Origin of the sequence: Carnobacterium sp. 1290_CSPC (genome assembly GCF_001053265.1) — a bacterium.
Classification (GTDB): domain Bacteria; phylum Bacillota; class Bacilli; order Lactobacillales; family Aerococcaceae; genus Aerococcus; species Aerococcus urinaeequi.
On record NZ_JVVG01000107.1, the window covers coordinates 1 to 49,867 of the forward strand.

At 39.4% G+C, this 49,867-nt stretch carries 42 protein-coding genes, 2 pseudogenes and 1 other annotated feature; of the genes and pseudogenes, 3 read left to right on the forward strand and 41 right to left on the reverse strand.

The genetic code is table 11. The annotated features are described in order from the left end of the window. Positions 1 to 130 precede the first annotated feature (130 nt). Both rpoC and rpoB read right to left on the reverse strand, forming a co-directional pair. Entirely contained in the window at positions 131 to 3,787 is a 3,657-nt protein-coding gene (gene rpoC / locus AC973_RS08850) for a DNA-directed RNA polymerase subunit beta' (protein ID WP_048729708.1), read from the reverse strand. A 152-nt stretch (positions 3,788 to 3,939) separates the two neighbouring features. Further along, positions 3,940 to 7,401: pseudogene (gene rpoB, locus AC973_RS08855) on the reverse strand (DNA-directed RNA polymerase subunit beta); the annotation flags it as partial. A 446-nt stretch (positions 7,402 to 7,847) separates the two neighbouring features. Here rpoB and AC973_RS08860 point away from each other — a divergent pair. Further along, entirely contained in the window at positions 7,848 to 9,212 is a 1,365-nt protein-coding gene (locus AC973_RS08860) for an FAD-dependent oxidoreductase (protein WP_048729713.1), read from the forward strand. 244 nt (positions 9,213 to 9,456) lie between these two features. Here AC973_RS08860 and AC973_RS08865 read toward each other — a convergent pair whose 3' ends face one another. The 16 genes and pseudogenes from AC973_RS08865 to rplK form a co-directional block, all read right to left on the reverse strand. Then, the gene (locus tag AC973_RS08865; RefSeq protein WP_048729715.1) at positions 9,457 to 10,326 is read right to left on the reverse strand and encodes a glycine betaine ABC transporter substrate-binding protein; all 870 of its coding nucleotides are present in this window, start codon (positions 10,324 to 10,326) and stop codon (positions 9,457 to 9,459) included. Between the two features lie 163 nt (positions 10,327 to 10,489). Continuing rightward, positions 10,490 to 12,275: pseudogene (locus AC973_RS10070) on the reverse strand (ABC transporter permease/substrate binding protein). Further along, positions 12,268 to 13,512 carry a quaternary amine ABC transporter ATP-binding protein gene (locus tag AC973_RS08880; RefSeq protein WP_048729720.1) on the reverse strand — a complete coding sequence of 415 codons (1,245 nt, stop codon included), beginning with the start codon at positions 13,510 to 13,512 and terminating at the stop codon, positions 12,268 to 12,270. Before AC973_RS08880 ends, AC973_RS10070 begins: the two are co-directional and overlap by 8 nt. A gap of 289 nt (positions 13,513 to 13,801) precedes the next feature. Then, on the reverse strand, positions 13,802 to 14,419 hold the full coding sequence (locus AC973_RS08885) for a class I SAM-dependent methyltransferase (RefSeq protein WP_048729722.1): 618 nt from the start codon (positions 14,417 to 14,419) through the stop codon (positions 13,802 to 13,804). Positions 14,420 to 14,626: 207 nt separating this feature from the next. Further along, positions 14,627 to 15,484, reverse strand: a complete 858-nt coding sequence (locus tag AC973_RS08890) for a metal ABC transporter permease (protein ID WP_048729724.1) — start codon at positions 15,482 to 15,484, stop codon at positions 14,627 to 14,629. Next, positions 15,484 to 16,398 (reverse strand): metal ABC transporter permease, encoded by a 915-nt coding sequence (locus AC973_RS08895; RefSeq protein WP_048729726.1) that lies wholly within the window; start codon positions 16,396 to 16,398, stop codon positions 15,484 to 15,486. Before AC973_RS08895 ends, AC973_RS08890 begins: the two co-directional genes overlap by 1 nt. Then, positions 16,382 to 17,119, reverse strand: coding sequence for a metal ABC transporter ATP-binding protein (locus AC973_RS08900; protein WP_048729729.1), 738 nt, complete (start codon positions 17,117 to 17,119; stop codon positions 16,382 to 16,384). Before AC973_RS08900 ends, AC973_RS08895 begins: the two co-directional genes overlap by 17 nt. A gap of 53 nt (positions 17,120 to 17,172) precedes the next feature. Next, positions 17,173 to 18,108: a metal ABC transporter solute-binding protein, Zn/Mn family gene (locus AC973_RS08905; RefSeq protein WP_048729732.1), complete on the reverse strand. Its 936-nt coding sequence runs from the start codon at positions 18,106 to 18,108 to the stop codon at positions 17,173 to 17,175. A 257-nt stretch (positions 18,109 to 18,365) separates the two neighbouring features. Further along, entirely contained in the window at positions 18,366 to 19,199 is an 834-nt protein-coding gene (locus AC973_RS08910) for a transporter substrate-binding domain-containing protein (RefSeq protein WP_082148286.1), read from the reverse strand. Between the two features lie 11 nt (positions 19,200 to 19,210). Continuing rightward, positions 19,211 to 19,882, reverse strand: a complete 672-nt coding sequence (locus AC973_RS08915) for an amino acid ABC transporter permease (protein ID WP_048729737.1) — start codon at positions 19,880 to 19,882, stop codon at positions 19,211 to 19,213. 85 nt (positions 19,883 to 19,967) lie between these two features. Beyond that, a complete protein-coding gene (locus AC973_RS08920; RefSeq protein ID WP_048729739.1) occupies positions 19,968 to 20,810 on the reverse strand; it encodes an amidohydrolase family protein in 843 nt (280 codons plus the stop codon). Between the two features lie 73 nt (positions 20,811 to 20,883). Next, the gene (locus AC973_RS08925) at positions 20,884 to 21,069 is read right to left on the reverse strand and encodes a hypothetical protein (RefSeq protein ID WP_048729740.1); all 186 of its coding nucleotides are present in this window, start codon (positions 21,067 to 21,069) and stop codon (positions 20,884 to 20,886) included. Between the two features lie 468 nt (positions 21,070 to 21,537). Next, complete coding sequence (rplL, locus tag AC973_RS08930; protein WP_016897304.1) at positions 21,538 to 21,906, reverse strand: 50S ribosomal protein L7/L12; 369 nt, start codon at positions 21,904 to 21,906, stop codon at positions 21,538 to 21,540. Between the two features lie 56 nt (positions 21,907 to 21,962). Continuing rightward, entirely contained in the window at positions 21,963 to 22,466 is a 504-nt protein-coding gene (gene rplJ / locus AC973_RS08935) for a 50S ribosomal protein L10 (RefSeq protein WP_048729742.1), read from the reverse strand. 33 nt (positions 22,467 to 22,499) lie between these two features. Then, positions 22,500 to 22,637 (reverse strand) — a sequence feature (ribosomal protein L10 leader region). Between the two features lie 54 nt (positions 22,638 to 22,691). Next, the gene (rplA, locus tag AC973_RS08940; RefSeq protein ID WP_016897302.1) at positions 22,692 to 23,381 is read right to left on the reverse strand and encodes a 50S ribosomal protein L1; all 690 of its coding nucleotides are present in this window, start codon (positions 23,379 to 23,381) and stop codon (positions 22,692 to 22,694) included. Positions 23,382 to 23,480: 99 nt separating this feature from the next. Next, positions 23,481 to 23,906: a 50S ribosomal protein L11 gene (gene rplK, locus AC973_RS08945; RefSeq protein WP_029315747.1), complete on the reverse strand. Its 426-nt coding sequence runs from the start codon at positions 23,904 to 23,906 to the stop codon at positions 23,481 to 23,483. 274 nt (positions 23,907 to 24,180) lie between these two features. Here rplK and phoU point away from each other — a divergent pair, with 274 nt between their 5' ends. Beyond that, positions 24,181 to 24,852 (forward strand): phosphate signaling complex protein PhoU, encoded by a 672-nt coding sequence (gene phoU / locus AC973_RS08950; protein WP_225968979.1) that lies wholly within the window; start codon positions 24,181 to 24,183, stop codon positions 24,850 to 24,852. A gap of 234 nt (positions 24,853 to 25,086) precedes the next feature. Then, complete coding sequence (locus tag AC973_RS08955) at positions 25,087 to 25,500, forward strand: hypothetical protein (RefSeq protein ID WP_048729746.1); 414 nt, start codon at positions 25,087 to 25,089, stop codon at positions 25,498 to 25,500. 133 nt (positions 25,501 to 25,633) lie between these two features. On the opposite strand, the gene nusG is transcribed toward AC973_RS08955, so the two are convergent. The 23 genes from nusG to AC973_RS09065 form a co-directional block, all read right to left on the reverse strand. Continuing rightward, positions 25,634 to 26,188 (reverse strand): transcription termination/antitermination protein NusG, encoded by a 555-nt coding sequence (gene nusG, locus AC973_RS08960; protein WP_048729749.1) that lies wholly within the window; start codon positions 26,186 to 26,188, stop codon positions 25,634 to 25,636. 144 nt (positions 26,189 to 26,332) lie between these two features. Beyond that, complete coding sequence (gene secE, locus AC973_RS08965; RefSeq protein WP_048729751.1) at positions 26,333 to 26,506, reverse strand: preprotein translocase subunit SecE; 174 nt, start codon at positions 26,504 to 26,506, stop codon at positions 26,333 to 26,335. Positions 26,507 to 26,546: 40 nt separating this feature from the next. Then, complete coding sequence (gene rpmG, locus AC973_RS09770; RefSeq protein WP_003142586.1) at positions 26,547 to 26,699, reverse strand: 50S ribosomal protein L33; 153 nt, start codon at positions 26,697 to 26,699, stop codon at positions 26,547 to 26,549. 150 nt (positions 26,700 to 26,849) lie between these two features. Beyond that, on the reverse strand, positions 26,850 to 28,181 hold the full coding sequence (locus AC973_RS08970) for a GntP family permease (protein WP_048729753.1): 1,332 nt from the start codon (positions 28,179 to 28,181) through the stop codon (positions 26,850 to 26,852). 221 nt (positions 28,182 to 28,402) lie between these two features. Next, positions 28,403 to 29,029 (reverse strand): sigma-70 family RNA polymerase sigma factor, encoded by a 627-nt coding sequence (locus tag AC973_RS08975; protein WP_048729756.1) that lies wholly within the window; start codon positions 29,027 to 29,029, stop codon positions 28,403 to 28,405. A gap of 65 nt (positions 29,030 to 29,094) precedes the next feature. Continuing rightward, on the reverse strand, positions 29,095 to 29,634 hold the full coding sequence (locus AC973_RS08980) for an NYN domain-containing protein (RefSeq protein WP_003140992.1): 540 nt from the start codon (positions 29,632 to 29,634) through the stop codon (positions 29,095 to 29,097). Positions 29,635 to 29,681: 47 nt separating this feature from the next. After that, a complete protein-coding gene (rlmB, locus tag AC973_RS08985) occupies positions 29,682 to 30,497 on the reverse strand; it encodes a 23S rRNA (guanosine(2251)-2'-O)-methyltransferase RlmB (RefSeq protein ID WP_048729758.1) in 816 nt (271 codons plus the stop codon). Continuing rightward, on the reverse strand, positions 30,490 to 30,927 hold the full coding sequence (locus tag AC973_RS08990; RefSeq protein WP_048729760.1) for a Mini-ribonuclease 3: 438 nt from the start codon (positions 30,925 to 30,927) through the stop codon (positions 30,490 to 30,492). Before AC973_RS08990 ends, rlmB begins: the two co-directional genes overlap by 8 nt. A 46-nt stretch (positions 30,928 to 30,973) precedes the next feature. Next, complete coding sequence (cysS, locus tag AC973_RS08995) at positions 30,974 to 32,395, reverse strand: cysteine--tRNA ligase (protein ID WP_048729762.1); 1,422 nt, start codon at positions 32,393 to 32,395, stop codon at positions 30,974 to 30,976. A 741-nt stretch (positions 32,396 to 33,136) separates the two neighbouring features. Then, positions 33,137 to 33,961 carry a MetQ/NlpA family ABC transporter substrate-binding protein gene (locus tag AC973_RS09000; RefSeq protein WP_048729766.1) on the reverse strand — a complete coding sequence of 275 codons (825 nt, stop codon included), beginning with the start codon at positions 33,959 to 33,961 and terminating at the stop codon, positions 33,137 to 33,139. 379 nt (positions 33,962 to 34,340) lie between these two features. After that, entirely contained in the window at positions 34,341 to 35,828 is a 1,488-nt protein-coding gene (locus tag AC973_RS09005) for a UDP-N-acetylmuramoyl-L-alanyl-D-glutamate--2,6-diaminopimelate ligase (RefSeq protein ID WP_048729768.1), read from the reverse strand. 237 nt (positions 35,829 to 36,065) lie between these two features. Continuing rightward, the gene (locus tag AC973_RS09010; protein WP_048729771.1) at positions 36,066 to 36,614 is read right to left on the reverse strand and encodes a GNAT family N-acetyltransferase; all 549 of its coding nucleotides are present in this window, start codon (positions 36,612 to 36,614) and stop codon (positions 36,066 to 36,068) included. A 39-nt stretch (positions 36,615 to 36,653) separates the two neighbouring features. Then, positions 36,654 to 37,592 (reverse strand): ABC transporter ATP-binding protein, encoded by a 939-nt coding sequence (locus AC973_RS09015; RefSeq protein ID WP_048729774.1) that lies wholly within the window; start codon positions 37,590 to 37,592, stop codon positions 36,654 to 36,656. Continuing rightward, positions 37,592 to 39,130 carry an ABC transporter permease/substrate-binding protein gene (locus AC973_RS09020; RefSeq protein WP_048729777.1) on the reverse strand — a complete coding sequence of 513 codons (1,539 nt, stop codon included), beginning with the start codon at positions 39,128 to 39,130 and terminating at the stop codon, positions 37,592 to 37,594. The genes AC973_RS09015 and AC973_RS09020 overlap by 1 nt, the downstream gene beginning before the upstream one ends. A 258-nt stretch (positions 39,131 to 39,388) precedes the next feature. After that, positions 39,389 to 40,345: a 2-keto-3-deoxygluconate permease gene (locus tag AC973_RS09025; RefSeq protein ID WP_048729780.1), complete on the reverse strand. Its 957-nt coding sequence runs from the start codon at positions 40,343 to 40,345 to the stop codon at positions 39,389 to 39,391. A gap of 226 nt (positions 40,346 to 40,571) precedes the next feature. Beyond that, positions 40,572 to 41,864: a nucleobase:cation symporter-2 family protein gene (locus AC973_RS09030; protein WP_048729784.1), complete on the reverse strand. Its 1,293-nt coding sequence runs from the start codon at positions 41,862 to 41,864 to the stop codon at positions 40,572 to 40,574. Positions 41,865 to 41,867: 3 nt separating this feature from the next. Continuing rightward, complete coding sequence (locus tag AC973_RS09035) at positions 41,868 to 42,464, reverse strand: xanthine phosphoribosyltransferase (protein WP_016896482.1); 597 nt, start codon at positions 42,462 to 42,464, stop codon at positions 41,868 to 41,870. A gap of 185 nt (positions 42,465 to 42,649) precedes the next feature. Further along, positions 42,650 to 43,666 carry a class 1b ribonucleoside-diphosphate reductase subunit beta gene (nrdF, locus tag AC973_RS09040; protein ID WP_048729786.1) on the reverse strand — a complete coding sequence of 339 codons (1,017 nt, stop codon included), beginning with the start codon at positions 43,664 to 43,666 and terminating at the stop codon, positions 42,650 to 42,652. 25 nt (positions 43,667 to 43,691) lie between these two features. Beyond that, positions 43,692 to 45,890 carry a class 1b ribonucleoside-diphosphate reductase subunit alpha gene (gene nrdE / locus AC973_RS09045; RefSeq protein WP_048729788.1) on the reverse strand — a complete coding sequence of 733 codons (2,199 nt, stop codon included), beginning with the start codon at positions 45,888 to 45,890 and terminating at the stop codon, positions 43,692 to 43,694. Then, the gene (nrdI, locus tag AC973_RS09050) at positions 45,862 to 46,266 is read right to left on the reverse strand and encodes a class Ib ribonucleoside-diphosphate reductase assembly flavoprotein NrdI (protein WP_048729790.1); all 405 of its coding nucleotides are present in this window, start codon (positions 46,264 to 46,266) and stop codon (positions 45,862 to 45,864) included. The genes nrdE and nrdI overlap by 29 nt, the downstream gene beginning before the upstream one ends. Further along, positions 46,254 to 46,493: a glutaredoxin domain-containing protein gene (locus AC973_RS09055; protein WP_016896486.1), complete on the reverse strand. Its 240-nt coding sequence runs from the start codon at positions 46,491 to 46,493 to the stop codon at positions 46,254 to 46,256. The genes nrdI and AC973_RS09055 overlap by 13 nt, the downstream gene beginning before the upstream one ends. A 381-nt stretch (positions 46,494 to 46,874) precedes the next feature. After that, entirely contained in the window at positions 46,875 to 48,350 is a 1,476-nt protein-coding gene (gene gltX / locus AC973_RS09060) for a glutamate--tRNA ligase (protein WP_048729791.1), read from the reverse strand. Positions 48,351 to 48,436: 86 nt separating this feature from the next. Next, positions 48,437 to 49,630 (reverse strand): PIN/TRAM domain-containing protein, encoded by a 1,194-nt coding sequence (locus AC973_RS09065; RefSeq protein ID WP_048729794.1) that lies wholly within the window; start codon positions 49,628 to 49,630, stop codon positions 48,437 to 48,439. Positions 49,631 to 49,867: the final 237 nt, after the last annotated feature.

Sequence of the window (49,867 nt, forward strand, 5' to 3'; positions counted from 1 at the left end):
AAAAAACGTATTCGTGTGCTTTAAAATTATTTACCAACACTATTTGTAAAAGAACCAAAATCCCTAGACCAATTTGGCCTAGGGATTTTTTCTCGTCTGAATATTCATTTGTGGCTTCTACAATGGTGAATTAGTTTTCTTGAATACTTGAGTAGTCAATTTGGCTAATTTCAGCATCTTCATCTACTTCTTCGCCGTAGATTAGTTGTTGTGTGTCACCGATTTTTTTCGGTTCCATTTCACGGTAACGAGCCATACCTGTACCTGCAGGGATGATCTTACCGATAATAACGTTCTCCTTCAATCCAAGTAAGTGGTCTTCTTTACCACGGATAGCCGCGTCAGTTAAGACTTTAGTTGTTTCTTGGAATGAGGCTGCAGATAGGAAACTGTTAGTTTCTAAGGCAGCTTTAGTGATACCTAATAATACTGGGCGCGCTGTTGCAGGTAGTTCACCTGAACGGATTGCTTGCGTATTGGCATCTGTAAAGTCTGCAGTATCCATTAATTTACCTGGTAACAAGTCTGTTGAACCTGGGTCAAGGACACGTACTTTACGTAGCATTTGACGAACCATAACCTCCACGTGTTTATCATTGATGTCTACCCCTTGAGAGCGGTATACACGTTGAACTTCATCTAACATGTATGTTTCAACAGTTAGTGTGTTTGTTACACGTAGTAAGTCTTTAGGATCGATTGAACCTTCTGTTAATTGTTGTCCGCGGTGAACAGTATCGCCTTCAGCAACGTTCATACGCGCTGTGTAAGGTACTTTATACTCACGAGAGTCTGTCATACCTTTAACAAATACTGTCTTCGTACGGCTTGCTTCGTCTTCTTCGATTGCTTCGATTTCTCCAGCAACTTCAGTAATCACGGCACGACCTTTTGGATGACGTGCTTCAACAATCTCTTGGATACGAGGAAGACCTTGAGTGATGTCATCACCGGCAACCCCACCAGTATGGAATGTACGCATTGTTAACTGTGTACCTGGCTCACCGATAGATTGTGCAGCAATTGTACCAACTGCTTCCCCTACTTCTACCTCTTGGTTAGTAGATAGGTCGCGTCCGTAACAATGTTTACATACACCGTGACGAGTGTTACATGTGAAGGCTGAACGAATCGTTACTTGCTCAATACCAGCTTCAACGATGCGACGAGCAGTTTGTTCGTCGATTAATTCGTTGTGGTGCGCAATGATTTCGCCAGTTTCTGGATGACGTACTTCTTTTTGTAAATAACGGCCAGTCAAACGTTCTTCAAGTGTTTCAATCACTTCGTTACCATTCTTGATTGCTTCAATCGCTAAACCACGGTCAGTGCCACAGTCTGCTTCACGAATGATGACATCTTGGGCAACGTCAACAAGACGACGAGTCAAGTAACCTGAATCGGCTGTCTTAAGGGCCGTATCGGTCATACCTTTACGGGCACCGTGGGTCGAGATAAACATTTCTTGTACGGTCAAACCTTCACGGAAGTTAGACAAGATAGGTAACTCGATGATCTTACCGTTAGGTCCGGCCATCAAACCACGCATACCAGCAAGTTGGGTAAAGTTAGAAATGTTACCACGGGCACCTGAATCGGACATGATGAAGAATGGGTTATCTTGATCAAGTGAGTTCATTAGGGCGATTTGGATTTCATCTTTTACTTTGTTCCAAGTATCGATAACTTGGTCATAACGTTCGTCGTCTGTAATCAAACCACGACGGTATTGTTTTGTAATCTTGTCAACACGGTCATGTCCTTTTTGAATAGACGCCGCTTTTGATTCTAGGTTTGTAATATCTGCCACACCTACGGTAATACCTGAACGTGTAGAGTATTTGAAACCTAAGTCTTTCATTTTATCCAAGATAATTGAAGTTTCAGTAATCTTAGATACTTTAAATACTTGTGCGATGATACGCGCTAAGTATTTTTTCTTGAATGGTGAAACCATATCTTGACGACTGATGAACTCTTTTACGTCTGTACCTGGTTCCATGATGAACTTGTCAGATAGAGATGATTCTAAGTTTTCAGTTGTTGGTTCGTTGATGTACGGGAACTCTTCAGGCATTACCTCGTTAAAGAATAATTTACCGATAGTTGTCACCATCAATTTGCCTTTTTGGTTTTCAGTCCAAGGTTTTTTAGGTAGTGCATCTGTTGGGAATGCAACTCGTGTATGTAATTGCACGTAACCGTTAGTGTAGGCGATATGCGCTTCATTAATAGAAGACATTAACATACCTTCACCCATTACTTCAGGTTCTTCCATTGTTAGGTAGTAGTTACCTAAGACCATATCTTGAGACGGTGTAACAACTGGTTGACCATCTTTAGGGTTCAAGATATGCGTAGCAGCTAGCATTAATAAACGTGCCTCTGCTTGCGCTTCTTCACCTAATGGTAAATGGACGGCCATTTGGTCACCATCAAAGTCGGCATTGTAGGCTTCACACACAAGGGGGTGAAGACGGATTGCTTTACCTTCAACCAATACCGGTTCAAAGGCTTGGATACCTAAACGGTGTAAGGTAGGTGCGCGGTTCAATAGAACTGGATGTTCACGAATAATTTCGCCTAAAACGTCCCAAACATCTTCATCGTGATGTTCGATTTTACGTTTTGCATGTTTCACGTTGATTGCCATATCGCGGGCAACTAATTCACGCATTAAGAATGGTTTGAATAATTCAAGGGCCATTTCTTTTGGTAAACCAGCTTGGTACATCTTCAATGAAGGACCAACAACGATTACTGAACGACCAGAGTAGTCAACACGTTTTCCAAGTAAGTTTTGACGGAAACGTCCTTGCTTCCCTTTAAGCATGTGTGACAATGATTTCAATGGACGGTTACCTGGACCAGTAACTGGACGACCACGACGACCGTTATCGAATAAAGCATCAACCGCTTCTTGTAACATACGTTTTTCATTTTGCACGATAATATTTGGTGCATTTAAGTCTAATAGACGTTTCAAACGGTTGTTACGGTTGATTACACGACGGTACAAGTCGTTCAAGTCAGACGTAGCGAAACGGCCACCATCTAATTGAACCATTGGGCGTAATTCTGGTGGGATAACTGGAATAACATCCATTACCATCCACGCAGGATCGTTACCTGATTTACGGAAGGCATCTAAAACGTCTAAACGACGAATTGCACGAGTACGTTTTTGACCTTTAGCTGTTTTCAATTCTTCTTTTAATTCAACAACTTCGCTATCAATTTGAACTTGTGATAACAAGGTCTTGATGGCGTCAGCACCCATTGCTGCTTTAAAACCTTCGCCGTACTCGCGTTTGTTATCGCGGTACTCTTTTTCAGATAACAATTGTTTGTAATCTAATGGCGTATCACCAGCATCTGTTACAACGTAAGATGCGAAGTAGATAACTTCTTCAAGCGAACGTGGGCTCATGTCTAACATCAAGCCCATACGAGATGGGATACCTTTGAAGTACCAAATATGTGTTACAGGTGTCGCTAATTCAATGTGACCCATGCGTTCACGACGTACTTTAGAACGTGTAACTTCAACGCCACAACGGTCACAGACAACACCAGCATAGCGAATGCCCTTGTATTTACCACAAGAACATTCCCAGTCTTTAGAAGGTCCAAAGATTCTTTCATCGAATAGACCTTCTTTTTCTGATTTAAGTGTACGGTAGTTGATGGTTTCGGGTTTCTTAACCTCACCGTAAGACCAAGATCTGATCTTGTCTGGTGAAGCTAACCCGATACGCATGCTTTCAAATCTATTTACATCTACCAAGGGGCCAACCTCCCTTATCTAATTTGCCCAAATTATTCGTTTACTTTTTTTTGTGCAGTGATTTCACTTGCTTGTGATTCAACAGTTGCATCTGCATCAACTGCATTTTCTTTGTTTTCTTGATCTTTTTTAGGGAAGCCCGGTGTTACTTCATCCATGTCACGTAAATCTACTGCTTTCTTGTCAGAGTCTAATACTTCAATGTCTAGACCTAACGATTGCAACTCTTTAACTAATACACGGAATGATTCAGGTACACCTGGTTTTGGAATTGGTTCACCTTTTACAATAGCTTCGTATGTTTGTACACGTCCTACAACGTCATCTGACTTGTAAGTCAAGATTTCTTGTAATGTGTATGCCGCACCGTATGCTTCTAGTGCCCAAACCTCCATCTCACCGAAACGTTGTCCACCAAATTGTGCTTTACCACCCAAAGGTTGTTGTGTAACAAGTGAGTAAGGACCTGTTGAACGCGCATGTAATTTGTCGTCGACCATGTGAGACAGTTTCAAGTAGTACATTACCCCTACAGAAACGCGGTTGTCGAATGGTTCACCTGTACGACCATCGTAAAGAACAGTTTTAGCGTCGCTTGCCATACCTGCTTCTTTGATTGTTTCCCATACGTCTTCTTCGTTGGCACCGTCAAATACTGGTGTTGCAATGTGGATGCCCATTTCGCGTGCAGCCATACCTAAATGCATCTCTAATACTTGTCCGATGTTCATACGAGAAGGTACCCCTAGAGGGTTCAACATGATATCAACTGGTGTTCCGTCAGGCATGTAAGGCATGTCTTCTTGAGGTAAGATACGAGACACAACCCCTTTGTTACCATGACGTCCGGCCATTTTATCCCCAACTTGGATCTTACGTTTTTGGATAATGTAAACACGGACTAACATAGAAACACCTGGTGATAATTCGTCGCCGTTTTCACGGTAGAATACTTTCACGTCGTTAACGATACCGCCACCACCATGTGGTACGCGTAATGATGTATCCCGAACTTCACGTGCTTTTTCACCGAAGATAGCGTGTAATAAGTGCTCTTCTGCTGATAATTCAGTTACACCTTTAGGCGTTACTTTACCAACTAAGATGTCACCATCTTTAACTTCAGCACCGATACGGATAATTCCGCGTTCGTCAAGGTTACGTAATGAATCTTCACCAACGTTAGGAATTTCACGTGTGATTTCTTCAGGTCCTAATTTAGTGTCACGCGCTTCAGATTCTAATTCATCAATATGAATAGAAGTGTAGACATCGTCTTTCACTAAGCGTTCAGACATGATAACCGCATCCTCGTAGTTATAGCCGTCCCAAGTCATGAAGGCGATTAATGGGTTTTGACCTAAAGCCATTTCCCCTTTTTCCATTGAAGGTCCGTTAGCTAGGATTTCGCCAGCTGTAACAGATTCGCCAATAGTCACGTTAGGTGTTTGGTTGTAAGATGCTGAGGCATTTGAACGGTGGTATTTGATTAATGGGTACTTATCTAAAGCACCATCTTCACGGCGTACACGGATTTCACGTGCATCAACGTATTCAACAACACCATCAAATTGGGCAACGACTGCTGCACCGGAGTCAGCTGCAGCTTTATGTTCCATACCAGTACCAACTAGTGGTGCATGTGGTTGTAACAATGGCACAGCTTGACGTTGCATGTTGGCACCCATCAAGGCACGGTTAGAGTCATCGTTTTCCAAGAAAGGAATTGAAGCTGTTGCAACAGACACTACCTGTTTAGGTGAAACGTCCATGTAGTCTAGACGTTCAGGTTTCACTTCGATATTTTCTTCAACGTAACGAGCCATAACAACTTCTTCTGCGAATGAACCGTCTTCGTTCAAGATAGAGTTACCTTGGGCGATAACGAAATTATCTTCTTCGTCAGCTGTTAAGTAGTCGATACGGTCTGTTACTTTATGTGTGTTCCAGTCAACACGACGGTATGGTGTTTCAATGAAACCAAATTCATTAATTTTCGCATATGACGCCAAGTTGTTGATCAACCCGATGTTTGGTCCCTCAGGTGTTTCGATTGGACACATACGACCATAGTGAGAGTAGTGAACGTCACGAACTTCGTATCCGGCACGATCACGAGTCAAACCACCAGGTCCTAAGGCAGATAGACGACGTTTGTGCGTCAACTCACCTAATGGGTTGGTTTGGTCCATGAATTGAGACAATTGAGAAGAACCGAAGAACTCTTTAATTGACGCAACGACTGGACGAATGTTGATTAATTGTTGTGGCGTTACTTTTTCAATGTCTTGGATAGACATACGTTCACGTACAACACGTTCCATACGAGATAAACCGATACGGAATTGGTTTTGTAATAATTCACCAACTGAACGGATACGACGATTACCTAAATGGTCGATGTCGTCTGTTTTACCAATACCTTCATATAAACCTAAGAAGTAGTTTAATGAAGCTAACACGTCAGCAATTGTTAAGGCACGAGCTTCTTTACCTGGGCCCGCGTTACCAATAACGTTGATTACACGGTCAGCATCTTTAGGTGCTTGAATTTTAACGATTTGTAAATCAACAGGTTCTGTTAGAACAGCATCGTCATTTGGATACAATGTTGTCACGTTTAAACCATTGTCAAAATATGGCTCTAATTTGTCCATAACTTCACGGTTTAATTCAGTACCTTTATCCGCTAAGATTTCACCAGTTTCTGGGTCAACCAAAGTTTCAGCCAAGATTTGGTTGAATAAGCGGTTTTTGATATCTAATTTTTTGTTTACTTTGTAACGACCAACAGCTGCTAAGTCATAGCGACGTGGGTCAAAGAAACGAGCAGTTAATAAGTTACGAGATGAGTCTGCAGTCTTTGGTTCGCCCGGACGTAGACGTTCGTAAATTTCTTTTAAGGCTTCTTCTGTACGAGAATCAGATAAGTCTTTGTGGACATCTTTTTCTAAAGTTAATTCTAATGTTTCGCTTTCTCCGAATATTTCACGAATTTGGTCATCAGAAGAGAAACCTAATGCACGCATCAACACTGACATCGGCACTTTACGTGTACGGTCAATACGTACGTAAGAGATGTTTTTCGCATCTGTTTCCATTTCTAACCATGCACCACGGTTAGGGATTACAGTGGTACCAAATGATTGGCGACCATTTTTATCTAATTTGTCGTGGAAGTAGACACCTGGAGAACGCACTAATTGAGAAACGATTACACGTTCCGCACCGTTGATGATAAACGTACCACCGTCAGTCATTAGTGGGAAATCACCGAAGAATACTTCTTGATCCTTGATTTCACCAGTTTCTTTATTCATTAAGCGCAATTTAACATAAATTGGCGCTGAGTAGTTTGTGTCATGTGCACGCGCTTCTGCTAAGTTGTATTTAGCTTCTTTAAATGAATAATCAACAAATTCTAAGGCTAATTTACCAGCATGATCTTCAATAGGAGAAATGTCCTCAAACATTTCTTTCATCCCTTGATCCAAGAACCATTTGTATGAGTCCGTTTGGATTTCAATCAAGTTTGGCAATTCTAGCACTTCATTAATACGTGAGTAACTGCGGCGCACGCGATGTTTACCGAAATTGACATTATGCCCAGTCATTAAAAGCCACCTCTCCGAAATTTAAACTGTTAGAATTTAATGAGAATTTGCTAAGAAATTGCCCATTAAGGCCTTTTTACCCTAAAAAAGGGCAAAAAAATAACAAAAGATTATTTGACTTTCCTGTCATTACCTTTTGTTTTCGCCTAGAAACGCGTCCGGACAATATTTCGGAACGTTCCAATCCAATTAATAATATACAGATTTTATTATACACCTTTCCCATAAATTGTCAATCATTTATGCTAGTTAAATGTTAGCTATCCTACTCGATGAAAATGGAGCCGAAATATATGTTATTTGTATACTTTTGTACATAATTGTTCCTAAAAGTAAGAAAAATTGTCAAATATGCAAATTTTCGATTTTTTTCACAATTAGTTGTATAATGTATGATGTAAGCAGACGATGCTTACGACAAACATTGACCTTTGGAGGTAATACGAATGAAATACGTTATAGTAGGAACTTCACATGCTGGTTTTGAAGCTGTGCAAACTCTATTAAAAAAAGACTCAGATGCAGAAATCGTTGTATTTGAAGCTGGATCAACCGCTTCTTTCTTATCATGTGGTATTCAGTCCTATCTAGAAGACATTGCAAAATCTTTAGATGAATTACACTATGCAAATGAAGCATCATACAAAGAACAAGGTGTTGACATCCGCATGAACACAAGTGTGATTGCCATCAACCCAGACACAAAAGAAATTACAACACGCACTACTGACGGTGTGGAAGCTACAGAAAGTTACGACAAACTATTGCTTTCTCCAGGTGGCGTACCAGGAACTATCCCTAATGTAGATGACCAACACGAAAACATCTTCTACTTACGTGGTAGAAACTGGGCAGATAAAGTGAAAAATCGTATGTCTTCAGCTAAAAAAGCTGTAGTTGTTGGTGCTGGTTACATCGGTATCGAAGCAGCAATTGCTTACGCACAAGCTGGCATCGACGTAACAGTTGTCGACTTTGTTGATTCAATCTTACCAACTTACCTTGACAGTGAATTCACTAGTCTTCTAACAAAACATATGGAAGAAAAAGGTATGAAGATTAAAACTGGCGAAGGTGTGAAAGAATTTAAAGTCAACGAAAACAACGAAGTAACTGCAGTTGTCACTGACAAAGGCACTTACGAAGCAGATACAGTTATTATCAGTGTTGGGGTTCGTCCAAACACACAATGGTTGAAAGACACTTTAACCCTTGATGGTCGTGGCTTTGTTGAAGTCAACGAACACATGGAAACTTCAGTTAAAGATGTTTACGCTGCCGGAGACGCAACTGCTATTCCTTTTGCACCTACAAACGACAAAGCTTACATTGCTTTAGCAACTAACGCTCGTCGCCAAGGTGTCATCATGGCTCGTCACGCAAGTGGTGATGCAGACGCTAAAATTGGTCGCGTAAACGGTACATCAGGTCTTGCTGTATTTGACTACAAATTCGCTACTACTGGTATCAAGGATGCTAACGCAAACTCTTACCAAGGAAATGTGAAATCTGTTTACAAAGAAGACTTAATCCGTCCTTCATTTATGCATGACGAAGAAAAAGTTTTAATGAAGCTTCATTACGATGCAGATAACGGTCGTATATTAGGTGCTCAATTAATGTCAACTTATGACATTCTTCAAGCTATTAATGCTGTATCTGTTGCGATTGAAGCTGAATGGACTGTAGACCAATTAGCGCAAGCTGATTTCTTCTTCCAACCAGAATTCAGCCGTCCTTGGAACTTCTTAAATGTCTTAGCGCAAGAAGCTCAAGGTCAACCATACGGCGCAGATACAATGATTTTCTAATCCAAACGAAAACCACTTTTTCGCCACAGATATATAACATCCTTTATAGCAAATAAAAGACAGGCGGTAGACTCTCATTTAATCTACTCGCCTGTCTTTTTCTTCTATTATGTAGCTCACGATATCCGGTTCCAAAGGTCAAACTCTTCCAATACTTCCCAAAATACGCCAATTACTTAGCAGTACTTGTTCGGCTTTTGCTCCAGCGCGTCGAGTCTTAGCGACTTTTGTCACACCTCTAATTTTACTCTAACCAACCATCCACTGTTTCACGATTGGCTTCAATCCAATTATCTGCTGCTTCTTCTGGTTCTACATCTGTCGTTAATTCTTCCATAACAGAAGACATATCTTCAACTTCCCAGTAGAAGTTATCAATAATCTTATAGGCTTCTGGGTTATCTTCCTTTAGCCCTTCTCTTGCATATGAATGAATTTCCTCGTAACCACCAAAGACATTTTCTGGATCGTCAAGCATCTTAAGATCATAATCCATGAACATCCAATGTGGCTTCCAACCAATCACAACTATATCCTCTTCATCATTGATAGCTTGTTCTAATTCAGCAATCATTGCACCTGTTGAACTCACAGAAACCTCCCAATCTGATAGATTGTCATACTCCTTGACAGCATTTTGGGCACTGTTGGTAACACCTGCCCCTGGTTCAATTCCTGTAATAGTCGAATCATTTTCATCCGTGAGGTCGGTAATCGAATTGATATCTTCCATATACGCTGGAACAGTTAATGCTGAAATAGCGCCTTCTAGGTTAGCCCCTAAATCAACCATCGAGTCACCATATTTCTCTGCATAGGCCTGGTGCGTTGTAGGCACCCAACCGCCGACCATAGCATCCGACTGCCCTTCTGCAACCGAACTAAACATGATGGCCGGGTCTACTGTTGTAATTTGTACGTTGAATCCTGCTTCTTTTAGCACCTGTGCCAGGACATTTGTTGAAGCTATTTCAGACTCCCAATTCACAGTTGCTAGAGTCACTGTTTGGCCACCAGAATCAGAACCTACAGTCGTTTTATACGAATCTTCACTAGCAAAGGTAAATAATAACCCAACAATAATTGCTACGACTAAACTGATTTTCTTAAACATTTTTACACTCCTGAAAATAATCTTCCTTAGTTACAAATGTTCGACTACTTACTTTTTATAAAAAAAACAGGAGGGGCTATTAGTGCCTCACTCCTGTTATAAGCTCGTTGAGACGTTACTGTTCATTAATTATCACGAACAGCATTGTCAAGCTTTTATTCAATTATTCTTCAACAGCCAACCATTGATTGACTGTTTCTTGATTTTCTTCAATCCATGCCTGTGCTGCAGTTTGAGGATCAGCACCGTCATTGATTTCCGCCATTACAGATTCCATATCCTCAACTTCCCAGAAGAAGTTGTCTAAGATTTGATAAGCTTCTGGCATGTCATCTTGTAATCCTAGGCGAACCATTGTATTGATTGTTTCACCGTCTCCGAAGATACCTTCAGTATCTTCTAGATATTTCAAGTCATACTCTTGGAACATCCAGTGTGGTGACCAACCAGTAATAACGATTTCTTCTTCATTCGCAATAGATGTCCCTAGTTCAGTCGTCATGGCACCTGAAGATGATGTTTGAACTGTCCAATCACTTAGGTTGCTGTATGTATCTACTGCATTTTCTGCAGCCGCTACAACACCAGCACCAGGTTCAATACCTGTAATTGTTTGGTTCGCTTGGTCACTTAAGTCCTCGATTGAGTTCACATCTTCCATATAAGTTGGTACGGTTAAACCTGTAATCGCGCCCTCTAAGTTAGGACCCAAGTCTTCCATCTGATCACCATATTGTTCGTATTGCGGTGCATGTGTGTTAGGTAACCAAGCACCAACCATCGCATCCGCTTCAGCTGACGCAACTGATGACCACATAATAGCATTATCTAGTGGCGTAGTTTCTACTGTATAGCCAGCTTGACGTAAAACTTCTGCGATAACATTTGTAGAAGCAATTTCAGTATCCCATGTTACGTAAGATAGATTGATGTTCCCTTTACTTCCACTGCTTCCAACAGAAAGAAGGTTAAAAGCATTTGAACTGTAGGCACCCGCACTTCCGAAAGTAAGAATTAGTCCCAAGACTGCAATGACTGCAATCCAGATTCCTTTAAGTTTTTTCTTCAAAATAAATTCTCCCTTCGTTGACTTAGCTATTTTTATCAGCTGTGAAACGGTTTGTTAAGCGGTCAATCAAGATTGCTAAGATAACAATCGCTAGACCTGACACAAACCCTGAACCTACTGAGGCACGTTGTAGAGCTGTTAGTACTTGGCGACCTAGACCTGGTGCACCAATCATTGAAGCTGTAACAACCATAGACAAGGCAAGCATAACTGTTTGGTTTACACCAGCCATAATTGTCGATTTAGCTAAAGGTAATTCTACTTTGAATAGTTTTTGTTTACCAGTTGAACCAAAGGCGTCTGCTGCTTCTACTAATTCAGTAGAAATTTGTTTGATACCTAACTCAGTAAATCGTACTGTTGGTGGTAATGCAAAAATAACTGATGCAAATGTTCCTGGTACGATACCAATACCGAAGAAAGCAACGGCTGGAATCAAGTATACAAAGGCAGGCATTGTTTGCATGAAGTCCAAGATAGGTTTTAGGATATTGTGAACAGTTTTATTTTTTGCGGACCAAATACCTAGAGGAACACCAATAATAACCGAAACAAGACTTGATACAAGTACCAATGTTACTGTGTTCATTAATTCTGACCATAAACCTTGGTTTAAGATATAGCCTAAACCGACTAAAGCAAAGGCAGATAATGACAGTTGCTTCTTATTCACAAAGTAAGCAATCACGGCCACGATTAGTATAAAGGCAAATGGGGGGATTAATAATAGTAAGTTCGTAATACCGTTCATAAAGGCTGAACCGCCATTTTGAATGGCACCAAAAAGTCCTGATAGAGTTACGGTTAACCAGTTTGTTGCTGCTTCAACCCAATCCGCCACTGGCAATTTTGGGATTGGATACATAGCTAAATTAAACATTCAATTCTTCCTCCTCTTCAACTTCATTATCACTATTGTCATTTGCTAGACTATTGATAACCATCTTAGAGCTTACCATTCCTAATAAGTGGTTTTCCTCATCTACTACTGAAATTGGCATAAATGCATTACCCATCACATCATAAATATCATTAATAGATGTTTCTGGATGAACTGTTGGGTGATCTGTACGAATAATAGATTCGACAGATAAGTATTGTTTATTTTGATTGCCTTTAATTATTTTGACAACATCAGTGTCACGAACGTAACCTAATAATTCACGTTTGTTATTTGTCACCATTAGGAAGCTGTAGTTTTCTTCTTCCATACGGTGTAGGGCCATTCTGGCACCATGCTTCTCAACATTTAATAAGAAGTTTGGACGTTCCATAGCATGTTCTGCAGTAAGGACTTTAGAACGGTCAACACTTTCAACAAACCGTTCAACGTAATCGTTAGCTGGATTCGTTAAGATTTCTTCACCAGTACCTACTTGAACGACTTCTCCGTCTTTCATTAAGGCGATACGGTCACCGATTCTTAAAGCTTCATCCAAGTCATGGGTAATGAAGACGATTGTTTTGTTTACACGTTCTTGTAAGTCAACTAACTCATCTTGCATGTCACGACGGATTAATGGGTCAAGCGCTGAGAAGGCTTCATCCATTAATAGGATTTCTGGGTCATTTGCTAAGGCCCGTGCTAAACCAACACGCTGTTGCATACCACCAGATAATTGGTTTGGATATTGGTCTTTAAAAGTTAATAGACCAGAGTTTTCTAGTGCTTTTTCAGCAGCTTTTTGACGTTCTTCTTTGCTGACACCTTGAATCTCCAAACCGAATTCTGTATTTTCAAGAATTGTTCTGTGTGGGAATAAGGCGAAGCTTTGGAATACCATACTCACTTTTTTACGTCTGATTTCACGTAATTCTTCTTTATTAGCACCTGTCACGTCATCACCTAAAATTGTGATGTTACCCGCTGTTGGTTCGATTAAACGGTTGATCATACGTAACATAGTTGATTTACCTGAACCAGATAATCCCATGATTACGAATGTTTCACCTTGCTTGATATCTAAACTGGCGTTGTCGACCCCGATTGTGGCACCTGTTTGTTGAACGATTTCTTCTTTAGACTTTCCTTCATTTAATAGTTTTTTCGCTTTCTCAGTTTGAGCGCGCGATCCATAAATTTTGGTTAAATTCTCAATTTTTACTGCTGTAGTCATCATAATCCTCCTTTATTTTGACACTTTGTTACAAAAAGCAACGTAACTCACCATATTACCGTAACATGCTCACCGAAAATTTTCAAAAAAAAACCCTTAAAAAGGTTGATTTGACGCGTTTTCATAAATCGAACATTTTTATGTTAACTTTCTACACCCCCTTTAGACTAAAAATGAAAGGGCTTAATTTTACAAACTTACAAAAGTACAAGCATTGTTCTATTTGAAAACTTTCCTACCCAAATAAAAAAGCATTACATCCAAAGGATGCAATGCCCACCATGATGGTCTATTCGCTTTCTTTTACACTTTTTAAAATCCAATAGCCTTTACGGCGTTCGATTTCTTCAGCGTTACCAAAAACTTCTTCTAATTTCTTCATCGCTGAAGGTGCCCCTTGTTTCTTTTGTAGGACCACGTAAATTTCACCACCTGGTTTTAGATAGTGAATAGCTTCACTCATAAAATGATGCACCATTTCCTTACCCGCGCGAACTGGTGGATTCGTCAGAATGACACCGAAATCTCTTTTGTCAATGGCTTCATAGGCATTTGAAACGCTAAAAGTGACGTTGTCGACATGGTTAGCTGCTGCGTTGTCCTTAGCCAGACCAATCGCCCGCTCAGAGATATCTACCCCATAAATGGCACGGTCAGGCAGCATAGTCCCCATAATGACACCAACAGGCCCGTAACCAGCGCCTAAATCAAGCAGGTCTCCCGGTGCAAGTTGGTCAAGGTCCAAGGCTTCAAGCATGACCCGGGTCCCAAAATCTAAATTATCCCTAGAAAAGACGCCTGAGTCGGTCTTGAAGGTGAATGGCCGGTCAAAAATCACGGTCTTGTATTGTTTAAAGTCGTGTCCAAGATCTTCATTGTTTTCGAAGTACTGATGACTCTCTTTCATGAACACCCTCCGTTCTATATCGTTACTATTTTCATTATTTTTGTAAATGCACATTATCATCTCTTCCATTTTATAGTTTGTGTGGACTAGGCGCAAGTAGGTAAAATCTGCTTGATACTTTTGTCAAAAAGAAAAAGCGCCCCACTCAGACCTTGTAGCCTGAATAAGACGCTGACTTACATACGTTCACTTTCCTTAAATCAAAATCTAGGCTTCCTTAGCCCGCTTGAACCGCTTGCCAATTAAACCATTTGGTGCAAACAAGAGTGTCAATAAGAAGGTTACAAAACCTGCGAAGGCGATGGTTCCTGAAATGGACACGTTAAAGTAGATGGCTACATAGTACCCAAGGACACTGTTGATTACCCCGTACAATAAGGCTACTAACAACATGATGGATAACCGTTTTGACAGTAAATGGGCACTCAAGGCTGGCGCTACCATTAGGGAGATCACTAGGATCGCGCCGACGGTATCAAAGGCAACAACGGTGGTGATGGATACAAGTGTCATCAAGACCAGATTCAAGAACCCAACCGCTACACCGATTGATTTCGCGTAAACGGGATCAAAAATGCTGACTTTGAGTTGTTGGTAGGTCACTGCGACAAAGGCCAGATTAATCACCAACATGACAAACATTCGGCCGAAGGAAATCGGCACCTGGATACCAAAGATTTCCATAGTATTTAAGGTCGCAAAGACCACTTCACCGCTCAAGACCACATCCACATCTAAGTGAACATTTCGCGCGTATTTTGAAATCAGGATGATGGCAAGAGCAAAAAGCAAGGTAAAGACCAAGCCAGTGGCCGCATCACTTTGAATGGCAAATTTGTTGACCACGTATTCAATGGCATAGACAGTCATCACACCAAATAGGGCTGCCCCCACAAATAGGATCGGTGAATCTAGGTCGCCGGCAATAAAGTAACCAAGGACAATCCCTAGTAAAACTGTATGCGACAAGGCGTCAGCCACCATGGCCATGTTCTTCAAAACTAAAAATACCCCGAGCAAGGCGCAGGAAACGGCCGTAATCATTACAACTGATAAAGCCCCCATTATGCCACCTCCTCTGTCTCAAACGTGTCATCTTGATGGGTCGCTAAGTACCGTTTCTTCCGTAAATAAGCGACCACATAACCTCTTGGCCCAAAAATAATGGACAATAGCGAGACGATCGACATGACCACGATAATGGTTGGTCCGGTCGGCAAGTTTGAGATAGTTGATGACAAGTAGGTGCCGATACCAGCTGAGATCCCGCCCGATACAGCAGCCACCAGCAAGACGACTGGGAATCGTTTTGACCATTGTAGGCCGGTAATCGCTGGCGTAATCAACATGTTGGAGATAAGGATGGCGCCGACTGCCTTTAGCCCGACAACGATCATGACGATAGCCATCAGGAGAATGACCCAGTTCAAGACGTTGGCCTGGATTCCGACTGCTTTCGCGTAATTCGGGTCGAAGACAAAAATCTTGATTTGTTGGTAGCAAGCAATGAATATCGTTAAGGCGATCACTGAAGCGATGATGATTAACCAGACATCTGATTTCAGCAAAAAGGCTGCCTGCCCGAAAATATAGTGTTGGAGGCCTGCTTGTGATGCGTCACCAAACTGTGGATTGCCTTGGATATATGACTTCAAGGCCATCCCCAATCCAAAGAAAGAAGACAAGACTAAAGCCAAGGCCGAATTAAGGCTGACCAAGGAATGCTTATGGATCAACTCGATAAAGTAGAAGGCCACCATACCCGCGACCAAAGCACCCAGGGTTAAAATCAGGGTATTCTTTGATTGGAAAAGCATAAAGGCGATAACGATACCCGCAAAGGTGGCGTGACCAATCGCGTCTCCAATCAGACTTTGTCCTCTAAGCACTGTGACTGTCCCGACGACACCTGATGCCATAGCTAGGACGACTGTCCCAAGCAAGACGATTTGAAAAGAGAAATCAGTTAATATGGCCATAGATTTCACCAATCCTTTGATCATATGCCGTCGCGATATTGGCTTCATTGAAGGTTTCTGCAACTGGACCTTGGCCAATGACTGTCTTATTCAATAAGATGACATGGTCAAAGTACTCACGGACTGTGGCCAAATCGTGGTGAACGATAATAATGGTCTTTCCGTCGCGTTGAAATTGGTTAATAATCTCTGCGAAAAGTTTCTCCGTCTTAATATCGATTCCCTTCATTGGTTCATCCAAGAAGTAAATGTCCGCATCCTGGCAGATGGCCCGAGCTAAGAAAACCCGTTGCCGTTGCCCACCAGAAAGCTGAGCGATTTGCCGCTCAGCGTAGTCAGTCATATTGACACTTGCTAAGGCATCAAGCGCCCGGCCCTTGTCCGCTTGGCTGATCTTTTTGAAAAAGCCTTGATGTACATACCGTCCCATTAAAACAACATCTAAAACCGTTGTTGGGAAGTCCCAATTCACCGAAGATGATTGGGGTACATAAGCGATTTTCTTGTAATAGTCCTTGTATGCCTTACCGTAGAAGGTCACATCACCTTTCAAGGGCTTCAAAAAATCAAGCATACAATTCAACAAAGTCGACTTGCCGGCACCATTCGGCCCGATAATCGCCGTCTTCGAATTTACCTTAATGCCAATATTTATATCCTCTAATACGAGTTGGTCGTCATAAGACATGGCCAAGTCTTCCACTTTAATTATTGCTGGCATCTTGTCTATCATCCTCTCATTACATCATCAAAATTTATCTTACTAAACCTTATCTATTTAAGATTTGACACAATTAGGTTCACATTGTGTTTAAACATATTTATATAGGTATCGCCCTCTTGTCCTTCACTCGCAAGTGAATCTGAGAACAATTCCTGCCCTTCACCAGAAACAACTGTCACTTCGCCACCATCAGCATTTACAGCCTCTTGGATACGTTGCATACGCGCTGGGTCAGTTGTTGATTCCGCAAAGATTGCTGGCACTTCGTTTTCTACAATAAAGCTTGCAATAGTTGAAATATCTGCGTTAGAAGCTTCAGCTTGTGTTGAAATCCCTTGTGGTGCCACTACTTCAATCCCGTAACGTTGTGAGAAGTAGTTGAAGGCATCATGTGGTGTAATCAAGTAACGTTGACCTTCAGGAATTGAGTCGATTGCTGCTTGCGCCCAGGTATCCAATTCAGTCAACTCTTCCTTGTAAGCTGTCGCCGTATCGTTAATCGACTCGTCACCAGTTAAAGTCACCAATTCAGCTGCTACTGTAGCCACCGCTTTTTGGTAAAGGGTGATATCAAACCAGAAATGCGGGTCTACTTCGCTTTCCCCGTCTTGGTCAACCATCGTTAAATCTTCGTCAGTGAAATCTTTCGTCACCGCCACACCTGTCACTTCCAAGGCTTCCACCATTTGCGCCTCTAAGTGTAACCCGTGATATAAAACCAAGTCTGCCCCTTGGATTTTCTTTAAGTCTCTAGGACGTGCTAAGTAGCCATGAGGGTCCTCGCCCGCTGGAATAATCGTTTCAACCGTTACTTGGTCCCCCGCCAATTGTTCTACCATATCCCGTAGAAAAGAAGTGGATACTGTCACAACCGGTTTTTTATCCGCAGCATCGCCACCGTCACTAGCTGACTCCCCGTCGCTCGCGCATGCACCCAAGGCTAGGGCCACAACTATTACACTCAATAATTTCCAAATCTTCTTCATTTGAATACTTCACTCCTATTTTCTATATTTAAGGGGTAACCACGAGGTGCAACCTTAGCTTTTATTAATTATATTTTTAGTTTAACCTAAAAACATATAAGAGTCTAGTCTAATTCACTAGGATTTTTTGAAAAATAACGCCCCCCTGCCAAGCTAGTCCCTCTAGACAATCAGGCAAACTTATTCAAGCAGTCAAAAAGACCACATCCTAAAACCGGATGTGGTCTTGTAAATTCAAATTATTTTTTTATCATATATTATTCAACATCTGCAGATGCTTCTGGCGACGTCGTCACGTCCATACCGTACCACTTCTCTGAAATCTCGGCTAAAGTCCCGTCCGCGCGTAACTCTTCGATGGCTTGGTTCCAATCCGCAATCAACTCTTCATTTTCCGCTGTCTTAACGAAAGGAAAGGCCACTTCATTGACCCCGAATACCTCATCTAAAATGACGATATTGGCATCGCGGTCCTTGTTTAAAGCACTCAAAGTTTCGTAACCAAAGACAACGGCGTCCGTTTTGCCTTGGTAGGCATTATTAAAGGCCACATTGATGTCTTCCAAGGGTTCAATCATGATTTCATTATCAGTATCCATATCTTCGACAACCTTGCCGTAGTTTGTCCCAACTATGGAATTGACTGTCTTGCCCTTCAGATCATCAAAAGTCTCAATATCGGTATTCCCTTCTGCAACACCAATACCAACACCAGAATAAAGAACGGTATCAGTAAAATCATACATCTCTTTCCGCTCAGGTGTCACAGCAAAGTTGGCTGCCGAATCAATCCGCCCAGCTTGTAGTGACGCCAAAATACCTGACCACTCGCCAAGCTCCCAATCGATCTCATAGCCCACCTTTTTGCCTATCGCATTGGCAAAATCAACGTAGGACCCCTTCACCTCAGCCCCTTCCATATAGAGCATGGGGTAAGAAGTCGGCGTACCACCGATGGTAATAACACGGTCGCCAGATGCTTCTTCATCGCTTTGATTCGTCGAGGCCTGCATATACACCCCATAAAAAACAAGCCCCAAGAGTATCAGGGCCGCCACTATAGCCTTTATCGGCTTTAATTTTAATTTCATTCTCTCACCCACTATCTAATATACGGTTTATTGATATAGTCTTCGTACCACTCTTGAATCCAAGTATAGAGAATTGTTAGCCCCCAATAAATCAAAGCAATGGCGAAGTATACTTCAAAGAAGCGAAGAGATGCAGCTGCTAAGATTTTTCCTTGAGCCACAATTTCCACTACCCCAATGGTGAAGGCCAGCGAGGCGTTTTTCATCAGCGAAACGAAGGTGTTCCCCGTACCCGGTAAGGCGTTTCGTAGGGCCTGAGGCAGAATAATCCCCTTTAATGTCTGGCGGTAATTCAAACCAACAGACATGGCGGCTTCCACCTGACCAGCATCTACAGATGCCAAGGCAGCCCTGAATACTTCCGCTAAATAAGCAGCGGTATTCAATGATAAGGCCAGAATCGACGCCTGCGTTGCTGTCATGCTAGTTAAAGCCGGTATAATTTGTGGCAATCCAAAATAAGCTAGTAATAACTGCACAATGGCCGGTGTTCCTCTAAAAAAGGAAGACAAGACTTGCACCAGCTGTGATAAGACCGGCACCTTATTAAATAGTATAATGGCGAAAAGCCCACCGATAATGATCGCAACCACCATCGAAAGCACCGTGATATACAAGGTGGTTGGTATATAAACTAATAGGTTTGGTATAACCTCTAACATGTACTGAAAATCGAAATCCATAAATATCCCTTCTATTACATCCTTTTATTTTAAATGCAAGCTTGAAGCCCTTTTAGATCATCCTGTCAAAACAGCTACCATTAGTTTATTCACTTATCCCCAACAGTTTAGCGGCATTGGCAAAGAAGACCTTGCCTGCAATGTCAGAATCTGCCAGGTGTTTCTGATAAAAACCTAAAGCATAATCATAATCCACATTTGGATAACATGATCCAAAAATCACCTGGTCTTCAAGCCCTGAATTAGCCGCTTCAAAATAAGCCTTAGCATTTGGGAAACCACTATAGAAATCTGGGACCAAGAATATATTTGGAAAATGAATCGCTACCGCGATCATCTCATCCACAAAAGGCCAAGCCGCATGCGACACAATCAATTTTAAATCTGGATACTTCTTGGCAATAGGAATTAAACGTTTAGGGTGAATATATTCGTAGTCGGGTTTATCACTCAGCAAACTAATCAATAAACTCATGGTAATACAGAAAGGTAAATCATATGCCAAACAAGCTTCAAAAATAGGGTCTAACGTCGGATCATCAATATTGGTTAGCGGTAAAATTTTCGCTGGATTCACAGTGACCCCACTGAAAGCACCTGTGGCACCATACCGGTGAATGGTTTCAACCGCTTCATTTATCGTCATATTTTCCAAACCAATAAAACCACGAAAACGTTCAGCTTCTGGCGACTGCAAGAATTGATACAATTCTTCATTGCTTGACCCAGCTTCATTATCCCGACCAAGAATCACACTATAGCGCACATCACGGTCGTCCATTTCCTGGATAACATCCTCAAAAGTAACCGCTTTTGTTGGTTGTTCATTCTTCAGATAGGGGAAAAGCTCTATAACGCTGGTCTTCCCAGCATTAAATAAAGGTTCCCAACTTGGAATAGGGGCTTTCATCTTAAAATCAATAATCATATATATCCTCCAATTTTCATTTCAACTAACAAGCGGTTAAACCGCCATCAATCACATTTTCAGACCCTGTCATTTAAGAAGACTCATCAGAAGCAAGTAATAAGACTAAATTAGACACCTTCTCCTTGGCCGCAATCACACACTCATAGGCGTCAAACGGAAAGTCATCAATACTATCAGAATGATTGATACCAGCATTATTAACTAAAATATTAACCGGTTCAAAAACGGCTTCTACCTGATCATCTCCCCCGGCCAAGACGCTGCATCAGCAATGTCCCGTTGAATAAATAGGACATTATCCGAGCCTCCTAGGATATGATAAAAAAGTTTATTTGACATAACCCACGCATTAAATGACCTCATTAGGCCATTACACTTCGCTTTAGGCTACCAATATCAACCTTTCCGGTCAATTCACTTGCTCACTGCATACACTAGCCAATTAGCCTATTTACACAAGTCTTTGGGATAAAATCCCATTAAATAAACGATTCTTGTAGGCTATATCTATTCAGCCTAACACTATTGATACAAAAGAAATTTTACCGGTCAAAATAAAAAGCAAGCTTTGTACCTGAAAATTCCCTAAACAAAAGCCTGAAAACAGAAAAAGACCACACCCGAAAATTAAAAACGGATGTGGTCTAATAAAAATGATAAAAAAAAAGAAGCTCGGATAATTCCGAACTCCCCTCATATACATAATAAGATAATCTGTTAAAGATTATTTTACTTCTGCAGTACCGCCAGCTTCTTCGATAGCAGCTTTTAAAGCTTCTGCTTCTTCAGCAGGTAATGCTTCTTTAACGATCGCTGGAGCGCCGTCTACTAATGCTTTAGCTTCTTTCAAGCCTAAACCAGTAGCTTCACGTACAGCTTTGATTACTTTAATTTTAGCTGAACCAGCAGAAGTTAATTCTACGTCAAATTCAGTTTTTTCTTCAGCAGCTTCACCAGCACCTGCACCAGCAGCAGCTACAGGAGCAGCAGCAGATACGCCGAATTCTTCTTCGATTGCTGATACTAAGTCAGCTAATTCTAAAATTGTTGATTCTTTTAAATCAGCAATGATTTGTTCAATGTTTAAAGCCATTATAAAATTCCTCCGTTTTTAAATAGTTTGTTTTGTATGATTAAATTGGTAATAAATTACGCTGCGTCTTCGCCTTTTGCATCTGCAACAGCTTTGACAGCGTATGCCACGTTGCGGACAGGAGCTTGCAATACTGATAATAGCATTGAAAGTAGACCTTCGCGGTTTGGCAATTTCGCAATTTGTTGAATTTCTTCTTTAGAAAGCACTTCACCTTCTAAGATACCACCTTTAAGTTCTAACGCTTCTGCTTTTTTAGCAAAATCAGAAAGAATCTTAGCTGGGGCAACTGCGTCTTCCATACCAAACGCTACAGCTGTAGGGCCTTGGAAAACTTCTTCATGGTATTCTAAGTCTTGAGAATCTAAAGCACGACGCATGATTGTGTTTTTGATAACTTTAAACTCAACGCCCGCTTCACGTAATTGTTTACGTAATTCAGTCACTTCTGCTACTGTTAATCCTAAGTAGTCAACCACAACTAAAGAATTTGCAGCGTTCATTTTCTCAACGACTTCATTTACTTCTTGTTGTTTTTTAGCAATTGCTTGTTCACTCACTTATATTTCACCTCCACTGATTTTATTAGAGTTTTTTTAAATAAAAAAACTCTATGTCACTGAAGACATAGAGGATAAAGTTCACCATCTAGTAGTGAACAACGTATCTCCCTCGGTTGGCAAAATTAAGGCAAAGCCGCCAACTGTCTTCGGTAAGCTATATAAATAACCTCACTTATACTAACAGAATAGTATAAGTGGGTCAAGTATTATTTTAAATAGATCTTAGATTGATGAAACATCAACTTGGATACCAGGACCCATAGTAGATGTAATTGCTAAGTTTTTGATGTATGTACCTTTAGAAGATGCAGGTTTCACACGTAATACCATTTCTTGAACAGCTTTTACATTTTCAGCTAATGCATCTGCAGTAAATGATACTTTACCAACAGGTAAGTGTAAGTTACCAGCGCTATCAGCACGGTAAGCAACTTGACCAGCTTTGATGTCTTGAACTGCTTTAGTAACATCTTGTGTTACAGTACCAGTTTTAGGGTTTGGCATTAAGCCTTTAGGACCTAATACACGACCTAAACGACCAATTTGACCCATCATGTCTGGAGTCGCAACGATCACGTCGAAGTCGAACCAGCCACCTTGGATTTTTTGGATGAACTCGTCATCACCAACGTAGTCAGCACCAGCGTCTTTAGCTTCTTGCGCTTTTTCACCTTTAGCAAAAACCAATACAGTTTGGTCTTTACCAGTACCGTTAGGTAATACCATAGCACCACGGATTTGTTGGTCATTTTTCTTAGTGTCGATACCTAAACGGTATGCAACTTCAACTGATCCATCAAATTTAGCGTAGTCTACTTCTTTTAACAATTCAATTGCTTCAGATAAAGCATATTTTTTATTTTTTTCGATTTTTTCGAAAACAGCTTTTTGGTTTTTAGTTTGTTTAGCCATTATATATATTCCTCCTATGTGGTTTTAGCGGATAATCCTCCCACTCACAAATCGTAATTGATTTGTGGCGTACGGGTTTCATGTATTACAGTATGACAATTAGCCTTCTACTACAAAGCCCATTGAACGTGCAGTACCTTCAACCATACGCATAGCAGCTTCTACATCTGCAGCGTTCAAGTCTTCCATTTTTGTTTCTGCAATTTCACGAACTTGGTCGCGAGTTACGGTAGCGACTTTATTTTTGTTAGGTTCGCCAGAACCTTTAGCAACGCCAGCAGCTTTTTTCAATAATACTGCAGCTGGTGGTGTTTTAGTAATGAATGTAAATGAACGATCTTCGAATACAGTAATCACTACAGGGATAATCATACCCATTTGATCTTGTGTACGCGCGTTGAATTCTTTAGTGAATCCCATGATGTTCACACCAGCTTGACCTAATGCAGGACCTACTGGAGGAGCTGGACTTGCTTTACCAGCTTCAATTTGTAATTTTACGATTTGTTGTACTTTTTTAGCCACGAAACATTCCTCCTTGTTTTTCGCGTTGTGGTTTAATGGAGTTGAGATTCCTCCTCCCACTACATGTGTCTACACACAATAACCTATTTAACCATACATCTTTAGTTATTGCAAGAGTTTTTTAAAAAATATGCTATACTTTATAAGTAAATGATGCAAACGATTTGTAAAGGGTTACATTACCTATTTAACAATACTTACTAGATGACAAGACCGACAAAATATGGTAAACTGTATCCTTGATAAGGGAAAAGTACATTGCAAAGGAGTGATAATGATGGAACGTCCAGTAAGAAAATTTTACGATGACCAACTAAAGACTTTGGAGGGTATGCACGCAAAACTTGGATTTGGTACAGCGGCTATGTTAGAACGATCTTTCCAAGCATTAAAAACCAATGACCACAATGGCGCACAAATTGTCATTGAAAGCGATGCTGAGATTAACAAGCTAGAAAAAGAAATCGAATATTATGTAATGCGTATAATCGCTCGTCAACAACCAATCGGTACTGACCTTCGTATGATTCTGTCAGTATTTGCTTCAAGTTCTGACCTAGAGCGCGTAGCCGACCACGCAGTATCCGTAGCGAAAGGTATTTTACGTGTTGAAAACTTAGCACCATTTGATCCAGTTATGGATGATGTTTTTGCCGTAGGTGAGTTAGCGAAAAACATGCTCGGACAAGCAATCGATGCCTTTAGCCAACATAACGTTGAACGCGCTAAAGAAATCGCTGCTATGGATGACGAAGTAGACAGTGCTTTTAGAGAACTTGTCGATCAAATTTTAGTGATTATGAAGAATCAACCGGAAACTGTCCAAACTGGTTCAGCGATTAATGCCATTTTACATGATATCGAACGTATCGGTGATTATGCAACAAACCTATGCGAACGCGTTATTTATACAGAAGATGCAGATATTGTTAAATTAAATGATTAGTAATATATTTAATAGATTAAAAAATCAGTTGCCCATAAAAGCAACTGATTTTTTTGTGCATCTTCTGTTTGCCATTCGCCTCTTCTACCAATAAACCTGTTATAATGAGCTTAACAATAGAAGCATTTGATGTTGCGGATTAAACATTTAACCACTTACATTAACTGAATTAAGTAATATTTATTCACACTTAAGCGAAGTAACAATTTAGAAAGTAGATAATGGAGGGATTAATTGTCTAAAATCAATCAAACAGAAGTTAAAAATGAAGCAAAATTTGCCCTTGGTCTATTGGCCATTATGATACTTTTTGCTAACGTCATTCACCCTAATGCACTCATCATTATGACTGGCAACTGGCTACTCTCTGCATTATGTTTATTTTGTGTTAGTTTAGCGATAACAAAATATTTTTTTGTTTTAAAGAAAGAGAACACCAAAGATAATGTGCAATTAAAAAAGTTCGCAGTATTCTCCGTTATTTCAAGTACGTTCATTGTATGGTTCGTCCATGCTAACGTTTTACGTTTTAATGGTAGTTTTCATTCACTATACACATTCCCCTTTATGCATTCGGTAATTTCCGGCTATATATTGTACGATATTTTAAAATACATGTATCTTTACCGCTGGAAGTATGAAAAATAAACCATTAGAAAATGAATATTGATCAATAGAGAAAAATAGCGGGTAAGGATTTTGTTTAAGAATCCTTACCCGCTATTTTTTCATTTAACTATGGTTTATTTTACCTCAACTATGATTTGTAAAATATCGCAAATTAGAATTTGTCTACTTGGTCATAGTCTACTTCTGCTAATGTTTCACGTCCAAACATTTCAACAGTCAGTTTCAACTTGCCATGTTCTGCATCAATCTCTTGAACGCGACCTTCCATACCATCAAAGGCACCATCGATAACCTTAACCACTTCACCGATATCGAATGAGATATTACGGTTACGGCCACCTTCACCAAGACTTGATAAGATATTACGTACTTCATCAGGTAACAATGGTGTTGGTTTTGAACCTTGACCGTGAGAACCTAAGAACCCTGTAACACCCGGTGTATTACGAACAACGAACCATGCTTCATCAGACATGATCATTTCAACTAATACATAACCTGGAAAGTTTTTAATTTTAACAATCTTTTCTTTACCTGACTTCGTTTTCTCTACATGCTCTTCTTCAGGCACGATTACACGGTAAATGTAATCTTCCATATCCATCGAAGTAATACGCATTTCCAAGTTTTGTTTGACTTTGTTTTCATATCCAGCGTATGTATGGATTACATACCATTCTTTACCAATTTCGATTTCTTCTACCATCGATATGCTCCTTCTTTCAATACATTCATAACTGATCAACTTTTAGGCAAATTAAAAAACCTTCCCCACATGAAAGGTTTTCTCTTCGCTTTATTCGTGCCAATTATAACACACCGCCCATGCGCGCGCCATAACAAGTTACAATTATAAGTTAATAAACCATGCAAAAGCCCATTGTGCTAAGGTATCAATAATCCCTAGGAAAATGCCAACCATGATAATAGTTGATAATACGATACCAGTGTAGCGCACCAACTCGCCACCACTTGGCCATGTAGTCAATCGCATTTCATGCCATACATCTTTTAAAAATTGCATCTACTTCCCTCGCCCTCTACCATCTATTAGTCAATACCGACTATTTGGTTTCTTTATGTATTGTATGTTGATTACAGTGTCTACAGAATTTCTTCACTTCTAAACGCTCAGTACGGTTATTGGCATTACTATTTGTCGTGTAATTTCTTGAGCCACATACTGAACAAGCAAGTGATACTTTTTTCGTTGCCATAATTCACAATCTCCTTGATTTCTGATTCATTGTACATGGTACTTACTCCGATGGTCAATGTCAATTTATTTTTCCTGCACCCCTAATTATACCACAAACAGCAAAAGGAGTTGCACTATCATAAGGCAACTCCCTCAAAAATTTATTTTATTAATATAAAAAGGCTGAAGCGATAAGTACCGCAATCAAAGCCAACAAGTGCGCCACGTTTGTAATAATGAACTGGTGTATAAAGCCATGTTTAATGGATAATCCAGTCAGATTATTAAAGGTAATCACGACCCCAGAGTGTGGCATCGCCGTTAATGTTGCCGCCGCAATCACTGTAATTCGGTGGACCAGCTCTGGATTAATCCCCATAGCAATATAATCTGGCGCTAGAGTATTCATCACAATCCCAATCGCCCCAGAAGCAGAACCGGTAATCCCACTTAGTAAGGCAGACGATGCAGCCAATCCAATCACTGGACTACCGGGAATAGAGGTAATCGCTTGTTGGATGACCGCAAAACCAGGTGCCAAGGTTAATACTGAACCAAAGGCTACAGAAGATGAAGTTGAGAAGGCTGGCATAATTGCCCCTGTCGCCCCCGCATTCAAGGTCATATTCTGAGATGGAATGTAGCTGTGGTATAGAATAGCTGATAAGATAATCGCTGCAGCTAAAGCCACTAAAATAATGTTTGCCACACTAGAAAAAATCAAGATAATAGCAATCAAGGTAACAATCGGCGCCAATGAAATCCAAATAGATGGCAATTTCGATTCATCCACATCACCGGCTACCCCTTTAAGATCCACCTTACCTTCTAAATAGGTATCAAAATGTTCGCCGTTCTTCACAGACCGGTCCAAGCACCATTTCATATACAGCAAGCCAAAAGCTAAAAGAACTGCAGACCCGATTAACCCTAGAATAGGTGCCGCCGTTAACGATGTCCCCAAAGCTGTAGTTGGAATCGCATTTTGAACCGAAGGATTTCCTGGCAAACTAGACATAGTAAAGGTCCCAGCACCTAAAAATAAAGGAATAGGGAATAATTCCCAGTTGATATCCATTTGTTTAAAGATTCGCTTGGCTAACGGTACTACCGCAAACATAACCACAAATAAAGAAATCCCACCATAAGTTAACAATGCTGCAATAGCCATAATCGCTACCATAATCATATATTTAGACCCCATCCCCACCTTACTCAAGATGAAGTTGGCAATAGACAATGTCGCATTACTCTTTTCCATATATTGTGCCAAAATAGCACCCAATAAGAAAATCGCAAAGTTATTAATCAAGAAACCAGCCAAAGCTGTCATAAACGAATTCTCTTGACCAACCAAAGACCCAAAAATATCCATCTGGTTAGCGAGAATTACAACCAAAGCAGATAAAGGTGCCGCAATAATAATATGCAACCCTTTAACAGAAAACCAAATAATCAGTAAAATACCGATAAACACACCAATAATACCCAAGATTTCCATACACAATCTCCTAAAATGTATTTACAAGCGTTCGCGCAAACCGCCCATATAAATGAAAAACTGGCAAAACTCTCAAAAACTCACCAACTTCCAAAAATATCATAAACTACTTTGCTCACTTTTTCACTATGCAAATGTAAGCTACCCCATAAAAGTTAATCCATAAATGAACAAAGAAAAAACCATGCACAGTTTCAACCCGTGCATGGCCTAATTTCGTTTTAGTCCCTATCATCAAAATATTCTGATAATATTTTGCGATACTTTCGTTTACACTTAGCGATTAATGAATGAACCTGTTTTCTGGTAAAGCCCGTGAGTTTTTCCATCTCTTCGTAAGAAAAACCTTTTTTGAAATAACCATATGCCGTTCTTTCCATATCAGACAAACTTTTCTCGTATCTATTAATTGTCTCATTGAAGAGATATACATATTCAGGTGGAAACTCTTTGGTTCTCAATCGGTTTTCTATATTGTTTTCTTCACCTTCACTTGCAAATAAATCTAGCGAACGTTCCACTTTGAAATTAGCAATCCGTTTATCCGTCATGTGCATCCGGCGAATATCGAGCAACCTATTTTTGAATACATTCGCAAAGTAAGTTGTAAAGGCTGCCTTACTATTGATGCGATATGTTTGAACAGCTTGTACTAGACTAATTCTAGCTTCTTGATAGTAATCATCATTTTCCAAAATATACTTAGGGATGCGCCAACGGTTAGCATATAAGGTAGGTAAGACTTCTTGGTATAATGCATCAAATATTTCCTCAGTAAGTTCATTTTTACCCTGCAACACTAAATCCAATACCTGTGACTGGTCTTTAATTTGTTTCTGCTTTGCCATAGATTTGTCCTCTCCAAATAGACCACCCAGGCTCAATCCAAAAGACCAAACGCACCAAAATCCTACTATTCACTTTTCTTGTCAATTAAATCTCTATAAAAGTCATTTAATTTATCTAGCTGATGGACTGACCATGGTATGGATCTTTGATATTTGTTGTATTCATAATCATTACCACCATGTGCAATTTCCGCGTTGGTTTTTTGCACATCTCTATATAACTCTTGTGCTGATTGCCTTAAAGCACCTTTTTGGAAAACAATTCGCTGTTCAGCTAAATCACTTGTCGCAACCGTTACGTTATGTAAAGGGCTCACCAAATCAACTATCATCTCTTCGATATATGAATCAGCGGTTTGTCCTTCACTCGTAAAGACGACATGTAAGTTAAATTGATCATAGGATTTAGAAATGCCTGGGACAAACATGGCATCAAAAATCACCCACGTTTCGATATCATGATAGCCTACATAGTTAGAAAGGGTTGCTAATAACAAGTCTCTTGCAGCCTCAATTTCATCTCGATTTTTCAACTTTACAAGTAAAGGCCAAGAGCCAATCATATTGTAGCCATCAACGATTAACCGTTCTTTTCTTAGTACCATGTCACCCCTCCTTTCTTCATCAACTTACTATAAAATCAATTCACTGATTAGCTATTACCCATACGACTTTGATAAATCTGGTACATTAATAACCCTGCTGCTACACTAGCATTTAAACTTTGAACGTGACCACGCATTGGAATGGTAATCATACCATCAAGATGTTTCTTCACACCTGGTGATACGCCTTTACCTTCATTACCAATCACAACAGCAATTGGGAGCGTCGCATCCATTTGCCACATTGATTGACCCTTCATATCGGTACCAAATACCCATACACCACGTTCTTTTAACAGATCAATGGTTTTAGAAATATTGGTTACACGTACAACGGGTACATGCTCAATCGCACCAGTTGAAGTTTTGGCAACAACTTGCGTTAACCCCACAGCGCGACGGTTTTGAATAATGACACCATGAACCCCTGAAGCATCAGCTGTTCTTAAAATAGAACCTAAGTTATGCGGATCTTCAATACCATCTAGGACTATGATAATTGGGTCTTCATTCGCTTCTTCAGCTTTTTTGAAGATATCCTCTAGTTCAGCGTATTTGTATGCTGCAATAGCCATGACAACACCCTGGTGATTGCCGCCATCAGAAAGGGTATCTAATTTTTCCTTTGGTACATTAGATACCAAGATATTTCGCTTGTTGGCTGCTTTTAAAATAGCTTGGGCGTTCTTCTCGTTTAAGCCAGTTTGTAGGAAGACTTTATTCACATCATGGTCGCCTTCCAATACTTCCATAGCGGCATGGAAACCATAGACGAAATCAGGAGATTGATCCAGTTCTTCTTCATTATTTGTACTACGGGGTCCTCTATCTCTGTTTTGTTGTCTTTGATTGTCTCTAGCCATTTTCTTGCTCCTCTTTTTGTGCATGTTGAATGTATTGAATACAGAAAGCTGCAATTTCCTTAAAACGGTTTTGATCATTTAAATAGGCAAAACCCATCAAAGCTTCAAATCCGGTTGCAATTCTATACGTATGAATATCTGCGTTTTTAGCGCTTGAGTGACTTTTGGCATTGCGGCCTCTTTTAAAGATTGTCATTTCATCTTCAGTAAGGAACCCTTCCTCAGCTTGCATCGCTTCAACTAATAGCGCTTGCCCTTTTGCAGACACAAATTCAGTCGCTGCTTTATGTAGATCTTTGGGTTTCGTTAGACCACTTTGAACCAAATGGTCGCGGACTACTACCTCCCAAGAAGCATCGCCTAAATAAGCCAAGGTTAGGCCATTTAGTTGTTTTATTTCATTTTTCGTTAAAGACTTATTCTCTGACATTTAGTCGACTCATTTCTGTATTGATTTTCATTAATATAGACTGCAACTAGGATTGCGCACGTTTCCAACGCGTACCTTGGGCAGTATCATCAAGGATAATGCCTTCAGCTTTTAATTGATCACGAATTTCATCCGCACGGGCAAAGTTTTTATCTACACGAGCTTGATTACGTTCATCGATTAAGGCTTGAATATCATCCGCTAACAACTCTTTTTCATCTGATAAAGTGACCCCAAAAATCGTTAATAAGGCTGTAAACGACTCTTTGAAAGCTTCAAGAATTGGCACGGATACTTCTTTTTGATTTGTATACACATTCATATCACGCATCAAACGATAAACCACAGTTAAACCATTAGGTGTATTAACATCATCATCCATAGCTTCCACGAATTCATTCTCTAAAGCTTTGATTTGTGGCAATACTTTCGCATCGTTATCTAAACTCTCTTTAGCATCTTCAAAACGGTAATTTAAGTTCGCATAAGCAGTTTTCAAGTTGTTTAAGTTGTTGGTTGCATCTTGAATATTTTCTTCATTGAATCTTAAAGGCGACCGGTAATGTGCTGAAGCTAAGAAGAAGCGAACCACTTGTGGATCGACTTGTTGGATTAGGTCATGCGCTAAGACAAAGTTGCCTAAAGATTTAGACATTTTTTCATCGTCATCACCCATTGTTACAAAACCATTATGCATCCAGTAATTGGCAAAGGTATGACCTGTATGTGCTTCGGATTGAGCAATCTCATTCTCATGGTGAGGGAAAGTTAAGTCATGACCACCTGCATGGATATCTAACGTATCGCCTAACAGTTTCGTTGCCATCACAGAACATTCAATATGCCAACCAGGGCGACCTTCCCCCCAAGGAGAAGTCCAAGAAATTTCACCAGGTTTAGCTGACTTCCATAAAGCAAAGTCTACAACATCTTCTTTCTTCGATTGGCTGTCTGCCTCTAAACGTTCAGATGCCCCCGCCCGTAAATCATCAATATTTTGATCAGATAACTGACCGTATTTCTCAAATTTACGCGTTCTATAGTACACATCACCGTCCACTACATATGCAAAGTCTTTATCAACTAAATCAGCCACAAACTGAATGATATCATCCATATTCTCCACAACACGTGGATTTTTAGTAGCACGTTTAACATTTAAAGCATCGGTATCTTCATAGAATGCTTCAATATACTTATCCGCAATTTGTTCAGGCGTTAACCCTTCTTCATTAGCGCGGTTAATAATCTTATCATCCACATCCGTAAAGTTAGAGACATATTTCACATCAAAACCGCGGTATTCAAAGTAACGACGTACTGTATCAAAAGCAACAGTAGACCGGGCATTCCCAATGTGAATGTAGTTATAAACAGTAGGACCACATACATACATCGAAATACTTCCTGGCACTAATGGTTTAAACTCTTCCTTCTGATTGGTTAATGTATTATAAATTTTTAACATAATTTTGCCCTTCCTATGTCCGATAATTTGTTCAGCGATGAAGCAAACGGTCTATTCGAGGCGATACGAATAAGTCGTTTGCATGCAAGTAACGAGTTGTTTCGTATAGGCTCATTATAGAAGCATTTTGCAAAAAAATACAAATCGCCATTTTTTGAATTATGGCAATTTAATGAGAGTGAGTGACACCCATTAATCCTTATCATTCTAACATATTTGACAGTATTGTAGAAATGAATGAAATATTTAAATAACTTATATAAGATATTAATGTTGAAAAATAGTTACTAGCTTTTCAAAATCGTTCATTTTATATAATATAAGTTGATTTATTTAAAAAACACCCATTTTTATCTCATTATAATTTAATAGTTAAAGTTCAAAACGTTGATCTAACGGTCTTTTAAACTTTTTGTCTTTTTAAAAATGCATAAAAATCGCGATTAATAATATTTTCAGACCTTCAAAGGGAGCCAAATCGCCGTATTAATGCCTAGTTCTTTTGTAGATAAGGGCCATTTTAGGGCGTTGAAAAAAGAAAAGATACCATCTTTGTTTTTATTAATTTGCCTTACTATGTCATCGGACTTACTTTAATCAGAATTTTCAACTAATATAGGATACTCAAGCACCTGGTCTCAGCAATTTACAATTAAAAAACGCCTCCCAATAATACTAGGAGACGTTTTTTAATTGAGTTATATTGATTCACTTTAAACCTGGTAGTTTAAAGCCACTAGATTATTCTGCAGTTGGTGCGCCTTCCCATACTGGGATTGACGAACCTGCTGACATTTCGTCGATGATTGCTGCAACTTCGTCTGTTTGATAGTATTCAAGGATTGTCTTATATACTTCATTGTCTGTTTCGTCTTCACGTACTGCGATGACGTTGTAGTATGGTTTTGATGATTCTGCGACTGGCTCTAGGTAGATAGAGTCTTGTGTTGGCACGTAACCTGCGTCGGTTGCCATGTCGTTGTTGATTAATGAGATATCAACGTCAGCTAAGGCACGAGCTGTTTGGTTGGCTGCCATTTCTTCAAATTGTAAGTTTTTTGGATTTGAAGTAATGTCACTTGTTGTTGGTAATAGACCTTTTGATTCGTCTAATTCGATTAGGCCTGCTGTTTGCAGTAACAGTAAGGCACGCGATCCGTTTGATACGTCGTCTGGAATAGCGACTAAAGCGCCGTCTTGTAATTCATCTAAAGAGTCGATTTTCTCAGAAAAAACACCCATCGGATTTAAAGTGGTATAACCTAATGTGGTATTAGAATAGCCACCTTCTTCATTGATTGAATCCATATAGATTTCTGTTAAAGCGGAGTGCATATCGATTGAACCATCGTCTAATGATACGATTGGTTGACGGTAATCAGTGAATTTCACTAATTCAATTTCAATGTTTTCTTTTTCTAGCAATTCTTCTTGTAGGTACTCCCATTGATCATTTTTATCACCAACGACACCTAGTTTTACTTTAGTTGTTTCTTCACTTTGACCACAAGCAGCTAATACTAAGACTACTAGTGCCAATCCCAATGCACGGAAAATTTTCTTCATAATATTGCCTCCAAATGATTTTTTATCATTCATTTATTGTAGGAAAAACCAATCATGATTGCAATTCAATCGAGATACTAGATTACCATTATCCTTGATAGCCTATTACTATCAATATTTGGGTATTTTCTGATATAACAGTGTACGCTTATTTACATGTCATCACATGTGTATTAATCATATACCTCTATTTATCGCTGTTAAACGGGGTATTTGTTATGATATAAGGCGATATTCTTATAGAAAATTAGCTATATGGAGTTCTATAAGTCATGCGACTTAGCATATTAAAGCCCTATTTAGATCAAATAAAAAAGCAACATGTATTTATATAAATACTAGTTGCTTTTTTCTATTGGTCTTATTGATATCCTACATTTCACATTGAATAGCTGACTTGACGGTATCGGAACATGTGGGCTACTTGTTGATCAGATTGCACGCCATACTTATTTTCCTCGGAGTAGGCTTCGTGGCCTTTACCGGTAAGTACTAACAATACCGGATTTGTGGACATTTCTAAGGCCAGCTCAACTGCTTCAACCCGGTCTAAGACCATGGCCATTGAGTCTAGGCCATATAGGGTCACGTATTCAAGATACTTTTCAGCCATCTCTTGTCTTGGAACACCATTTAAGTCGTCAGTGGTTAAAATCGTCAGATCAGCACCCATTTGCGAGGCAGACACCATTTGCGGGAATTTTTTGCTGTCTCGTTGCCCTCTAAAACCAAAGATATGAATAATATCATGGTCTGGATATTGGGCGTTCAGGGTCGTTAGTAAGGCTTCAATAGCATCCGGCGTGTGGGCATAATCGACGACCATTTCATTGCCGTCTGCTAGTGGATAGTATTCTAAACGGCCCGCAATTCCCGCAAAGTCTGCGATTGCCTCGTTGGTATTGCCAGCGTCTAATCCTAGGTCAACCATGACGGTTGTGGCTAAAATCAGGTTTTCTTGGTTATAAACACCTGATAAGGGCGCTTCGATTTCTTCAATTTGTCCGCCTTGTCCATCGAAGGCAACAACTGCTGCGTCGGTTGTTTTATCTAAGACATAACTTGTCGCACCTTTCTTAGTATCTACGGTTAAGACTTGTTTACCACTTGCTTCTAGTTCTTTGGCTAGGCGGTTGCCCCACATGGTATAGCTATTGATGACGGCCTTCCCGTCCGGTTTCATTAAGCTGAATAGGGATTTCTTGGCTTGGTAATAAGCTTCCATGGTCTTGTGGTAGTCTAAATGGTCGTGTTGTAGGTTGGTAAATAAGGCATAGTCAAATTGCATCCCTGCCATTCTATATTGGTGGAGTCCTTGACTAGAAGTTTCAATAACCACTACATCGTCATTTGACCGGGCTAAGGCGGCTTGGATTTCTGTCGCACTTGGCGTGGTTAATTTGCTTTCATACCGTTGACCGTTGATTTCATTGTATACAGTACCGAAGTAAGCCACATCAAAGCCTGCTTTCTTCAATAAATGTTGCAAGAATAAGGCTGTTGTCGTTTTGCCGTTAGTCCCTGTAATCCCTATTACCAACTTGTCTTGGCTAGGATTGTGATAAAAAGCTGATGCAAGCAGGGCTAAACTCTCTCTAGCATTGTCAACCTGGATAAACGGCACATTCGCCCTAGCGGTTAAGTCAGATTCCGTCACAATCAAGCTAGCGCCGCGTTCAATGGCATTACCGATATAGGCTTCACCGTCAGTGGCATAACCGGAAATGGCGACAAATAGATGGCCATTGGTTACTTGTAAGGAGGATTCACTAATGCCGGTAATTTCAAGTTGCTCTACATCTGCTGGTAAAGGATTTCTAGCTGTTACACCACTTTGTTCAAGTAATTCATAGACCTTCATATTCATTCACCTTTCTCTTTCACTTATTTGTTGTTAGCTATATATTGGGCTATATAGATGGCGAAAGTATGAAGAAAGATAGGTTAAACTACTGTCTATTCAGGATGAATTATTCGAGAAATACACCTATTTATTAACTTTTTTAAGAAATGTATAGCAAAATTTAAAGGCAGATGAAAAGGACCAATGACTTTCTATATTAGTCATCCGTCCCTCATCCTTATATATCTATTAAGTTTATGATTATTTTTGGGCTAAGTATTCATCTCTTAGTAAAGAAAATACCACTGAATCTGATGGCCCACTATCTAGTTGTTCATCTTGTCTAAGAATCCCTTCTTCAGTAAAGCCTAGGCGTTTTGGAATCGCTTGGCTTTTATGGTTGGTTACCGCTGCTCGAATTTCTACACGATTTAAGGCTAAGTCATTAAAAAGATAATCAAGTAGGAAAGCTACAGACTTAGTCATAATCCCTGAACCTTGGAATGCTTCTCCTAAATAGTAACCTAGTGAAGTTGACTTGTTTAGGTGTTTAATATAATGCAAACCGAGCACACCAGCTAATTGGCCTTCAAACCAAATCCCACATTGAAAACCGTCGTTATTGGCAAATTGTTGTAGCCCCTCTTTAATAAAAGGTAATTCGTCTTCCGTAGCTTTCATGAATTTCACCCAAGGTAAGTATTCACTCAGGTAATCACGTGAATGATCAATTAACTTGTACAAAGCTTCTACATCACGCTCTTCTAATATTTTGATTGATAATTTGTCATCAATTGGGGTTTGAAACATGCCACCACACCTCTCTGATTTTCTTTATATCATCACACCTTATATACTTTTTAGCCGAGCAAATACAGCCTGTCTATCTAGCGTTCCTAAACTTGTATCATTTTCCGTGATCTCAACTACCTCATCAGTCGCTAGTAAGGCGTATAAATCTTTTTGATGGCTAGCGATATCAATTTGCGGATAATCTGGATGGTCCCCGGAAAGTGGCTGAATATCTGATCGGAAGATATTTAAGCCAAAGACATCTTCTTTTTCTTGGTTAAATAAGGAAGCCACTACCTGGTTTTCTGGATTTGTCAGAATTTCCTGAGCCGTATCCACCTGAATTAAACGGCCCTGGTTCATAATCCCAATTCGGTCAGCTAATTTAATGGCTTCATCCATATCATGTGTGACAAATAAGATGGTTGTCTTCAACCGCTGATGAATATCGACTACGAGGTCTTGTAACTGGTTACGCGAAATTGGGTCTAGGGCTGAGAAAGGTTCGTCCATTAAAATAATATCCGGTTCAGCTGCAATCGCACGTAAAATACCAATTCGCTGTTGCTCCCCACCAGATAATTCATCAACTGGTCGGTCTCGGTAAATTTTGGGATCTAAACCTACTAAATTGAGTAGTTCGTCAATTCTGGCTACACGTTTCTCTTTTGGCCAACCAATCATTTCTGGAATAACATCAATATTTTCACTAACATTCATTGTTGGGAAAAGAGCAATCTTTTGTAAGACATACCCCATATTCCAGCGCATTTTCTCAATATCATGATCTTTAATTTTTTGCCCTTTAAAGTAAACATCTCCACCTGTTGGCTCAGTCAAGCCATTCACCATTTTAAGGGATGTCGTTTTCCCACTACCTGATGGACCCACTAAAACAAAAAACTCACCTTCGTGGATGGTTAGATTCAAGTCATCAATTACACGTTTGTCTTCATATACTTTCTCTACATCTTTAAATTCGATTATATTGGCCATTATGCATCCTCCCCTATTAAGCCCTTGTCGACTAGGAAATCATGGGCTACTTGGCTAGGCTCTTGTCCTTCAACGTTTACAGCATAGTTCATTTGAATCATCTCATCTTCGGTTACTAATCCACTTAACTTGTTTAGGGATGCCACAATCTCTGGATGGTCTTCAGCGAAGTCTACATTCATCAATGGACCTCCTTGATAATCAGGGAATAGCCCTAAATCATCTTCAAGCGTAACCAAATCATACTCTAAAATTTGGCTATCAGTCGAATATGCATCAACCACATTCACTTCATTGCTATTAATAGCATTGTATCTAAGCGCAGGTTCAAGACTTTTCACTGACGGGAAGGTCAAACCGTATAATTCTTGAATACCAGCATAGCCGTCTTGGCGGTCAATAAATTCTAACGTAAAGCCAGCTGTAATCTCGTTTTCAACTTTCGCTAAATCTGAAATCGTTTCTAGATCATTTTCCTCTGCAAAAGAGCGTTTGACGGCTAAAGCATAGGTGTTTTCAAATGAAAATGGTTCTAGAAAATTCATATCATACTGGTCTTTTAATAAGTCCCGCGCTAATTGATAGGTATCTGCTTGGTCGAAGTCACTTGTATCAGTAGCTTCATCTACGTCAACTAAACTTTCAAGGACTGTACCTGAAAACTCTGGATAAATATCGATTTCATTATTGTCTAAGGCAGAAAATAAGAAAGTCGTTTTTCCAAAATTAGCTTTTACATCCACCTTGACATCGTCATTATCTGCTTCAATTATTTCTTTGTACATATTAATTAGAATCTCTGGTTCTGACCCTAATTTACCGGCGATAGTGACATTCGTAACTTGACCAGTCAATCGTTGCGCCAAGATAGGCCCACCAATTCCTACAAATAAAACAAGCAAGCTAATAAGGACGGTTTTCATTTTCTTATTTTCTAACCATTTAATGAGGGCACCAAAAATAATCGCTAATAAAGATGATGCAATAGCACCAATTAGAGTTAAATTGCTATCATTTCGGTCGATTCCTAACATAATCAAAGATCCAAGGCCACCAGCACCGATTAAAGTCGCTAAGGTCGCTGTTCCGATAGTTAATACTAACGAGGTCCGAATACCTGAAATTACCACCGGCATAGCTATAGGGAGTTCCACCTTAAACAGACGTCTTCGTCTAGGCATCCCAAAGGCAATCGCAGCTTCTTCAATTGTTGGATCAATTTCTACAAAACCTGTATAGGTATTTTGTAAGATAGGCAGAATCGCATAGACGACTAAAGCAATCAATGCAGGTACTGACCCAATCCCTACTAAGGGAATTAACAATCCCAACAAGGCCAATGAGGGGATCGTTTGTAAGATACTAGCAAATTGTAATACGGGTTCCGCATATTTGCGGTGGTCACTCAACCAAATGGCTAGTGGAATTGCAATAACACAGGCGATGAACAAGGCAAGTAAGGATATAGCCATATGTTCGTAAGTAGCAGTGAATAATTGGTCTTTACGTTCCATTAACGTTAAGAAAAAATCGTTCATGATAACTCCTTTCAAGTTACAAGGTGTATGTAGATCATTTAAAATTGCGCATGATAAAATTGTGTCATCACCAGGTAAATGATTTCGGCAAAAATATCACTCGTATGTTATATTATCGCATAAAAAACCCATAATTACATTGCAATAAGTTTGTGTTTTGACTGTCTTGTTTGTCCAAGTTGGCCTTTTTAAATATATGAATTTAATACACCAAAAAAGAGCCATGTAAGCATGACTCTTCTGTAAGCATTGAGATAATTATAATGGTTGAATACCATACTCTTTTACATATAGTTTCTGTGCAACAATAGGTGAAATAATTGAAGTGATGATACATACCATCATCACGATAGCAGTAGCACTTGCTGATTGATCAGCAAATACCAACGGCAAAGCAGATGCAATACTAGCAGGATTGGCTACTGACATGCCTGCTACATTCCAAATAGCTGCACCATCTACCCCTGCGTTTTGTTTCATGATGTAGCGGTCAAATGGAATTAATGGTAATAATAAGACCATAAAGATTCCGGCCATCAAAATACCTGGCAATCCTGAAGCGATAGCTGATTGAATATTCATCGCTGCACCTAGGTTCCACCCTAAGAAAGGTAGTAAGCGACCAATCATCGGCACAAAAAAGTCGGTGAAATCTTTGTCTAGGTTACCTAGAATAGTACCGGCTACTAAAGGCACAAAGATTGAGATGATCGGTTGCCAGTCAATTCCTGCTGCCCCACCATCGGCCGTTAAAATACTTAATAAAATTAAAGGTGCAAAAGGCATACCAATCAGGCCCATAATACCGTATACGGCGCCAAACTGTTTATCCCCATAACTTGAATGAATAGCTAGTGCTACCGCTGGGTTTAAAGAGTAAATCACACAAGCGAAAGCCAATAAGTTGATGCCAAAAATGCCATCTAAGCCGAACAACCAATAAAAAACTAAAATATAGATTGTTGAAATAACTAATTTAAACAGAATTATCGGCAAATGACGTTTTATTAAAGGCACAATTTGTTTTAAATCTAAACTTGTCCCAGCTGAAAATACCAATAGTCCAATAACAACGTTGGTCCCCATTTGAAACGTTTGTTGTGTTGTACCACCGATTGCATCATACATATTAGGGAAGATAGACACTAATACTAGTGATACTACCAAGGGAATCAAAAACATCCCTGCAGGTACTTTATTTATTTTCTTAAACATATATAAACCTCTCTATAAGCATTTTTAATGGAAACACCACAATTACGCTATCATATATTGCTTTCAATCCTGAGTCAATAGCAATTGTCAGTTTTTCATACAGTGATTTTGTATTTATGACTAAAATTGCAAACATCATAGCTATAAAAATACCCCTTAAATTTAGCTAACATAACTAAATTCAAGGAGTTTTTTTATCTATTTAAAAGAGATATTTTAAAGTGATTTATTTCTTTACGCCATGGAAGAAGGCGTTTAGTAAGACAACTGTTACACCACCAGCTACGATTCCTGAAGACGTTAGCCAAGAGATCCATTCTGGCAGTTGTGCAAAGGCTGCAGGTGCAATAGCTACACCTAAACCGATTGTAATTGCAGCACCAATAATCAATTGGTTACGATTATCTGCTAAATCTTGCGCACCCAATACGCTGATTCCGTAGGATAAGACATTACCAAATAAGAAAATCATTGCACCACCTAATACGGCTGACGGTACAGAAGTTGCAATAGCACCAATTTTTGGAATCAAACCACATAGTAGCATTAAGATAATCAAGTTGATGAAAATGGTTTTTCGCTTTTCACCTGACATTTGTACTACGCCCACATTTTGGGAGAAAGCAGTTTGTGGTGATGTATTGAAGATACCAGCAAGTAAATACCCAATCCCTACTGAGAAATATGAACGACGAAGATCTGCTTCATCGATGTCTTTATCATACATACCAGCCAAGGCATAGTTGATACCTGTTACTTCAATCATAGAAATAATACCAACCACTGTTAGCGATAAAATCGCTGCTGGATGAAATGATGGCGACTCAATTGCAAAAGGCACCGGTAGTTGCACCCAAGACGCCTCTAGAATAGGTTGCATGTCCATTTTCCCCATAAAGATAGCAATAACCATACCAGCAACTAGTCCAATCAAAATAGAGATAGATTGAAGAAAGCCTTTAGTAAAGCGATATAGTAAGAGAATAATCAAGAAAGTCATTAACCCCAAGATTAAATTATCCATATTACCGTAGTCTGCACTACCCTCGCCACCTGCTAAATTATTAATTGCAACAGGAATTAACGTTGCACCAATTAGGGTCACGATAGTCCCTGTCACTAACGGCGGAAACAGGTGAGATAGTTTAGCAAAGATTGGCGCTAGTAATAAGATCACTAAACCAGCTACTAGGACTGAACCAAACATGGTGCCTAAGCCATATTGACCACCCACTTGAACCATAGGGCCAATCGCTGTAAAGGAACAAGCCATTACAACGGGTAAGCCCATACCGATAAATTTCCCGCGGTAAAGTTGTAGGAATGTTGCAATCCCTGAGATAACTATATCTGCTGAGACAAGGTATAGCGTCTGTTGGGTCGTGAAATTAAGGGAACTTGAGATAATTAACGGTACCACAATAGCACCGGCATACATGGCTAGTAAATGTTGTAGTGAAAGAAATGTAGTTTTAGCTGAGAAAACATCTTTAAAATTTATATTCTTCAAATTGGCCACCCGCTATGCTAACTTTTCATCTTCTTCATCTACAAAAGTCACTTTATTACCTGCTAATGAAGCAATACGGCAAACTGAGTAAACATCTACACCCGCATCAATAAGACGTTGACGTCCTGGTTGGAATGATTTTTCTACACAAATACCCACACCAACAACTTCTGCACCAGCTTGTTTCACTAAGTCAATTAAACCTAGACTCGCTTCACCATTCGCTAAGAAATCGTCAATGATCAGTACTTTATCATTCTCATTTAAATATTCTTTAGAGATGATAATTTCGCTTGTTTTATTCTTAGTAAATGAATGTACTAATGTTGAGAATTTATCTTGTCCAGCAAGTGTTGATGGTTCAGATTTTTTCGCAAATAACATCGGTACTTGGAAGTGTGCAGCTACCATGATAGCAGGTGCAATACCACTTGCTTCGATGGTTAATACTTTGGTAATTTCACGTGATTTAAAGTAATCAAAGAAGTTACTTTGGATGTCATGCATCACTTTCGGGTCGATTTGGTGGTTTAGGAATGAGTCAATTTTCAAAATCTTTTCATCGATGACTTGACCGTCTTTTAAAATACGTTTTTGTAAGTAGTTCATGATAAATAGCCCCTTTATTTTTGTTACCTCCATTGTACGAACAATATACCCCAATTGCAAGGGATTGTTCGGCGAAACGACGAACAATTTCTAATGGGTATCGGTAAATCTGAATAAAAAGCTTATCCAACCACAAAAAAAACTAGCTTGAGAGCCAGTTTTTTTTACTTGTATTGATTGGAAATTTAAAAGTCGTAATCATCGTCGCCCATCGCTTCTGATTCACCCATTAAGTATGAATTTCCTACTTGTGAGAAGAAGTCATGGTTACTTGAATCTGTTGAGATACCATTCATCACAATTGGGTTGACATTTTCTGCTGTGCCATCTGGATAGAAGGGTTCAAATCCTAAGTTTTGTAAGGCTTTGTTGGCATTATAATGTACAAAGGTATTAACTTCTTTCGTCCAACCTACTTGTGTATAGATTTCTTCGGTATATTTCTCTTCATTTTCCATTAAGTCAAATAGCAGCGCGTACATCCAGTCTTTTAATTCATTTTGTTCATCAATTGATAGTTGATTGTAACCTAATTGGAATTTGTAGCCCAGGTAAGTACCGTGTACAGACTCATCGCGAATAATCAATTTGATAATTTCAGCGACATTCTCTAATTTATTGTTGCCTAAATACCATAATGGTGCATAGAAACCTGAATAGAATAGGTAAGTTTCTAGAAATACGCTAGCAACCTTTTGCTGTAATCCGGTTCCATTTTGATAAATTTCGTTGATACGACGTGCTTTATATTGGAGGTATTCGTTGTTGTTAGCCCAGTCAAAGATGTCATCAATTTCCCGCGTTGTGTTCAATGAAATAAAAATTGTTGAATAAGATTTAGCATGTACCGACTCCATAAATAGGATATTGTTCAATACCGCTTCTTCGTGTTGTGTCCGAACAGCATCACGCATAACGTTTGCGCCTTCTTCAGACTGTAAAGTATCTAAAGCTGTTAAGCCAGCAAAGGCTTTGTTGACTACATCACGTTCTTCTTCTGTTAGGATTCGCCAATCATCACGGTCATTAGATACTGGAATACGTGTATCCAACCAAAATTGTGAGGTCAATTTTTCCCATGTTGACTTATCAATCGCATCTTCTACCCGGTCCCAGTCGATGGATTTGTAGTATAAAACGTTGTGGTTGGTTGGTTCTCCACCCAAAATCTGGTTAAAGTATTTTTTATTTTCTTGTGTCATTATCAATTTTCCTCTCGTTTACGTTTTAAATCACACATGATTCACATTGGTCAACGCCAATTTCTTTATCGGAGTCATCTGTATAAGTCCGCACATAGTAAATCGATTTGATCCCTTGTGCCCAAGCATAATTACGCAAGCGGTTAAGGTCACGGGTAGTCATTTTGTCCGTATTACCATTTTTCCATTCATATAAACCTTGTGGAATAGTTGATTGCATAAACAGGGTCAAGGACATCCCTTGGTCAATATGTTTTTGTGCTGTTGCATAAGTATCGATTACTTGACGCATATCCGTTTCGTAAGCAGATTTGTAATACTGGATAGTATCATCATCCAAGTATGGTGCTGGATAAAACATTGACCCAATATTCGTTTCTTGACGGTTTTCAATTAAATGCACAATTGGATGAATCGATGATGATGCTTCGTTGATATATGAAATCGATCCAGTTGGTGCAACTGTTAATAGGTAAGCATTATATAGTCCGTCCGCCATAATTGCTTGGTTTAATGCCGCCCAATCATCCGGTGTTGGGATGTGAATATGGTCGAATAGCTTAGCGACCTTCTCAGATTGGAAAACGAACGGTTCTTGGTGATCAATGTAACGCTCACGAATGTAAGAACCATCGGCATAAGCTGATTGGTCAAATTCAAAGAAGCTTTCTCCACGTTCCTTAGCAATTTGGTTTGAGGTCTTCAAAGCATAGTAACGTAATGCCATAAAGTAAGCATCCGTTAATTCTAGCGCTTCAGCTGATCCATAATGAATTTGGTTGGTAGCAAGGGCTGTATGTAGTCCCATCGCGCCCAATCCGATAGAGTTATAAGCTGAGTTCCCACGTTCAACACTTGGTACAGCTTGGATTGATGTCATATCAGAAACGGCAGTTAAAGCGCGTACAGCAGTATCCACAGCTTGCTCAAAGTTATGCGTTTTTAGCATTTCAGTGATATTTGTTGAAGCTAAGTTACAAGAAATATCTAAACCAACTTCTTCATAAGTTAAATCTTCATTTAGAGTAGATGGCTTTTGTACCTGCATGATTTCAGAACATAAGTTAGACATGGTAATTGTCCCATTAACTGGGTTTTCCTTGTTCGCTGTATCCACATTCATGATATATGGGTAGCCAGATTCTTGTTGTAGACGCGAAATCTCTTGTTCTAACTCACGTGCATTGATTTTATATTTCTTAATGTCCTTATTAGCAACCATATCTTCGTAATGTTCCGTGATATCTACATAGCCAAATGGTTGACCGTAAATACGTTCCACGTCATATGGACTAAACAAGTACATTGGTTCATTTGTTTTTAATAGTTCATAGTACTTATCTGGCACTACCAAACCTAGCGATAAGGTCTTTACACGAATTTTTTCATCGGCATTTTCTTTCTTAGTAGATAAGAACTCATACACATCCGGGTGGAAGGCGTTTAAATAAACAACCCCAGCACCATTCCGTTGACCCAATTGGTTAGCATAAGAAAAGGCATCTTCTAACAGTTTCATTACTGGCACAACACCTGAACCAGCATTTTCAATACCCTTAATTGCGGCACCGGCCTCACGAAGGTTACTCAAGTTTACACCTACACCACCACCACGTTTAGAGAGTTGTAGAGAGGAATTCACTGCTCGTCCAATTGACTCCATATTATCTTGGACATCAATTAAGAAACAAGAAACCATCTCACCGCGACGCTTCTTACCTGCGTTTAAGAAGGTAGGTGTAGCCATTTGTAGACGGTGTTCAATGTGCTCTTCAGCAATATGCCAAGCTAAATCTTCATCGCCATCTGCTAAATACAAAGCAGTAAAAGCAATTCGGTCTTCATATCTTTCTAAAAATCGTTTGTTGTCATTGGTTTTTAAGGCATATTGCGTGTAAAACTTATAAGCACCCATAAAGCTCTTGAAACGGAATTTATGGCTATACAAATGATCAAACAAGGATTGGATGAAATCAAAAGAATACTTATTTAAGAAGCCTTCTTCAATATAATCGTTGTCTACTAAATACTGTAATTTTTCTTCTAATGTATGGAAGAAAACCGTATTGGGGTTCACATATTCTAAGAAATAAGCCCTAACCGCTTCACGGTCTTTATTTAATTGGATTTTCTTGTCAGCAGTTGGGATATTTACCATATTGTTCAGCTTAAAGTAAGTAATGTCTTTCGTATTTTCAATTTTTAATTTCTTGGTATCTGTCAATTTTCTCTAACTCCTCTGTTAACTTAGCCACGTCATAGGCAGATCCTTGGAACTCAAATCCATGTAAGACAGGAATATCAAACTCAGCAGATAGTTCCTTTACTGTTACACAGAATAATTGGGCAAAGTTGCGGTTACCCCCACCAAAAAAGCCCTTGCATAAATTTGCATTATCCGCCCATTCTAAAAACTCTTCAGCCGTTTCAATCACGTCACCATACACATGACTTTCATATGATGGAATCACCATAATAAAAGGCTCAGTCATTGTCACTGGTGCTACTGCTGATGAAATCTCATAAGTATCGAAGCCTTGAACTTTATTGATAAAACGTCTGGTTTGACCCGTTAATGAATAATAAACTATGCTTGCCATGCTTCCACCAAAGCTTCCATCTTTTCAGGTACATAACCATTGAAATGATTTCCTGTTGAGTCTGCAATTACTGGTAAAGACAAATACCCTAATTCTTTTACTTCATCTAGATACATGTCCTCAAGATCTACCCGTTTCTCTTCAAAAGGAATCTCTTTAGCTTCAAGGTATTTCTTAGCAAATACGCATTGTGGGCAGCCACTCTTTGCATAAACTGTGATTGTCATGGTCATTACTCCTCGCTTTTGATTAAAAAACACAATAAAATGTGGTTTATTTATTTTTTAACCCTATATATTGTGTTTAGTCTAGCCATAGTATAGGGGTGGAGATGAACTATTATCAATCCTTATTCACAAGTTTCCTAAAAGAAATAACAAATTGTATTTTCTAATTTTTATAGAATACGATAAATTAGGGGTTTTTAAACGTTTTATATTTTTTATACATAAATACGATGATAAATTTAGATAGCGCGCAAGCAATTTTTGTATTTACCTATAGCTTTTTTTAAACTATTAAGTTATACACGTCTTTTTGTAGCGTTTAAATATAAAAAAACCCCTATCCAAGTTTTTACGCTTAGATAGGGGGTATTAAATGTTTGATTATAAACTTGCTAGTGCTTGGTCTAAGTGGTGGGCTACTTTTTCTTTACCCAATACTTCAATTGTTAAACCAATTGAAGGACCATGTTGTTCACCTGAAGTGGCTACACGAATTGGCATATATAAGTTTTTACCTTTTACGCCAGTTTCTTTTTGAACAGCTTTGATGGCTGCCATAATGTTTTCCTCTTTGAAGTCATCAGCTGGAATTTCAGCTAATTTCGCTTGGAAGGCTTTTAAAACATCCGCTACACCTTCGCCAGCTAATACTTCTTTAGCATCATCTGCGATGTGTAGTTCATCTTGGAAGAACATATCTGATAAATCAACGATTTCAGCTGCATATGACATTTCATCTTTGTATAATGAAACTAATTTTTCAGTCCAAGCGCGTTCTTCTGCTGTAGATGTTTCAGATACACGGCCAGCTCTTTGTAGATGTTCAATCGCTAATTTCGCTACATCTTCAGCTTCTGCAGCTTTCATGTAACGGTTGTTGATCCATTCTAGTTTTTTGTTATCAAAGGCTGCTGGTGATTTACTTAAACGGTCTGTATCAAAGATTTCAATCAATTCATCGTGTGAGAAGATTTCTTCTTCACCTTTTGGAGACCAACCTAATAATGTAATGAAGTTGAACATTGCATCCGGTAGGTAACCTAAGTCACGGTATTGTTCGATAAATTGTAAGATTGACCCGTCACGTTTAGATAATTTTTTACCTGTTTCAGCGTTAACGATTAATGTCATATGTCCAAATGTTGGACGTTCAAATCCTAAAGCGTCATAAATCATTAATTGTTTAGGTGTGTTCGCAATATGGTCGTCACCACGTAATACGTGAGTGATTTCCATCAAGTGGTCGTCAACAACAACGGCGAAGTTGTAAGTTGGCATGCCGTCTTGTTTACGGATAACGAAGTCACCTGAAATGGCTGCTGACTCAAAAGAGATGTCCCCTTTTACCATGTCATCAAAGGTGTAGGTAATGTTGTCAGGTACGCGGAAACGGATTGTTTCTGGACGGCCTTCTGCACGTGCTGCGTCGATTTCTTCTTGTGATTTATCGCGCCATTTACCAATATAACGTGGTGTTTCACCGTTTGCGACTTGGGCTTCATGTTCTGCTTCGATTTCCTCAGATGTATCAAATGCATAGTAAGCTAAGCCTTTGTCTAGTAATTCTGTTAGGTAACGGTCGTAGATATCTTTACGTTCAGATTGACGGTAAGGTCCAAATTCACCTGGTTTATCTGGACCTTCATCCCACTCAATACCCAACCACTGTAGGTTTTCTAGTTGAGATCTTTCTCCGTCCTCAAGGTTTCGTTTTGTATCGGTATCTTCAATACGAATAATAAATTCCCCGCCGTTGTGACGAGCGAATAAATAGTTGAACAAGGCGGTACGAGCATTCCCAATATGTAAATGGCCAGTTGGACTTGGCGCATAGCGTACGCGTACTTTATCTGACATGTTGATTTCTCCTTTTATCTTATGCTTTCAATCAAAATAGGCTGGTAAAAATACCAACCTAATTTTCCATCATTATAATTATATATCTAGTCAGCTATTTTGGCAAAGACCATGCGTCCTGCATTGGTTTGAATAGCTGAGGTAATCTCTACTGAAAGGGTCTCATCAATATGATGTTTCCCTTCTTCAACAACAATCATCGTACCGTCGTCCATGTAGGCAACCCCTTGTTGGCGCTCTGTACCAGCTTTTACAATATGTACAGAAATCGTTTCGCCAGGAATCACAACAGATTTCAATGAATTAGCCAACTCATTAATGTTTAATACTTTAATCTTATGGAATTGACTCACTTTATTCAAGTTATAATCATTGGTTACCACAACACCATCAACTAATTTGGCTAGACGCAATAATTTTAAGTCTACTTCCGATTCATCATCGAAATCGCCGGCGTAGAAATCTACAATCACATCATCTAGCGCTTGGATTTGATTTAAAATATCCAAACCGCGTCGGCCACGAACCCGTTTCAATGAATCTGCTGAATCCGCAATGTATTGTAATTCTTTCAAGACAAAGTTAGGTACTACTATCACGCCTTCGATAAAGCCCGCTTTTAAGACATCTAGAATCCGCCCATCGATAATCACTGATGTATCTAAAATCTTATAGGGTTGATAAGCCTCATCCGCAGCTTGTCTAAGTGATAGTAAGGCATCCGTATACATATCATGGCTTTCTGAGTGAGTTGATAAGTCACTTTCGTATGCTTCCTTATCTGACTGTGTATCGTCAGTAATGACCGTATCCGTTGATTCACTACGTCTCACCTGCGGGAAACGGGTAAGCATTTCCATAATCTCAGCACTCTTATTAGAGAAGATATAAAAACCTAATACACCTAAAACAATGGTTAAGACAATTGGCAAGATATTTGAAATGAATGGCCAACCAATCGCCACTAAGGGAATATTGATTAACCAAGCTAAAACTAGTCCAATAATAACACCTACTGCAGAAACTAAAACCTTTTCGATCGATAACTGACGCATGTCACGTTCGATATTGCGAATAAAACGCATCAATAAAGGCTGTGTTAATCCGTAAATAAGAAAAAGAATAATTGCACCAAGTACGATGTTAAACAATGGAGAATAGAAAAAGCTAATATTGATATTGATCATGTCCCAAAGTAACGGTAATACATAATAACCTATTGAAGATCCTAGTATCACAATGAGTACGCGAGACAAAATTTTCCAAAATCTTTCGTTCATTTTATTCACCTCCTTTTCTAATTCTAAAAGAATAAATTTTGAAGCGGTTTCTTTACTATACTACCGCTTTTTATAGTATAACTTTTTGTTTACATTTACACAATAAGGTTACTTATAATACAGTATAGTATTTATAATCTTAACCTGAAATTAACATATGACGCATGTTCGAGATTAAGGCTCTTCGTCAAATAGGACTGATGAGTAATATCTGCCAGGTAATCATTAGATTACCTG

What these genes read in the sequence shown, in the direction of transcription:
- AC973_RS08860 (WP_048729713.1), top strand. Translation starts at nt 7,848, where the DNA reads ATGAAATACGTTATAGTAGGAACTTCACATGCTGGTTTTGAAGCTGTG.
- AC973_RS08885 (WP_048729722.1), bottom strand. Translation starts at nt 14,419, where the DNA reads ATGAAAGAGAGTCATCAGTACTTCGAAAACAATGAAGATCTTGGACAC.
- AC973_RS08970 (WP_048729753.1), bottom strand. Translation starts at nt 28,181, where the DNA reads ATGGAAATCTTGGGTATTATTGGTGTGTTTATCGGTATTTTACTGATT.
- AC973_RS09035 (WP_016896482.1), bottom strand. Translation starts at nt 42,464, where the DNA reads ATGAACTACTTACAAAAACGTATTTTAAAAGACGGTCAAGTCATCGAT.
- AC973_RS09000 (WP_048729766.1), bottom strand. Translation starts at nt 33,961, where the DNA reads ATGAAGAAAATTTTCCGTGCATTGGGATTGGCACTAGTAGTCTTAGTA.
- AC973_RS09020 (WP_048729777.1), bottom strand. Translation starts at nt 39,130, where the DNA reads ATGAACGATTTTTTCTTAACGTTAATGGAACGTAAAGACCAATTATTC.
- nusG (WP_048729749.1), bottom strand. Translation starts at nt 26,188, where the DNA reads ATGGTAGAAGAAATCGAAATTGGTAAAGAATGGTATGTAATCCATACA.
- AC973_RS08975 (WP_048729756.1), bottom strand. Translation starts at nt 29,029, where the DNA reads ATGGCAAAGCAGAAACAAATTAAAGACCAGTCACAGGTATTGGATTTA.
- AC973_RS09015 (WP_048729774.1), bottom strand. Translation starts at nt 37,592, where the DNA reads ATGGCCAATATAATCGAATTTAAAGATGTAGAGAAAGTATATGAAGAC.
- AC973_RS09005 (WP_048729768.1), bottom strand. Translation starts at nt 35,828, where the DNA reads ATGAATATGAAGGTCTATGAATTACTTGAACAAAGTGGTGTAACAGCT.
- phoU (WP_225968979.1), top strand. Translation starts at nt 24,181, where the DNA reads ATGATGGAACGTCCAGTAAGAAAATTTTACGATGACCAACTAAAGACT.
- nrdI (WP_048729790.1), bottom strand. Translation starts at nt 46,266, where the DNA reads ATGGCAAGCATAGTTTATTATTCATTAACGGGTCAAACCAGACGTTTT.
- AC973_RS08990 (WP_048729760.1), bottom strand. Translation starts at nt 30,927, where the DNA reads ATGTCAGAGAATAAGTCTTTAACGAAAAATGAAATAAAACAACTAAAT.
- AC973_RS08920 (WP_048729739.1), bottom strand. Translation starts at nt 20,810, where the DNA reads ATGATTATTGATTTTAAGATGAAAGCCCCTATTCCAAGTTGGGAACCT.
- AC973_RS08905 (WP_048729732.1), bottom strand. Translation starts at nt 18,108, where the DNA reads ATGAAGAAGATTTGGAAATTATTGAGTGTAATAGTTGTGGCCCTAGCC.
- AC973_RS08980 (WP_003140992.1), bottom strand. Translation starts at nt 29,634, where the DNA reads ATGGTACTAAGAAAAGAACGGTTAATCGTTGATGGCTACAATATGATT.
- cysS (WP_048729762.1), bottom strand. Translation starts at nt 32,395, where the DNA reads ATGTTAAAAATTTATAATACATTAACCAATCAGAAGGAAGAGTTTAAA.
- AC973_RS09025 (WP_048729780.1), bottom strand. Translation starts at nt 40,345, where the DNA reads ATGTTTAAGAAAATAAATAAAGTACCTGCAGGGATGTTTTTGATTCCC.
- rlmB (WP_048729758.1), bottom strand. Translation starts at nt 30,497, where the DNA reads ATGGCTAGAGACAATCAAAGACAACAAAACAGAGATAGAGGACCCCGT.
- rpmG (WP_003142586.1), bottom strand. Translation starts at nt 26,699, where the DNA reads ATGGCAACGAAAAAAGTATCACTTGCTTGTTCAGTATGTGGCTCAAGA.
- AC973_RS08895 (WP_048729726.1), bottom strand. Translation starts at nt 16,398, where the DNA reads ATGGCCATATTAACTGATTTCTCTTTTCAAATCGTCTTGCTTGGGACA.
- nrdF (WP_048729786.1), bottom strand. Translation starts at nt 43,666, where the DNA reads ATGACACAAGAAAATAAAAAATACTTTAACCAGATTTTGGGTGGAGAA.
- rplL (WP_016897304.1), bottom strand. Translation starts at nt 21,906, where the DNA reads ATGGCTTTAAACATTGAACAAATCATTGCTGATTTAAAAGAATCAACA.
- AC973_RS08900 (WP_048729729.1), bottom strand. Translation starts at nt 17,119, where the DNA reads ATGCCAGCAATAATTAAAGTGGAAGACTTGGCCATGTCTTATGACGAC.
- AC973_RS09065 (WP_048729794.1), bottom strand. Translation starts at nt 49,630, where the DNA reads ATGAACGAAAGATTTTGGAAAATTTTGTCTCGCGTACTCATTGTGATA.
- rplA (WP_016897302.1), bottom strand. Translation starts at nt 23,381, where the DNA reads ATGGCTAAACAAACTAAAAACCAAAAAGCTGTTTTCGAAAAAATCGAA.
- gltX (WP_048729791.1), bottom strand. Translation starts at nt 48,350, where the DNA reads ATGTCAGATAAAGTACGCGTACGCTATGCGCCAAGTCCAACTGGCCAT.
- AC973_RS08865 (WP_048729715.1), bottom strand. Translation starts at nt 10,326, where the DNA reads ATGTTTAAGAAAATCAGTTTAGTCGTAGCAATTATTGTTGGGTTATTA.
- AC973_RS09055 (WP_016896486.1), bottom strand. Translation starts at nt 46,493, where the DNA reads ATGACAATCACAGTTTATGCAAAGAGTGGCTGCCCACAATGCGTATTT.
- secE (WP_048729751.1), bottom strand. Translation starts at nt 26,506, where the DNA reads ATGCAATTTTTAAAAGATGTATGGCATGAAATGCGATTGACTACATGG.
- AC973_RS08915 (WP_048729737.1), bottom strand. Translation starts at nt 19,882, where the DNA reads ATGGATTTCGATTTTCAGTACATGTTAGAGGTTATACCAAACCTATTA.
- AC973_RS08880 (WP_048729720.1), bottom strand. Translation starts at nt 13,512, where the DNA reads ATGACTACAGCAGTAAAAATTGAGAATTTAACCAAAATTTATGGATCG.
- AC973_RS08910 (WP_082148286.1), bottom strand. Translation starts at nt 19,199, where the DNA reads ATGAAATTAAAATTAAAGCCGATAAAGGCTATAGTGGCGGCCCTGATA.
- AC973_RS09010 (WP_048729771.1), bottom strand. Translation starts at nt 36,614, where the DNA reads ATGTTTCAAACCCCAATTGATGACAAATTATCAATCAAAATATTAGAA.
- AC973_RS08890 (WP_048729724.1), bottom strand. Translation starts at nt 15,484, where the DNA reads ATGGGGGCTTTATCAGTTGTAATGATTACGGCCGTTTCCTGCGCCTTG.